Source organism: Sphingomonas hominis (assembly GCF_013328205.1).
Taxonomy (GTDB): Bacteria; Pseudomonadota; Alphaproteobacteria; order Sphingomonadales; family Sphingomonadaceae; genus Sphingomonas; species Sphingomonas hominis.
This window is the reverse complement of record NZ_JABULH010000004.1, coordinates 57,672-113,419: the sequence shown is the minus strand read 5'-3', so window position 1 is coordinate 113,419 and position 55,748 is coordinate 57,672. Positions and strand designations below refer to the sequence as shown.

Sequence of the window (55,748 nt, the reverse complement as noted above, 5' to 3'; positions counted from 1 at the left end):
TGACCGCGATCAGTATGGCGGGCGTCACCGCCGAGGACCTGTTGTTCGTGGTCGCCGGCATGTGCCTGGTAAGCGCGTGGCTCGCGCTGAAGCTGCACCGCGCCTGCTTCGACGGCTGCCCGGCGGGCGATTGCGCGGGTTGAGCAGCGTTCAGAAGATCAGCGTGTAGAAGCAGATAAAGAAAGCGAAAAAGCTCAGCACGAACAGGCGCACGTCCTCGTCGTCGCGGCGCGCTTTCGCCGGGGCCACGGGCGGTGGCAGCGTGCGGCGGAATGGGTGGCCGGCGGCTTCGTTGGTAAGAACAAGTCTGCGTTTCATGGCGCTGGTAAACGCGACGTTTACGTTTCGGTCGATCGAGGCCATTGGTTAACGTGCGTGCCGAAACGGGATGTGCCCGAACGGGACAGGAGAGGAGTTCACCGATGCCGCTCTATGCCTTCAAGGGCCAGCGCCCGACACGCCACCCAAGCGCCTGGGTTGCGCCGAGTGCCGACGTGATCGGCGACGTGCAATTGGGCGAGGACGTGAGCGTGTGGTTCCGTGCGGTGATCCGCGCCGATAATACGCCGATCCCGATCGGCGCGCGCAGCAACGTGCAGGAAGGCGCGATGCTCCACTCCGATCCCGGATCGCCGCTGACGATCGGAGAGGACGTAACGATCGGGCACCACGCGATCCTGCACGGCTGCACGATCGGCAACCGCGTGCTGATCGGCATGGGGGCGACCGTGCTCAACAATGCGGTGATCGCGGATGATTGCCTGGTCGGTGCGGGCGCGCTGGTGACCGAGGGCAAGACGTTTCCGCCGGGCAGCCTGATCGTCGGCAGCCCGGCTAAGGCGGTTAGGCAGTTGGACGAGCGCGCGATCGCGATGCTGAAGGTGTCGGCGGCGCATTATGTCGCCAACGGGCGTGCCGCGGCGGCGGAGTTGCGCGAGGTAGAATAGGACGTTCGGCCGAATAGCATGCTGGACAGCCGCGAGCGCGTCTGCATAACCCGACTTATGTCGAAGCCTGCGATCCTGTCCCGCCTGCGCCTGCCGATCATCGGTTCGCCGCTGTTCATCATCTCCGGGCCGGAGTTGGTCATCGCGCAGTGCAAGGCGGGGATCGTCGGCTCGTTCCCGGCGCTGAACGCGCGGCCCGCGACGCTGCTCGACGAGTGGCTGCACCGGATCACCGAGGAACTGGCCGCGCACAACCGCGCCAATCCCGATCGACCCGCCGCCCCCTTCGCAGTCAACCAGATCGTGCACAAGTCGAACGATCGGCTGGAGCAGGATCTGGCGGTCTGTGCCAAGTGGCAAGTGCCGATCACGATCACCTCGCTCGGCGCGCGCGCGGAGGTGAACGACGCGGTGCATGGCTGGGGCGGGATCACGATGCACGACGTGATCGACGACCGTTTCGCGCGCAAGGCGATCGAGAAAGGCGCCGACGGGCTGATCGCGGTTGCGGCCGGCGCGGGCGGGCACGCCGGGCGCACCTCGCCCTTCGCGCTGGTGAGCGAGATCAGGCAGTGGTTCGATGGGCCGCTCGCGCTATCGGGATCGATCGGCACCGGCGATGCGGTGCTCGCCGCCGAGGCGATGGGGGCCGATTTCGCCTATGCCGGCTCGATCTTCATCGCGACCGAGGAGGCGAACGCCGACGACGCGTACAAGCAGGGCATCGTCGAGGGACGCGCGGCGGACATCGTGTATTCCGACCTGTTCACGGGCGTGCACGGCAATTACCTGCGCGGATCGATCCAGGCGGCGGGGCTCGACCCGGACAATCTGCCGGCGGGCGACTATAAGACGATGAACTTCGGTGGCGGCGACAATGCCGGCAAGGCGAAGGCGTGGCGCGACATCTGGGGGTCGGGCCAGGGAATTGGATCGATCGACAAGGTCGAGACGGTTGCGGCGCGGGTCGACAGGCTGGAGCGTGAGTACCGCGCGGCGCGCGAGAGGATCGGGGTCGCGGCGGCGGCCTGAGCGGGGCGGACGCTGGGTATCACGATGGTGCTCGCGCATCGTGGCGCTGAATTCTAGCCGATGTCATCCTGGACTTGATCCGGGATTCGCTTTCTCCCTTCGGTTCAGGAAAAGCGGGACCCCGGATCAAGTCCGGGGTGACGTGAAGGGTAAGCTAGACGCCCTGCCCGCTCAGAACGCCGTGGCGAGGCGGTCCAGCATCGCCCGCGCGGGGCTGGGATCGGGCAGGTCGCGCAGTTGCGCGGCGTCCAGTCGCGCGACGCGGCGGTGCAGGTCGATGCTGGCGTCGATCATGCGGCGCGCGTGCGACGGCAGGTCGGCGGCGACGAGCGGTTCGGTACCGGGTGCCTCGCCCAAGCGGCGCGACGGCTCGGTCGCTTGTGCCGCCGACAGTTCACCCGCGATCACCGCGCGCTGCGTCAGCAGCCAGGCGATGACGTGCATCAACCGCGTCGTGACCTTCAGCGACTCGCAGGAAAAGGCGACGCGCGCCATCGGCGACAGCGCCTCGCGCTCGGCGCGCCCGACCTCGTCGAAGTAGCTGCGTGCCTCGTCGGCGAGCAGCATCGCCTCGACGTACACCGAATCGATCAGCCGGCGGTGGATGCGGTGGTCGGGAAAGCGGTGCAGCATGGTTCAGCTTCGTTGCACAGCGATTGCGGCAGCGCCACGAGCGCGTGGTCGCATCGATGGCTGGCGCAGTTCCATTTCGGGATCAGGCGATACTGTCGGGGATCAAGTAGTCCTCGAGCTGGCTGATCTCGTCGCGCAGCTTGAGCTTGCGCTTCTTCAACCGCGCGAGCCGCATCTGATCGGGCACGCCGCCGTCGGACAATGCGGCGACCGCGCTGTCGAGGTCGCGGTGCTCGATGCGCAGCAGGTTCAGCCGCGCCAGGATATGTTGTTCGTCCACCCGCTCACGCCCCCAGCGCCCATCACGCACCCTCTATACGGCAGCCGGCGGTTGCGCGCGCCGCAAATCGCACGTCGTCGCGCGATGGATGCCGTCCATCCGATCGCCACCAATTGTCACGAGACTTTCACACGAATTGGTGGTTCAATCCTCGGTCTCGTTCAACCACGAAGGAGGAAAGTGCGATGCAGACTGCCCATGTCCAGGCGCTGGAGGCCAAGCACGCGACGCTCGATCAGCGGATCCACGCCGAATCGTCGCGTCCGATGCCCGACGCCGCGCTGCTGGCCGATCTAAAGAAGCAGAAATTGCGATTGAAGGAAGAAATCAGCGCCGCGCACTGACACGGACGTGGCCCGGCGGTGACCATCCGCCGGGCGCTTACCCCTAGCCTTCAATCGCCGGGCGCCCGCCTCACCCCTTCATTCGCTGCGCGATTCCGCGGCGCGTGGCAGCACCATAAGGCGGCTTGAGCCCGCCGAGTTTCGCGACATCGATCTTTGGTTGCTGGTACACCGCCTTGGCGTGGCTGAAGGTGCGGAATCCGTCCAGACCGTGATAGCTGCCCATGCCCGACGGTCCGACGCCGCCGAACGGCAGATCCTCCATCGAGACGTGGAAGATCACGTCATTGATCGTCGCCCCGCCCGAGATCGTGCGGTCGAGAACCTGGCGCTGCTCGCGCTCGTCCTCGCCGAAATAATAGACCGCGAGCGGGCGGTCGCGGCCGTTTACCAAATTGATCGCGCCACCCAGCGTATCGTAGCGGCGGATCGGCAGTACGGGGCCGAAGATTTCCTCCTGCATCAGCGTCATGTCGTCGGTCACGTCGCGCACGATCGTCAGCGGCATCTTGCGGCTGTTGGTGGCGGCGAAATCCTCGTTCGCCGGATTGACCACCTCGACCCGCGCACCCTTTGCCCGCGCGTCCTCGACCCAGTCGGTCAAGCGCTGGTGATGGCGATCATTGATGATCGCGGTGTAATCGGGATTGGCGAGCAGCGTTGGGTACATTGCCGACGCCGCGCTCTTGAGCCCGGCGACGACCGCCTCCTCCTGGTCTGGCCTGACGAGCATATAGTCGGGCGCGAGGCAGATCTGCCCGGCGTTGAGCATTTTGCCCAGCGCGACGCGTTGGGTGGTGCGCGCGATGTCGGCGTCCTGCCCGACGATCACCGGCGACTTGCCGCCGAGTTCGAGCGTGACGGGCACGAGATGGTCGGCAGCGGCGTGGAGGATGTGGCGCGCGATGCCGGTCGCGCCGGTGAAGATCAGGTGATCGAACGGCAGCTCGGCAAATGCCTTCCCGACCTCCGGCCCGCCCTCGACGAAGGCAAGTTCGGTGCTGTCGAAGTACTGGCGTGCGATCTCCGCCATCAACGCGCCAGTCACCGGCGTGAACTCGCTGGTCTTGACCATTGCACGATTGCCGGCGGCGAAGATGCCGGCGAGCGGCGACATGACGAGGTTGACGGGGAAATTCCACGGCGCGATCACGCCAACGACGCCCTTGGGCTGATACTCGACCCGCGCCTTCGCGCCGAGCAGACCGAGCGGAAATTGGACGCCGCGCTTCTCGGGCCGCGCCCAGCGATCGAGATGCTTGAGCGCGTGGCGGATCGGCGCGACCGAGCTGGCGATGTCGGTCATCATGGATTGTTCGCGGCTGCGGTGGCCGAAATCCTCCGACAACGCGTCGCACAGCCGATCGGCATGGTCGGCGATCATCGCGGCGGCGCGGGTCAGCCGGTCGCGGCGGACCGACAGCAATTCGGGCAGCGCCGCGGTGAACGCCGCGCGTTGCGCATCGAGTATCGTTCGCATTCCACTCTCCCGTTCGACGATCGCCCCGTTGCTTCGGGTCGTATCGGATCTATCAGTTCTGGCCGGCGCAGCCGATCATGCCGGCGAGCGGCATAATGACCCCGTCCTTGCCCGCGCGCTCGACCAGCAAGGTGGCATCGGACACGATCGCTCCCTGCGCCAGATCGGCGCGGCGCGTGATCGTCATGGTCAGCGTCGCGGCAGTGTCGCCGGCGGCGTAGCGCGTCTGGTTGGCGAAGCCGAGATCGGTCGCGTCGCCCTGCCCCGTGCGCGCATAGTCGCGCGCCTGACCGTCGAGCGCGATGCGCAGCGTGCCGCCTTCCGCCCCCGCCATCGCGACCAGCGCGCGCGTGGCGCCCGTGCTGAACAGATAGGCGGCGCATCCCTTCGCCGGCAGCGACTGCCGCCCTAACCCGCCGATCGGAAAACCATCGATCGACACCGGCGGCGGCGGATCGGCCGCGAGAACGGCGGGCGCGAGCAGCAGCGCGGACAGGAGCGCGTGGATCATGGCGGCAATCCTATCATGACCAGCCACGCCGGGTAAGCCGCGATGCTGAGGAAGGTGCCGAACGGCAGCGCGTCATCGGCGGCGATCGCCCGCCCGCGCAGATGCTGGAACAGGACCAACCCGATCCCGACCAGTCCGGCGAGCAGCAGCACCGGCGGCAGCATCCGCCAGCCGAGCCACAGGCCGATCGCGCCGAACAGCTTGGGATCGCCCCCTCCCAGCCCCTCCCGCGCACGCAACAATCGATAGCCGGTCGCGACCGCCCACAGGCTAGCGAAACCGGCCGCGCCACCGATCAGCCGGTCCGCGAGTGGCGGCGCGCTCCAGACTGCGCCGACCAGCCCGGTGAGCGCGAGCGCGGCGACGAGCGGGTCGGGCAGCCACAATTCGGCGGCGTCGAGCACGGCGAGCGTCAGCAGCAGCCAGCCGAACAGCGCTCCCGCCACGCCCGCGATCCCCGGCGCGACCAGCGCAGAGACGGTCCCGATCGCGGCGCATCCGAGCTCGAAGGCGAGGTGGCGCGGGTCGATCCGCGCGCCGCACGCACGGCAGCGCCCGCGGGCGGCGAGCGCGCTGACGATCGGCACCAGTTCCCACCATGCGAGCGTGCGCCCGCAGCCGTCGCACGCCGACCGGCCGCGCAATACCGAGCGATCCTCGGGCCAACGCACCACGATCGTCGACAGGAAACTACCCGCGATTGCGCCCGCTATGCTCAGCAACACGACCCACCAAGCGACCGTCACGCGAGCCTCCCACCTCTGGCAATCGGCGACCGCATATCTTAGGTGCAGTGCAGCAACCAGCGTCGGCACGACACAGGCCGACCGACCTACAGGAGCTTGTCATGGCCGCCGATCCCGTCGTTATCCTATCCTATGCTCGGACCCCGATGGGGTCGATGCAGGGGAGCCTTTCGGGCGCGACCGCGCCGCAATTGGGCGCGACCGCGGTCAAGGCGGCGGTGGAGCGCGCGGGCGTGAGCGCGGACGCCGTTGAGCGCATCTACATGGGCAACGTGCTGTCGGCCGGGCTCGGCCAGGCGCCGGCGCGGCAGGCGGCGATCTTCGCTGGGCTGGGCGAGCATGTCGAGGCGACGACGCTCAACAAGATGTGCGGATCGGGCTTGCAGGCCGCGATCATGGGGGCGGAAGCGCTCGGTGCGGGGTCGATCGACCTGCTGGTCGCGGGTGGCATGGAGAGCATGACCAACGCGCCGTATTTGTCGAAGGCGCACCGCGGCGGCGCGCGGATCGGGCACGACCGCCTGTTCGACCACATGTTCCTCGACGGGCTGGAAGACGCGTACGAGCCGGGCAAGGCGATGGGCGTGTTCGCCGAAGATACCGCGCAGGGATATCAGTTTACCCGCCAAGCGCAGGACGATTTCGCGATCAAGTCGTTGGAGCGCGCGCAGGCGGCGCAGAAGTCGGGCGCGTTCGACCGCGAGATCGTGTCGGTCGAGGTTCAGGGCCGCAAGGGCAGCACGACCGTCAGCCTGGACGAGCAGCCAGCGAAGGGTGATGTCGCCAAGATCCCGACGCTGAAGGCCGCGTTCGCCAAGGACGGCACGATCACCGCGGCCAATGCTTCATCGATTTCGGACGGCGCGGCCGCGCTGGTGATGACGCGGTTGTCGGTCGCGGAGCGGCTGGGGATCAAGCCGGTCGCGCGCGTGGTCAGCCACGCCGCGCACGCACACGCCCCGGCCCGCTTCACTACCGCGCCGGTCGCCGCGATGCGCAAGGCGCTAGAGCGCGCAGGGTGGAGCAAGGACGAGGTTGACCTGTTCGAGGTCAACGAGGCGTTCGCCTGCGTCGCGATGATCGCAATGCGCGACCTGGGGCTCGATCACGAGAAGCTGAACGTGAACGGCGGCGCGTGCGCGCTGGGTCACCCGATCGGCGCGTCGGGCGCGCGCGTGCTGGCGACGCTGCTCGGCGCGCTGGAAAACCGCGGCGAGAAGCGCGGGCTGGCCTCGCTGTGCATCGGCGGCGGCGAGGCGGTCGCGATGGCGGTCGAATTGATGAACTGAGTGTCGTCGGCCCCTTTCGATTGGAAAGGGGCCGGTGATCAACGCCGCTCGGGGCGGAAGGCGTAGCCCTGACCCGAGCGGACGACGTAGCCGATGCCGGGGTACGGGAAGTGTCCGGCGAAGATGCGCTGGTGCGTCGCCGCCAGTCGCGCGAATTCGCGCACGCGGGTCTGCTCGCCCTGCTGCTTGTCGCCGTCATATTGGATCGGCCACTCGGGCTGGGCGAGCGAGACGATCGCACTGTGTGCGAGGTCGCCGATCACGAGCAGGCTCTGCTTGCCCGAGGTGATGCGATAACCGCTGTGTCCCGGCGTGTGGCCGGGTAGCGCAACCGCGGTGATGCCGGGCAGCACCTGTTGCCCCGGCGCGAACGTCTTCACCTGCGCCTCGATCACCGGCACCACCGACGCGCCACGGCCCTGCTGCGTCGCCTGCCACTCGGGCGCGGACATGCGGATCGTCGCGCGTGGAAGGGCGGACCTGCCCTCAGCATCGACCAGGCCGCCGACGTGGTCGGGGTGGCCGTGGGTGATGAGTACGTCGGTGACCTGGTCCGGCTGAACGCCAGCGATGGCGAGGCTCTGGATTAGCGACCCGTTCGCCTTCGGACCCAAGCCGGTGTCGATCAGCACGAGGTGCCCGGGCAGGTGGACGAGCAACTGGTCGACGCCGAGCGTGATCGGATCGGCGGGCGCGCCGCGCGCGCGCAGCACGCCGGCGACGGCGGCGGGCGACTGGTCGATCCCGAAGGTCTTGCCGTCGTTCGGCACGACGTTGACCGCGTCGCGCAAAGCGGCGACCTCGACCTGGCCGACGCGGAACGGGGTCGCGGCCGGGGCGGCAGCGCGCGGCGCGGCGGACACCGCCACTGCGGCAAAGGCGGTGCCGAGGGCGAGCGAGGCGAGCGGGCGGATCATCGAACGGGTCCTCTGCAGGTCACAGAGGCGGAATGACCGGCGCGCGCGTGCGTTCCGCTCGCCCGCGTGCAGATCAGCCGAGCACGGGCTCGCGCCAGCTGTGCGGGTCGGGCGCGCGGCCGCGCTGGATCGCGTTCAGCGTGTCGAGGATGCGCTGCGTCGTCGCGCCCGTCGCACCGTCGCCGATGGTGAATTCATAGCCGGGTCCGGCGACGCGGCCGATCGGGGTAACGACGGCGGCGGTGCCGCAGGCGAAGCTCTCCACCAGCCGGCCGCTGGCGGCATCGGCGCGCCATTGGTCGAGCGAGTAGGCTTCCTCGCGCACCACCAGCCCGGAATCGCGCGCGAGCGTCAGGATCGAGTCGCGCGTGATTCCGGGCAGGATCGTGCCGGTCAGCGCCGGGGTCTGGACCGAGCCGTCGTCGAACACGAAGAAGATGTTCATACCGCCCAGCTCCTCGATCCAGCGGCGCTCGGCCGCATCAAGGAAGACGACCTGATCGTAGCCGCGGCGGATCGCCTCCTGCTGCGCGACCAGGCTGGTGGCGTAATTGCCGCCGCACTTGGCCGCGCCCGTGCCGCCGGGTGCCGCGCGGGTGTAGTCGTGGCTGACCCACAGCGACACAGCGCGCGCGCCGCCCTTCCAGTATGCGCCGACCGACGAGGCGAGCACCATGTAGATGTACTGGGCGGCGGGCTTCACGCCCAGGAACACTTCCGACGCGATCATGAAGGGGCGCAGGTAGAGCGAGCCTTCCGCACTGGTCGGGATCCAGTCGCGATCGGTGTTCACCAGCGCGTGGATCGATTGAAGGAACAGCTCGTCGGGCAGCTCGGGCATCGCCATGCGGCGTGCGGAGGAACGGAACCGCTCGGCATTGGCGCGAGGGCGGAACAGCGACACGCTGTTATCCTCCTGCCGGTACGCCTTCATGCCCTCGAAGATTTCCTGCGCGTAGTGGAGCACGGCCGATGCCGGGTCCATCGTCAACGGCGCACGTGCGGTGATCCTCCCGTCGTGCCAGCCCTGCTCCTCATTATAGTGCATCACCGCCATGTGATCGGTGAACACGCGCCCGAACACCGGGTCCACCAGTCGCGCGGTGCGATCCTCGATCGAGACGGGCGTGGGATGAGGGTCAAGCGCGAACACGGGGGTTCCTCCAGGTCTGATGCGCCGCAAAGCGGGTTGCGGTCGGTTATGGGCGATGGCAAAGCCGGTCAACATGACTGCCCCACCCCAGCCCGCCCCGTCCCAGATCGCGTCGCCGCAGTTTCTTCGGGAGCCCGAGCTGCGTCGGGGCATGGAGCTGCTCTACTTCGGAAACAGCCATATTACACGCGCGATCGATCGCGGGCTGGCGAAACAGGGGCTCGGCCGCGCGCACCACCGCGCGCTATATTTCATCGCGCGTCGCCCCGACATGCCGGTCAGCGAGCTGCTCGCGCTGCTCAACATCACCAAGCAATCGCTCGGCCGCGTGCTGAACGAGCTGATCGAGCGGCAGTTGGTCGATACGCGTCCGGGTGACCGCGATCGGCGCCAGCGGCTGTTGCGGTTGACCGAGGAAGGCACTGCGCTGGAGGCGCAATTGTTCGAGGCGCTGCGCGAGCGGCTGTCCGCGGCCTATTCGCGCGCAGGCATGAACGCGGTGACGGGCTTCTGGGCGGTGCTGGAAGGACTGATCCCGGCGGAAGAGATGCCGCGGATCGAGGCGCTGCGGCGGTAATAGAGGCGCGGCCGCGACGGGTTCAGGCTGTGGGTTCAGCCCGCCCGCCGCTCCGCCGCCATCGAGCGACCGCGCGCGATCGCCGCGTCGAGCGTGCGGGTCAGCAGGTCGTTCAATGCCGCATCGCGGTCGAGCACGTTCAGCCCCTCGCGCGTCATGCCGCCGGGACTCGCCACCGCGTCGGCGAGCGCGGCGGGCGTTCGGTCGCTCGCTGACGCCATTGCGGCCGCACCGGAAACGGTGACCATCGCAACCGCGGCGGCGTCGTCCGCGTCCATGCCGCCGGCACGTCCCGCGGCGGCGAGCGCGTCGATGAAGCGGAACAGGAAGGCGGGTCCGGTGCCCGACAGCGCGCCCGCGACCTCGAACGCCGCCGCATCGTCGAACCAGCGCACCAGCCCGAGCGGGTGCATCAATTTGTCGGCCGAGGCGCGGACGTCGGGCGACGCGGACGGCGCGTGGACCGCGACGACCCCCTGCCCGATCTCGACCGGAAGATTGGGCATGACCACGATCGGTTCGGGACCGGGAATGGCGGCGCGGAGCATCTCGCCGTCGACGCCCGCCAGCATCGAGACGAGCACGGGCGCACCCGCGACACCAGCGGCGTAGCGCGCGGCGACCTCGCGCAATTGCTGCGGCTTGACCCCCAGGACCACGATGTCGGGTGCGGGCGCGTCGGGCAGATCACGCGATTGCCGAACGCCCGTGGGCAGCGTGCGATCAGTACGGTTAACGACGTGGACGTCCGCGGGGGACACTACGCCGCTCGCGATCCAGCGGCGCAGCATCGCGCCGCCCATGTTGCCGCAGCCGATCATCCACAAACGCATGACCTGATCCTCAGGCTTCGCCGTGCGTCTCGACCATCGCGGCGGCGATCGCCTCCGCCGGCGTCTTCCCGCCCCACAGCACGAACTGGAAGACGGGATAGAAGCGCTCGCACTCGTCGATCGCGGTCTCGATCATCAGCTCGGCCGCGGTAAGCGACAGGCTGGGCTCGTCATCGACCGAGTCGACCATCGTCGCGTTGCGGTAGAGCAGGATGCCGCTCGACGACCAGAGTTCGAAATGGCCGAGCCAGAGCTGTTCGTTGACCAGCGCCAACGTTTCCCAGATCGCGGGGCGGCGATCCTCGGTCACCTTGACGTCGGGAAAGGCGAGAAATTGCAGCACGCCATCTTCCTCGCGGAACAGCGCGCGCAGCTCGTACTCGGTCCAGCTGCCCTTGATCGTCGCGGTGATCTCCTCGTCATGGCGATCACACGTCCAGCCGTGCGCGAGAAAGTACGACTCGAGCATCTCGAGCGGCGCCTCGCGTTCGGGTTCCATGTCGGCTTCGTCGAGCATGGCGATCGTCATCGCACATCGCCCGCGCTACGGGAAAGACCCTTGTGCAGCGTCAGAGGCCCTGCGGCTGGTGTGCCGCATCAGTGTCGGTGCTCGCCGTCGTTGCCGATGCCGATGCCGATGCCGGTGCCTTGCCCGCGGCCTCCAGTGCGTCGAGTCGGGCACGCAATGCGTCATTCTCGTCGCGTGCCGCCGCGGCCATCGCCTTCACCGCCTCGAACTCGTCGCGGCTGACGAAATCGAGCCCGCCGACCCACTCGCGCATCCGATCGCGCGCGCCGGCTTCCGCCTCGCGCCCGACGCCCGCGAGCGTACCGGCCGCGCCGTTGAGCAGCTTGGCGAAATCGCCGAAGATCTTGTTTTCCGTCTGCATCGCGTCCGCCTCAGTCCTACGTTCAACCAATCATTTGGGACGTCCCGCCCGCCGGTACAATGGTTTCTGCATTCGGGTTCAACTGCACGATCTGCCAGTTGAGCACGCCGGCAAAGGCGAGCCAGGCGAGATAAGGCACCATCATCGCCGCCGCCGACACGCGAATACGCGAGAAGACGTAGGTCGTGGCGACCGACAGCGCTAGGATGGCGACGATGACGACCAAGGCGGTTCCGACCTTATGTGCGCCGAAGAACAACGGCGTCCAAGCGAGATTGAGCGCGAACTGCCCGGCGAACAGCGCCGCCCCCAGCACGCGCAACCGCGCGCCGCGCGCGGCAAGGATCGAGGCGAGCGCGAAGCCGATCAGGATGTAGAGGACCGTCCAGGCGACCGGAAACACCCAGCCCGGCGGCGTGAACGCGGGCTTGGCGAGTGCGACGTACCAGGCGTTCTCGTTACCGGCGGGCACACTGCGCCCCGACAAGAAGCCGAGCAGCAGCACCAGCGGCACGACGAACGCCGCCCAGCGGACGAACGACATCCGCAACTGGCCCTTGGACGCGATCGAACCCAATTCTATCCCCCGTGAAGGTCGTGCCGCCGGTGCACGATCGTTGCGGTCGCGTAAACTGCATATTGCGGGGCGACGTTCCGCGATGGAGCAAATGACCGGATCGGATCAGTCGCGAGTGGCGGCGATCAGGAACTCGACGTTGCCGTTGGGGCCGGTGATCGGGCTCTCGACCACGCCGTGGACGTGCCAGCCTTTGCTGGTGAACCAGTCGGATACCGCCGCGCAGACGCGCGCGTGCACCGCAGGATCGCGCACGACGCCGCCCTTCCCCACTTCGTCGCGCCCGGCCTCGAACTGCGGCTTGATCAGCGCGAGCGCGCGTCCGCCCGCGCGCACGAAGCCGAGCGGCACGTCTAGCACCTTGGCGAGACCGATGAAGCTCGCGTCGCATACCAAAAGGTCGAGAGGTTCGGGGATGTGCGCCGCGATCAGGATGCGCGCGCTGGTCTGTTCATGAACGATCACGCGCGGGTCCTGCCTGAGCTTCCACGCGAGCTGGTTGCTGCCGCTGTCGACCGCGTAGACGCGGGTCGCGCCGCGGGTGAGCAGCACATCGGTGAAGCCCCCGGTCGAGGAGCCGACGTCGATCGCCACCGCGTCCTTCACGTCCCAGCCGAAATGGTCGAGCCCGTGCGCGAGCTTCACGCCGCCGCGCGACACCCAGGGGTGGTCGCGCCCGCGCACGTCGAGCAATGCGTCCTCGGCCAGTGCCTGTCCGGGCTTGTCGACCTTTCGATCGCCGACGAACACCAGCCCGGCCATGATGAGCGCCTGGGCGCGCGCGCGCGACTCGGCGAGGCCGCAGTCCACCAGCATCTGATCGGCACGTTGCTTTGGCATGGCGGCGCCTTAGCCCGGCCGACGCGATCTGACAGCGTTTTCATGCTGACAGCGAAAAACGGTCTGCCGCAATCGCGCCTCATTTCATACGAATTGCTGCGCTGCACGATTGTCGATCGGCTTAGTAGGTAATACCTTGCTTGACGAGGCCGCGGTGGTGCCGACCCCTAGACTGCGCCGCGGCCTCGCCAAGCCGGGCGCGCATCCCGTGCGACCGGTCAGAGAGGTGACGCATGGCACGCGCGATGTTCGACCTGTCGGTTTCGCCGACGATCCTCACCATACCGGGACTGGGCGGCTCGGGTCCGGCACATTGGCAGAGCTTGTGGGAGAAGAGCCGACCCGACACGTCGCGTGTCGAACTCGGCATGTGGGACCGCCCGCACCGTAATGCCTGGGTGACCAAGCTCGATCAGGCGATCTCATCGGCGCGCGCGCCGGTGATCCTGGTGGCGCACTCGCTCGGTTGCGTTGCGGTCGCGTGGTGGGCCGCGATGAGCCCGCAGCCTTATGGCTGGCCGGTCGCCGGCGCGCTGCTGGTCGCGCCGGCCGATGTCGACCGCGCGCATGTCGCGGACGAGCTGAGACCATTCGCGCCCGCGCCCAAGCAGCCGCTGCCCTTCCCCTCGATCGTGGTGTCGTCGAGCGACGATCCGTGGATCGACGCCGATCGCGCGCACAGCCTGGCGGTCGATTGGGGCAGTCACTTCGTCGACATCGGACCGCATGGGCACATCAATGCGGCGAGCGGACTGGGTCGTTGGCCTGAGGGACAGGAACTGCTCGATCGCGTGCTGGCGGCGACGGGCGGCCGTTACGGCGAGGTGCGCTCGCCGGGTGATGCACGCGCGATCCTTTCATCGCCAAGGAACTACGACCATCGGTCAGCGCTGCGGTGAGCCGAGCGGTCGTCAGCGAGCAACGTTACCGGACGCGACCTGCGCGTCGACGTAGCGGGTCAGCGCGGCGATATCAGGTAGTGCCGGGATGACGCGGGTGTCGGGTGCGATGCTAGGGTCGAGGCGGCGGACGATCGCTGCCGCCAAGTCCTCGATCTCGCCATTGTCGAGCTTGAGGAAACGTTTGAGCGTGTCCTCCGGCCTGGGCACCACCCCTCCGCCGTAGAGCGGCGCCACCGCCTCTCGCACCGCGGGTGCCACGGCCGGTGCGCAGTCGGCGAAGACCGCGTCGAACTCAGCTGCGGTCCAGGCAGCGCGCGCCGCCTGCGCGCCGCGGACCCGGCGCACCATGTTCCAGTTCACCCATAACAGCCCGACGACGTAGAGCGCGGTCAGCGCCGCGACCTTCTGCCAACCGGTCATGCGCGTAATGCCAGCGCGCTCAGGCGCTCGCCGCCTGCCCTGCCTCGTTATAGCGCAGCGCTTTCAGCACCGTGTCGACGATCGCATCGGCGTCGAGCCCGGCCTGCGCATATTGCACCTCGGGCTTGTCCTGATCCTGGAACAGATCGGGCAGACGCATAGTGCGGATCTTGAGCCCCGCGTCGGTCAGCCCCTCGTCTGAGGCCATCGTCAGCACGTGTGCGCCGAGGCCACCGACCGCATTCTCCTCGATCGTCACCGCGACCTCGTGGGTGGTCAGCAGGCGGCGGATCAGCGCTTCATCGAGCGGCTTGGCGAAACGCAGGTCGGCGACGGTGGTCGACAGCCCGCGCGCCTCCAGCGTGTCGGCGGCGCGCTGCGCCTCGGCCAGGCGGGTGCCGAGCGACAGGATCGCGACCTTCTTGCCCTCGCGCACGACGCGGCCCTTTCCGATTTCCAACAACTCGGGCGTCTCGGGCAATGCCACGCCGGTGCCGTTGCCGCGCGGGTAGCGCACCGCGATCGGGCCGGAATCATGCTCGACACAGGTGTGGACCATGTGAACCAGCTCGGCCTCGTCTGCCGCCGCCATGACGACGAAATTGGGCAGCGTGGCCAAGTAGGTCACGTCAAAGCTGCCGGCATGGGTCGCGCCGTCCGCGCCGACGAGGCCGGCGCGGTCGATCGCGAAGCGGACCGGCAGGTTCTGGATCGCGACGTCATGGACGACCTGATCATAGGCGCGCTGGAGGAAGGTCGAGTAGATCGCGGCGAACGGGCGCATCCCCTGCGCGGCGAGACCAGCGGCAAAGGTGACCGCGTGCTGCTCGGCGATGCCGACATCGAAGAAGCGGTCAGGATAGGCTTGCGCGAATTTGTCGAGCCCGGTGCCCGACGGCATCGCCGCAGTGATCGCGCAGATGCGCGGGTCGGCGGCGGCTTCCTTTGCCAGCGTTTCGCCGAACACGTTCTGGTATTGCGGCGGTCCGGGCGGTGCCTTGGCCTGGGTGCCGGTGATGACGTCGAACTTCTGCACGCCGTGATATTTGTCGGCCGCCGCTTCGGCGGGAGCGTAACCCTTCCCCTTCTTGGTCACGACGTGGACGAGGATCGGGCCTTCTTCCGCGTCGCGCACGTTCTCCAGCACCGGGATCAGATGCTCGAGATTGTGGCCGTCGATCGGACCGACGTAGTAGAAGCCGAGTTCCTCAAACAAGGTGCCGCCCATCGTCATCCCTCGGGCGAATTCATCGGTCTTGCGCGCGGCGGAGTGGAACGGACGCGGCAGCTTGCGCGCGACCTTCTTCATCAGGTCTCGAAGCGATAGGAACTCGCGGCTCGACACCATGCGCGACAGATAGGCCGAGAGGCCACCCACCGGCGGCGCGATCGACATGTCATTGTCGTTGAGGATGACGACCAGCCGGTTACCCGCGGCCTCGGCATTGTTCATCGCCTCATACGCCATGCCGGCTGACATCGCCCCGTCGCCGATCACCGCGATGCCCTTGCCCGGCGTGCCCGCGAGCTTGTTGGCGACTGCGAAGCCGAGCGCGGCCGAGATCGAGGTCGAGGAATGCGCGGCGCCGAACGGGTCGTACTCGCTCTCGCTACGCTTGGTGAAACCCGACAGCCCGCCGCCCTGACGCAGCGTGCGAATACGGTCGCGGCGGCCGGTCAGGATTTTGTGCGGGTAGCATTGGTGCCCGACGTCCCAGATCAGCCGGTCGCGGGGGGTGTCGAACACGTAGTGGATTGCGGTGGTCAGCTCGACCACGCCGAGGCCCGAACCCAGGTGGCCGCCAGTGGTGCCGACCGCCGAGATCGTCTCCTGCCGCAGTTCGTCCGCCAGTTGCGGCAATTGCTCGGGGCTGAGCTTGCGAAGGTCGGCGGGGGTGCGAACGGTGTCGAGCAGCGGCGTAGCGGGAACATTGGCCATCGCGGCCGAATATACCAGCCTAACCGTCGTGTCGATTGCAACGATCTACCATGCCGGTGGCCTACCCGATCGGAGCCGCATGTGGTGCTCGCGCGCTCGGTTGTGCGACGCGCGCGCACTCTCCCTATTGCCGCGCTCCTCGGTCAGCGGATTCGCTTACCGCGAGGCAGACCGCCCCGGTGTTTGAAGCGACATGGACTGCGCGAGGTCAGAAACTACCGCCGAGCGTTCGTATCCAACGAACACGCCCTCACGAATGCGGGTCCATGGCTCATCCGCTTGTTCGAGCTGCGGTGATTGCCACCTATCAAGGCGCGAGGCGCGCGCCTCGCACGATCAGGCGTGGCGGTGCCGATTGAGCGCGTGACCGGTCGCCAGCACCACCACGCCGAGGATCGTCAGCGCACTCTCGGTCAGGTGATGCGCGCCGTGCGGCACCATCACCGCCGCCGCCATCATCGCCAGCCCCGTTCCGCCCAGCAGCAGCGGCAGCGGGCGGCCGTGATCGACGATGCCCTTCCCGAACGCCAGCGCGCCGAGCAGGATCGCGAGCACCAGCCCGACTTCGTGGATCAACGGATTGCCCAGCAACCCGCCCGCAGTCGACAACAGCGCCACCATCACCGTCGTCGCCAGGCAATGCACGACGCACGCCGCCGACAGCCACATCGCCCAGCGATCGAGCCGCCGCGCGCCGTTTGTCGAGGTGGTCGGTTCAGCCATCACCCGCCATCTAGGCCGAACACGCGCTAGATACAATATCACATGAGACATTTTGCCCCAGGTCGCGCTTCGTCGCCGTGGGATGATCGACGCTCGGCGTGATTCGGCGTATGGCGTGTCATGCTTCAGGCAACTCCCGGTTACTCCACCACGGCGCGACCGCTGGCGATCGCGCGCTGGCTCTACGCGGTCGCCGCGCTGATCGTCGCGATGGTCATCGTCGGCGGCATCACGCGGCTGACCGAATCGGGGCTGTCGATCACCGAATGGAAGCCGATTAGCGGAATCATCCCGCCGCTGACTGATGCGCAATGGCAGGCCGAGTTCGCCAACTACCAGCGCATCCCGGAATACCAGCAGCTCAATCGCGGCATGACGCTCGACGGGTTCAAGGCGATCTTCTTCTGGGAGTATCTCCACCGCGTGCTCGGGCGCGTGATCGGCATGGCGTTCGCGCTGCCGTTGATCTGGTTCGCGCTGCGCCGGCGCATCCCAACGGGTTACGGCTGGCGGCTGGTCGCGCTACTCGCACTCGGCGGTTTGCAGGGGGCAATCGGCTGGTGGATGGTCGCATCGGGCCTGTCGGAGCGCACCGACGTCAGCCACGTGCGGCTGGCGGTGCATCTGGTGACCGCGCTGACCATCCTGGCGGGGATCGTGTGGACCGCGCGCGATCTCGGCGCCCTCGCCGCCTCCCCGCTCGCGCGTCCGGCGCGGATGACCCTCGGTGTCGCGGCCGCATTGCTGCTGTTGTTCGTGCAGATCACTTATGGCGCGTTCACCGCCGGGCTCGACGCGGGCTATGCCTTCGCGAGCTGGCCGCTGATGGGTGAAACCTTGTTCCCCTCGGGCGTGCCGATGCTGACGCCCGCCGCTGCCAACATCGTCGACAATGCCATCGTGGTTCAGTTCATCCATCGCTGGCTGGCGTTCGCTACGGCGGCGGGGCTGTTGTGGCTGGCGTGGCGGGCGCGCCTTGCCGGACATGAGCTCGTCGCAACAGCGGTGGTGGTGCTGGTGACGATCCAGATCGCGCTCGGCATCGCCACGCTGTTGAGCGGGGTGGAGATCCTGGTGGCGGTGTCGCATCAGGCGAACGCCGCGCTGCTGCTGATCGCCAGCGTGATCGCGGCGCACGGCGTGAGTGCCAGATCAACGCGCTAAGTCAGCAGGTATTCTGATACCCGTCAGTAAAGTGGCGAAAACCTTGACTTGCCGGGTCGGTAGCGGCAATTGAGCGCCAACGACGCGCGGGGCTTCCCGGCGCGTCGCTTTTCTTTCGTTCAAACAAGGTCACGAAGCCCATGAAGGCGCTGATGAAGACCACCAAGTCGGCCAAGCCGCACGAGGTGGAGAAGAAGTGGCACATCGTCGACGCGGAGGGCCTGGTGGTCGGTCGCGCGGCGGTGGTGATCGCCAACGTGCTGCGCGGTAAGCACAAGACCAGCTTCACCCCCCACGTCGATTGCGGTGACAATGTCATCGTCATCAACGCGGACAAGATCCGCTTCACGTCGAACAAGGCGGAGAAGAAGGTCTATTACAAGCACACCGGTTACGCCGGCGGCATCAAGGGCGTGACCGCGGCCAAGGTGCTGGAAGGTCGCTTCCCCGAGCGCGTGCTGGAAAAGGCCGTCGAGCGCATGATCCCGCGTGGGCCGCTGGGTCGCGAGCAGATGCGCCACCTGCGCATCTTCAAGGGCACCGAGCATCCGCACGAAGCCCAGAACCCCGAGACTCTCGATATCGCCGGCATGAGCCGCAAGAACAAGGTGGGCGCCTGATGTCCGACAACCGCCAGTCCCTTTCCGACCTCGGCGCCGCACTGCAGCAGCAGGCGTCGGTCGCGCAGGAAAACTCGGACGACAAGGCCGAGGCATATCTCGCCGGCCAGATCGATGAGCCGGTTCAGCGCGCTCCGCTGCGCGCGCAGGAACTCGACAAGTACGGCCGCGCCTATGCGACCGGTCGCCGCAAGGACGCGGTTGCACGCGTCTGGCTGAAGCCGGGTTCGGGCAAGATCACGATCAACGGTCGCGATCAGGAAGTCTATTTCGCGCGTCCGACGCTGCGCCTCGTCATCAACCAGGTGTTCGGCATCACCGAGCGCGAAGGTCAGTATGACGTGATCTGCACCGTCAAGGGCGGCGGCCTGTCGGGTCAAGCCGGCGCGGTCAAGCACGGCATCAGCCAGGCGCTGACCAAGTTCGAGCCGGTGCTGCGCGCCCCGGTCAAGTCGGCCGGCTTCCTGACGCGCGACCCGCGCGTCGTCGAGCGCAAGAAGTACGGCCGCGCCAAGGCACGCCGCAGCTTCCAGTTCTCGAAGCGTTAAGTTCAACCTTCCCGGTTGTACGAGGGGGCGGTCCGGCAACGGGCCGCCCTTTTTTGTTGCGCTGCTCGCTAACTAGGTAACTGCTGACGCTAAGCGAAATGTCGACCTCAATAGGTGAGGTCGCATCCTGTCGGCCTTTCCAAAGGCACCGCGTTTAGAAGCCCGCAGCTTTCCTCAAGCATATGTTGCAGCAAGGCCATGCTGAGACGGATAAGTGCTGGTGCAGTTCAGATCTTCAACCATCAAACAGGTTGCTGATCTCAGCATAATGCCCGCTCGATGGCGACGAACATCGACTCGTTGAAACGCCTTGTTGGCTCGGCATTCGGGCAGAGGACGTTGAACGCGTGATATGCCCCGCCGACTTCATACAGCTCGCAATCCACGCCAGCCTGTTTCAGGCGTCGCGCGTAAGCCACATCTTCTGCATGAAACAGGTCCAGGGTGCCTACCCCGAGCCACGTAGGTGGTAACCGGGAAAGGTCGGTGCGTGCTGCAGATACCGCGTAGGGCGGGTAATTTCCGCTGGTAGGATCGCGCCCCAGGTAGCTTTGCCAACCATATCGATTGCTGTCGCTTGTCCAGATGAAGTCACCAGTTCCGCTGTCATCCTTTCGCGCGACCGTCATCGCATCGAGCATTGGGTAGACCAGCACCTGGAAAATCGGTTTGATCGGACCCTGATCAACTGTTCGCTGCACAAGCGCGGCGGCGAGACCACCGCCGGCACTCTGCCCGCCTATGATGATGCGCGTGGTGTCGACGCCCAGATCTTCTGCGTGGTCAACCACCCATGAGAGCGCTGCGTGGCAATCATCGAGGGGAGCGGGATAAGGATGATCAGGCGCAAGGCGGTAGTCGACGGTTGCGACAACGATGTCGAAGCGCGCAAGCAGGCGCTCAATAAACGTCGTGTCCTGCTCGGGCGTGCCCAGGACGTATCCGCCCCCGTGCATCCAGAACAGCACCGGCCGTACGCCCGATGACCCGGCACGTTCGCACACCAGAAGCCGTGTAGCAGCCTCTACAGCACCGCGTGGCACATGATGAGTCGTTACCTTGACGCCGGCCGTGTCGTCGGTTCGCGCTGCCGATAGCTGCTTCAACAGTGGGCGGGTCAGCGCGTTGATGTTCAAGGGCACATAGAGAAGTGGCGAACGCAACTCCAGGGCCACGGGCGTCATCTTGCGCGCTCGTCTTGCCACTAGTGCAGTACCTATCACGCCTGCTCCAGCAGCAAGCAGCCAACCCATTGGCCTTTGGCGACCGTTGCCAGCCGACGAGTTCTTGGCGAGGTCTGGCACTAGGTCAATCTCCCGGGTAGCGTTAGGTGCGGAACGCCTGAGCAGGCAGTTTTTGCCATCACCATCGGCAACTCGAATCAGATTATGACACTTTTTGGTGCGTGCGACCGGACCGCTCGTTCTCCACTAAAGAGCTGCCTAGCCGTTAGCGCATAGGTGGGTACGTTCTATGTGCCTTGTGGCGGGCGTTCTGTAAAAGAACCCCGGAGCGGCAGCGTCGCTCAGGTGGTCATCGTGCCGATGAGCCGCTATTCGGAACCCGAGTTGCCAGCCTGAGTGTCTCACTTCGAGTGTAAGCAGTCGTTGCTTATCGCAAGCCTCTCCTACGCCAGCGTTCGCCGAAGCGCGTCGTGCCAGCCTTCGATCAGCGGCGCGCGCGCGTCCTGGGTCATCGTCGGCTCGAAACACTGTTCACGCGACCACAAGCGTTCGAGCTCGTCCAAGCCAGCCCACACGCCGGTTGCCAGCCCGGCGTGGAAGGCGGCACCCCGCGCGGTCGTCTCCAGGTCGTCGGGGCGCTCGACCGGCACCTCGAGCAGGTCAGCGAGGAAGCCGCACAGCCAGTCGTTCGCCGCCATGCCGCCGTCGACGCGCATCGTGGCGGGGCGCGCGCTGCCGTCGGCGACCATGGCCTCGACCAGGTCCATCGTCTGATACCCGACCGCCTCCAGCGCGGCGCGCGCGAGATGCGCCTGGGTGGCACCGAGCGTGAGACCGAAGATCGCCGCACGCGCGTCGGGATCCCAGTGCGGCGCGCCAAGCCCGACGAAGGCGGGGACCATGTAGACGCCGTGGCTGTCGGGCACCTGCGTCGCCATGTCGTTGGTCTCGCTCGCGTGAGTGATGACGCCGATGCCGTCGCGCAGCCACTTGATCGCGGCGCCGGCGACGAAGATCGAGCCTTCCAGCGCGTAGGTCGTGCGCCCATTCAGCCGGTACGCCGGCGTCGTCAGCAGCCGGTTCTCCGACGCGATCGCCTCCTCGCCGGTGTTGAGCAGCATGAAGCAGCCGGTGCCGTAGGTCGACTTGGCCATGCCCCTGGCGAAACACGCCTGTCCGAACAGCGCCGCCTGCTGATCGCCGGCGATGCCCGCGATCGGGATCGCGGCGTCGAACAGTCCGTCGGCGGTGTGGCCGTAGACGTGCGCATTGTCGTGCACGTCGGGCAGTATTGCCATCGGCACGTTCAGCAGCCGGCACATCGCCTCGTCCCATTGGCCCTCGCGGATGTTCCAGAGCAGCGTACGCGACGCGTTGGTGACGTCGGTCGCGTGCACCGCGCCGCCGGTCAGCCGCCAGAGCAGGAACGAGTCGATCGTCCCGAACGCGAGTTCGCCCGTCTCGGCGAGCGCGCGCGCGCCTTCGACATGATCGAGGATCCAGGCGAGCTTGGTGCCCGAAAAATAGGGATCAAGCAGCAGCCCGGTGCGCGCGCGCACCTCGTCTTCGGCGCCCTCCCCCTTCAATCGCGCGCAGGTCTCCGCAGTGCGGCGGTCCTGCCACACGATCGCATTGTGGATCGGTTCGCCGGTCGCGCGATCCCACACCAGCGTCGTCTCGCGCTGGTTGGTGATGCCGATGCCCGCGATGCCGTCCGCGCCGACGCCGCTCTCCGCGATCGCCGCGCGCGCGGTCGCCAGCACGTCGCGCCAGATATCTTCAGGATCGTGCTCGACCCAGCCGGGTGCGGGATAGTGTTGCGCGAACTCGGTCTGCGCACTCGACACGCGCTTGGCCCTCGCGTCGAACACGATGCTGCGGGTCGAGGTAGTGCCCTGGTCGATCGCCAAGATATGCGTCTTTGCCATGCTTGTCCTCTCCTGACCCGACCGGCGGCAGCAGTCGCGCGTTTCGCAGGGCTGCGTCAACACTTTCGTTTTCACGTCAAATGAACTATATACGAAAGAGCAAACGAAAGTGACCTGCCATGACCGAATCCTCTCACCTCTACGACCTGCTGATCGTCGGCGGTGGCATCAACGGTGCGGGGATCGCGCGTGACGCCGCTGGGCGCGGCCTGTCGGTGCTGCTGGTCGAACAGGACGATCTCGCCAGCCACACGTCTTCGGCCTCGACCAAGCTGATCCACGGCGGGTTGCGCTACCTGGAATATGGTGAGTTCCGCCTGGTGCGTGAGGCGTTGATCGAGCGTGAACGGCTGTGGCGAATGGCACCGCACATCATCTGGCCATTGCGCTTCGTGCTGCCGCAGACGCAATCGCCCAGGCCGGCGTGGATGGTGCGGCTGGGGCTGTTCCTCTACGATCACCTCGGCGGGCGCGAGGAACTGCCCGGTACCGACACGATCGCGCTGGATGAGACGGTGTACGGCAACGGCTTAAAGGACGGCGCGGGTAAGGCGTTCGTTTATTCCGACTGCTGGGTCGAGGACAGCCGCATGGTGGTGCTGAACGCGCGCGACGCGGCCGAGCACGGTGCCGACATCCGCACGCGCACCCGGCTGATCGACGCGCGCCGCGACGGCGCCGAGTGGATCGCGACGATCGAGGGTGACGCCGGGCGAGCAACGGTGCGCGGGCGCGCGCTGGTCAATGCCGCGGGGCCGTGGGTCGCCGACGTGATCGGGCGGACGGGCGCGAACCGCAGCGAACGCGGCGTGCGGCTGGTCAAGGGCAGCCACCTCGTCGTGCCGAAACTGTACGAGGGCGATCACGCCTTCATGTTGCAGAACCCCGATCGGCGTATCGTGTTCGCGATCCCCTATGAGGGCAAGTACACGCTGGTCGGCACCACCGACGAGCCGTGGGAGGGCGCGCCCGCCAAGGCGCAGATCAGCGAGAGCGAAACCGACTATCTGCTGGAAACCGCCAATCGTTATTTCACGCGCACGCTGACCCGCGCCGACGTGGCATGGAGCTACGCTGGCATCCGGCCGCTGTACGACGACCAGGCGGGCAGCGCCTCGGCGGTGACGCGCGACTATGTGCTCGACCTCGATGGCAGCGAAGATCGTGCGCCGATGCTGAGCATCTTCGGTGGCAAGATCACCACCTATCGCAAGCTGGCCGAGCACGCGATGGCCGAACTGGCACCGTTCTTCCCGCAGGCGGGCACGGCGTGGACCGCGGGCGCCGAACTGCCCGGCGGCGACATGGACGATTTCGAGCGCTTCCTCGCTCATTTGGCACTGGATCATCCCGAGGTCGCCCCGGCGCTGCTGCGGCGGCTGGCGCGCGCTTATGGCACGCGCGTGTCGCGCATCCTCGACGGCGGGCTGGGCGAGGACCTCGGCGGCGGGCTGACGCGCGGCGAGGTCGATTACCTGGTGAGTGACGAATGGGCGTCGACCGCGGAGGACATCCTATATCGCCGCAGCAAGCTCGGGCTCCACGTGCCGGAGGGAACCGAGGCGCGATTGACCGACTATCTCGCGCAGGCGGTGCGCGCGGCGGCGTGAACCAGCCCGCGCTCGATCTCGTCGCCGATCGGCACCGCCGCATCCTCGAACGCGCACGACAAACGGGCAGCGTCGCGGTTGAGGCATTGGCGAGCGAGTTCGGCGTTACGCCGCAGACGATCCGCAAGGATCTGAACGACTTGGCCGCGCGCGCGATGCTGGCGCGCGTTCACGGTGGCGCGGTGGTCACGTCGGGCGTCGACAACCTCGACCATGCGACGCGCGCCGCGGTTGCCTCCGATGCCAAGGCCGCGATTGGCGCGGCGGCGGCGCGGCTGGTACCCGAGGGTGCCAGCCTGTTCGTCAACATCGGCACCACCACCGAAGCGGTCGCGCGCGCGTTGACCAACCACCGCGAGTTGCTGGCGATCACAAACAATCTGAATGTCGTCGACATTTTCGCCGGACGCGCGGGTATTGAGGTGATCGCGGCGGGCGGACGCGTGCGCGCGAGCGACCGCGCGGTGGTGGGGGCGCTGGCGATGGACTTCATTCGCGGTTTTCGCGTCGACTATGCGGTGATCGGTGCCTCGGCGATCGACACGGACGGGACCCTGCTCGACTTCGACGTGGAGGAGGTGCGCGTGTCGCAAACGATCATTGCGCACGCACGCAAGGTGATTCTGGTCGCCGACCGCAGCAAGGTGGGCCGCCCTGCGCCGGTGCGGATCGCCGGCGTCGACGCGATCGACTATCTAGTCACCGACCGGATCGAGCCGCACCTCGCCGACGCGTGCCGCGAGGCGGGCGTCGCCGTGATCGAGACAGAGGCGGAGGCCGGGTAGCAGCGCAGGGAGAGATCCGATGGGCTCAAGTTGAACGTCGACCGAAGATGCGCGACCCGACACGCTGGGCGCGGCTTCGCTCGAGCGGCTGGCTGGGCAGCTTATCCATGACGGCACTCGCTGAACCAAGGCTCGCTGCTGCCCCAGTGTACGTTGGCTCTTTTTCATGCCGACTAAGCTCTAGCGCGATGTTCTAACCTAACGGCTACTGACGACGCCGCGCGTATCTGCCTTCGCTTAGGCGCGTTGCCCCCTGCGCGCATCGCACTTACTACGTCAGCAGCCAGGCGCGCGGTGACAGCCTGCTCTGGCGCAATCCCGCCGGCGACGCACCCGTTGCGTAAGCGAGCAGCAAGGCCGATGGCCGCACCGACACCGGAGCCCAGGGAGCGCTCGCCTGAGCATCACGGCGCGGTGGCGAACCAGATCGTGTGATTGGCGCCCTTGCCGTTGCTGCGCGCGCGTACGGTGCGCTCTTCGACCGCGAAGCCCGCGACCGACAGACGCCGCGCGAATGCCGCGTCTGGCGCGGCCGACCACACCGCCAGCACTCCGCCCGACCGCAACGCCTCGCGCGCGGTGTGCAGCCCACGCATGCCGTAGAGCCGGTTGTTGGCGGCGCGCACCAGTCCGTCCGGGCCATTGTCGACGTCGAGCAGGATCGCGTCATACTCGCCCGGCCCTTCGGCGATCATGTCGGCCACGTCGATCTGCATCACGGCGACGCGCGGGTCGTCGAGGCATCCGGCGGTCAGCGCGGCCATCGGTCCTTGCGCCCAGGCGATGATTTCCGGAACCAGTTCAGCCACCGTCACCCTCGCATCGTCGGACAGAACGGCGAGGGCCGCGCGCAGCGTAAACCCCATGCCGTAGCCGCCGATCAGCAGTCGGGGTGCCGCCCGCCCCTGCAACCGCTCGATCGTCATGGTGGCGAGCGCTTCCTCCGATCCGCTCATCCGGCTGTTCATCAACTCGTTGCGATCAAGCACGATCATGAAATCGGCGCCGCGGCGGAACAGCCGCAAATCCTCGCCGCCGGGCACGCGCGCGGTGCCGATCAACTCCCTGGGAACCATGATGCCTGCCCGAACCGTCAGTGGAAAGGTCGCGCGTTACGCCTGCCCGCGCGGCTTGGCGACCACCAGGCCCGCAATCTTTTGGCAAAATGACGCGGGCGCGCTATATGGACCGTGTCTGAGCGCGGTTCGCGCGCCGGCACGTTCACCAACAATCGGGAAATTATCGAGCTACATGGCTGCGTTCAAGGAACAGGGTTTTCAGGAGCGCGCCGCGCTCGCCGCCAAGGCCAAGGAGGCCGCGATCGCGAAGCTGCGCGCCAAGCCGCCGGTCGACGAGGCGGTGCTGGCCGAACAGCGCAAGATCGCCGAGGAGCGCGCGGCCGAGCAGGCACGCGTCAGCGCCGAGAAGAAGGCGGCGCGCGAGCAGGCGATTGCCGAGAAGAAGGCGGCGCGAGAGGCAGCCGCCGAGGAAGCGCGTTTGGCCGAGGAAGCCAAGCAGAAGATGCGCAAGGTGCCAACCGAGGCCGAGATGAAGGCCGCGCGCGACGCTCGCTACGCCGCACGCAAGGCACGGCTCAAGCGCTGACGATCGGTGGCCGTGCCCGCGCGCACGGCCATCCGCGCCGACGCTGGTGGTCGCGACCGATTGCTCGTGCGACTTCCAAACCGCAGACGCTTACGCCTGCTGGTTACCCCGTCACTACACGTTTGCGTAAACCCACCCGGACCGCACCAATGGCGGCGATGGTGACCCCTACGGGAATCGAACCCGTGCTTCAGCCGTGAAAGGGCCGCGTCCTAACCGCTAGACGAAGGGGCCGTCAGGCGAGGCGGCGCATTGCGACAAAAGCGTCGGCCGGTCAAGCCCCGCGTGCGGCGATCGAGTATTTCATCGGCTCAGTTCGCCCAGGCGGCATCGTCGAGGTGTAATTCCGCGGCGGGACGACTGCCCCAGTCGTCGAGCTTGGCACGCCCCGCCAGCCACAGTCGCCGCGTCGGTCCAGCGGCGAGCAGCGCTTGGCCAAGCGGCGTGTCGGCGGCGCGGAACGCCATCGCCTTGATGCTGCGCCCGTCGTCGCCCGCGACGATCGCACGGACGTGGCCGTTGCCGACGACGTCGACCTTGATCGTGCGCACCGGCCCGACCGCCACGCGTGGGCTCGGCCAACCGGTGCCGTACGGCCCCCCTGCCTCCAGCGCCTGGACCAGGTCGGGCGTGACGCCGCCAGGCGCCAGCACCGTGTCGACCAGCAGCGCGCGGTTCGCGGTCGCCTGCGCCACCGCCTCGGCGAGCCGCTCGTCGAGAAAGGCGGCGAGCGCGTCGATTTGGTCACCTGCGACCGTCAGCCCCGCCGCCATCGCGTGGCCGCCACCGGCAACGAGCAGCCCATGCTCCTTCGCCGACAGGATCGCGGCGCCGAGATCGACGCCGGTGATCGAGCGGCCCGAGCCTTTGCCGACGCCGTGCTCGTCGAGCGCGATGACGATCGCGGGCCGCCCGAGCTTCTCCTTCAACCGCCCGGCGACGATGCCGATCACGCCGGGGTGCCACCCCTGCCCCGCGACCAGCACGATCGAACGATCGGCGACGATGCTGGCTTCCGCGCCCTCCTGCACGATCGCCTCGATCGCGCGGCGTTCCCCGTTCAGGCGGTCGAGCTCGGCGGCGATCGCGCGCGCCTCGCCGGCGTCCTGCGTGGTGAGCAACCGCACGCCCAAGTCGGCGAGCCCGACGCGCCCGCCCGCGTTGATCCGCGGGCCCAGCGCGAAGCCTAAATCGGTCGCGGTCGGCGCGCGCGTCAGCCGCGATGCCTCGATCAGCGCGGCGATACCGGGGTTGCGCCGCGCGGCCATCACCTTCAGTCCCTGCGCCACGAAGGCGCGATTGAGCCCACGCAGTTGCGCAACATCGGCGACGGTGCCGAGCGCCACGAGGTCGAGCAGCTCAAGCAGCTTCGGCTCGGTGCGGGCCGCGAAATAGCCGCGGGTCCGAAGCACGCGCACCGTCGCGGCGGCGAGCAGGAAACAAACGCCGACCGCCGCCAGATGCCCGTGTGCCGCGCCATCGGTCTCGTCGAGCCGGTTGGGGTTCACCACCGCGTGCGCACGCGGCAGTTCGGTGGCGCATTTGTGGTGGTCGACCACCAGCACGTCGACGGGCACATCGGCCAGCGCCTCGAACGCCTGCGCGCCGCAGTCGACCGTGAGGATCAGCGTCGCGCCTTCGTCCGCCAGCAGCCGCATCGCCGCGGCGTTGGGGCCATAGCCCTCGCTCAAACGATCGGGAATATAGACGCGCGCCTCGCGCCCCAGCGCGCGCAGCAGCAGCGTGAGCAGCGCCGAGGAGGTCGCCCCGTCGACGTCGTAATCGCCGAAGATCGCGATCTTCTCACCGCGCTCGACCGCGTCGGCGAGCCGTGCGGCACCCTTGTCCATGTCGAGAAAGATCGAGGGATCGGGCATGAAGCTGCGGATCGACGGCGCTCGATGATCATCGAGCGCCTCGCGCGGGCAGCCGCGCGACAAGAGGATCTGCGTGATGAGATCGTCGGGCACCATGCCGGATCGCTGATCGTCGGCGAGCGCGCGCCAGCGCCATGCTTGCCCGAGGATCGAGCGATCGATGTCCAAAACATTCCGCATTAACGATACTTAGCCGAAACTGGCGCGGGGGTCACGCGCCCGCACGCGCTCCCCTCAAGCCTGTCGCATCACCCAAGGATGCTCGCGGAACCACTTGGTGACGATGTACTTGACACCCTCCACCACCGGCATCCCCTCGTGCAGCGTGCGCGTGTTGGGGCGACCGTCTGCTTCCATGTTGTTCCACGTCAGCAGCATGCCGCGCCGCGGCGACGCGCGCACCCCGCCCTGCGGGAACCAGGTCGCACCGCCCTCCTCCACGTCGTTCAGGTAGATCATCGCGGTCCAGGTGCGCTGCCCGCCGCTCGCTCGCATCTGCGGCCAGTAGCTCTCGCCTTCGTGGAAATAATCATGGTGCGTGCGGAAATGCTGGCCGGGTGCGTAACGCTGCCCCTGCATCGTCTCGCCGTGCGCGGGGTCGAGCCCGAGCGCGCTCGCGATCCGCTCGTCGATCGCGCGGATGTCGGAGGCGTTGCGGTCCATGTCGCAGCTCTCGCTGGTGCGATTGGCGCCCTGCCCGTTGTCCGACAGCAACGTCGAGGGCCGACGGCGACGCTCGATCAGCGCGATCAGGTGATCGCACGTCGCGCCGTCGAGGAAGTCGAACGATCGATACGCCTGGATCGTCTCGCTCGGCAGCCGCGTCATGCGCGGGTCGGCGTCGAGCCGCGCGGCGACCGACTGGCCGATCGCGGCGCGCGCTGCGGAGGGTTGACCGGGAGGAACGCTGGTGATCGCCATGTCCTCACCCTTGCAAGGTGTAGCGGATGAGGCAAGCTCGTCCGCCGCCGGCCGGGCCGCTCACCAGAACAGGTCGTGCACCACGTCGACGATCTCGCCGCTATCGACGTCGACCAGAACCGCGTCATTGTAGTAGCGCACCCAGCGATACGGGCCGTAGGGTTCAGGCAGGCGATAGGCGAATGGATCGTCGATCCAGTAGCTTTGCGCGAACAGCACGCTCGACAGCCGCGCGCCGACGCCGAAGCGGCGATAACCGCCGTTCCAGCCGTAAGGCGCATAATAGCGCGGCAGTCGGAACGCGCCGCGGTGGCCGGTGCGATAGCTCGCCCAGTCGTAGCGGCGATCCTGCCGCCAATCGCGGTCCCATCCGCCACGACCGCGCGCCCATTGCCGCGCGTCGTCGGAGCGCCAGTTCCAGTCGCGCCGCTCGTCGAAGTCGGAGCGATCGTACCACGCACGCTCGTCGCGCCCCTGCTGGTAGCGCCACGATGCCCCGTCGCGCCCGCGCCAGTCACGTCCGGCCCGGTCGCGCCCAGATCGATCACGCCCTTGCCATTCACGCCCGCGGCGGTCTCCGGCTCGGGCATTCTCGGATCCGCGGTCATCCCGCCCCGCGCGCGGACGCCCGTCTCGGTCGGCGCGCGGCTGATCGGTGTTCGTGGGTCGATCCGGCCTCACTTGGCGATCGTCACCGCGCCAGTCGGGACGCTGGCCGCGCGCGCCTTCGCGGCGGTCGGAACTCCGTTCGCTTGGATCGGGTCGCGAGTCGCCGCCGTGGGTCGGGCGATCGGCACGGTGCCACTCGCCGCGCTGCTGCGGCTCGGCTCGTTCGCGTCGCTGCCACGCGCCATTATCGGCTGCGCGATCGACGCGAGCGCGATCCGGGCGCGGCTCGCCGCGCTGCTCCGCCTCGATCCGCGCCTGCATGCGGGCGCGCATCGCGTCGCGCAGCCCGACTTCCTGCGCCAGCGCCATGCCTGGCAGAACACTCGCGGCGGCGGCGAGCAGCCCGGCCACGAACGACTTGGTCTTCTGCACCGCTGGTACCTCACCCTGTCGGCACGCCGATCGCACCGTTGACGAGTATCGGCGTAGAAGGTCCGCAGCGAACCTTTGCTGAACTGCGCAGTCAGCAACGTGAAAGCTTGGACGCGCGGCGCACCGGTTTAGCCGGCGACGCGCTCCACGATGACCGCGGGTGCCATGCCGCCCGCCGCGCACATCGTGACGAGGCCGTAGCGCTTCTCCTGCCGCTCGAGCTCGTCGACGATCGTCCCGATCAGGATCGCACCGGTCGCGCCGATCGGATGGCCGAGCGCGATCGAGCCGCCGTTGACGTTGACCTTCTCACGGTCGAGTTCGAGGTCGCGGATGAACTTCTCCGCTACTACTGCGAACGCCTCGTTGATCTCCCACAGGTCGATGTCGTCCTTGGTGAGCCCCGCCTTCGCCAGTACCTTCTTGGCGGCCGGCACCGGCGCGTTGAGCATCAGCGTGGGATCGTCGCCGACGTTCGCCATCGCCACGATCTTCGCACGCGGCTTCAGCCCATGCTTCTCGGCGTAATCCTTCGACGCTAACAGCACCGCCGCCGCGCCGTCGACCACACCCGAGGAGTTCCCGGCATGGTGGAAATGCTGGATGTCGAGATCGGGATAGCGCCGGTTGATCTGCTTGCGAAACGTGTCGCCATCCTTGTTGTACGGCATGTCCGCCATCGCCGCGAACGAGGGTTTGAGCGCTGCAAGCCCTTCCGCGGTCGTCTGCGGACGCGGGAACTCGTCGCGGTCGAGGACGACATTGCCATCGTCGTCGGTCACCGGCACGACCGAGCGATCGAACCGCCCCTCGTCCATCGCGACCTTCGCGCGGCGCTGCGACTCGAGCCCCAGCGCGTCGAGCGCCTCGCGGTCGATCCCTTCCATGCTCGCAATGGCGTCGCCGCACACGCCCTGGTGCGATTGCGGATGGCTGAGGTTGAGCCGCTGATTGCCCGATCCCATGCCGAGCATCGGCTTGCCCGCTGCCATGTCCTCCTGCCCCATTGCCGCGGTCAGGCTCATCATCTCGGTGCCGCCCGCGATCACCAGGTCTTCCATGCCAGACATGATCTGCGCCGCGGCGAAGTTCACTGCGGTGATGCCGCCGCCGCAGAAACGGTCGAGCGTCGTCCCCGACGCCTTCACGTCATATCCCGCGTCAAGCGCGGCCATCCGGCCCAAGTCACCGCCCTGCGCCCCGCGCTGCGTCGAGGTCGACCAGATGATGTCGTCGACCTCCGCCGTGTCGATGCCGTTGCGCTCCTTGATCGCTTTCAGCACCGTGGCGGCGAGATGCTGCGGGTGCATGTGCGCGAGCGCGCCTTTACCCTGCTTGCCAATCCCGCGCGGCGTCCGGACGGCATCGATGATATAAGCCTCGGCCATGCGATCCACTCTCCTGATTGTCGGCACGCGGCCCTTTACCGCCGCGCTTTTCCGGCATAACCTTCGTTATGGTAGCTGACATGTCAAGCGTCGTGGATCGCCCCGCCCGCAAGCCCGCGAGTGCGCGCACGCCCGACCTGACGCCCGCGGCATGGCTGGAAGCGGGGCAGTCGTTGCTGCGCCGCGGCGGTCTTCGCGCGCTGAAACTGCGGCCGCTCGCCGAGGAGCTGCGCGTCTCGACCGGCAGCTTCTACCATCACTTCCGCGACTTCGACGATTATCAGGGACAACTCGCGCGCTATTTCGCCGAGGATCAGGTGAGCGACCTGATCGACGCACTCGAACGCGCGACGCCCGATCCGATCGAGCGTATTCGCCTGCTCGGCCAGACGGTGCGTCGCCGCGGCTCGTCGCGCCTGGCGATCGCGATGCGCGCCTGGGCGGAGAGCGACCCGCGCGCGCGCACCGCGGTCGAGCGGCACGACATGCTGATGCTCGACTTTCTGGCGCGCTGCCTGATCGCGGTTGGCTTCACGCGCGAGGAAGCGGAGATCCGCGCCTACGGCCTGATCACGCTCGGGCTGAGCAAGGTGCACGCCCCACATCTTAACATGGCGTCGCTGTTCGACTCGCTGCTCGACATCATGGTCGCGCGGCCGGCCTGACCGTGAAGGCGCTGGTCGTCTCTGCGCTCTCGCCCGATCTGTCGGGTACCGCGCTCGCCGAGGTGCCCGTCCCTGCGCCGCGTGCCGGTCAGGTGCTGATCCGCGTCCGCGCCGCTGCGCTCAACTATCCCGACCTGCTGATGACGCGTGGCGACTATCAGCTAAAACCGCCGCTGCCGTTCATGCCAGGGATGGAGGTTGCCGGCGAGGTCGTGTCGGGTGACGGCTTTGCGCCCGGTGAGGCAGTGGTCGCAGGCACGCGGCTGGGCGGCTTCGCCGAACTTGTCGCGGTCGACGCGGGCGCGGTCAGGCGCAAGCCCGACTGTCTCTCCTTTGCCCAGGCAGCCTGCGTCGGCGCGGTGTACCTCACGGCCTATGTCGCGCTGGTGCGGCTCGCGCGCGTCGAGGCGGGCGAGTGGGTGCTTGTTCACGGCGCGACCGGCGGGGTGGGCTGGGCGACGGTCGACCTCGCCCGCGCGCTCGGCGCACGCGTGATCGCAACGGGGCGCGACCGGGCCAAGCTCGACCTGCTCGCGCGCGATCTGCCGACCGAGGCGACGCTGACCGTACCGGGCTTCCGCGAGCGGGTGAAGGAGATCACCGGCGGCGGCGCGGATGTGATCGTCGATCCTGTCGGCGGCGACGTGTTCGACGAGTCGGTCCGCTGCGTCGCGTTCGGCGGACGGTTGCTCGTCGTCGGCTTCACCTCGGGCCGGATCGCGGACGTCTCTACCAACATGCCGCTTATCAAGGGCTTTTCGGTGATCGGCGTACGCGCGGGCGAATACGGCCGGCGCTTTCCCCACAAGGGTCGCGAGAATGTCGACGCGATCTGGCGGCTGGCGGAGCAAGGTCACCTGACCCCGCGCGTCGACCAAGAGATCCCGCTCGGCCGCTGGCGCGACGCCTTCGAGGCGATGCGCGATAGCCGGCTGGTCGGCAAGCTGGTGCTGGTGCCATGAACTAAACGAACGAGGCGCGACTCCGCCGCATGAGCGGGGCACGCCAACCAAGGAGAGGAAGCAGATGCCCGGATACGATTACGTCATCATCGGCGGCGGCTCGGCCGGCTGCACGCTCGCCGCGCGGTTGAGCGAGGACCCGGCGGCGAGCGTCTGCCTGTTGGAGGCGGGCGGCGCGAACAAGGAACTGCTCGTTAGGATGCCCGCAGGCGTCGGCAATCTGATCAAGGACAAGGGCAAGCACAATTGGGGCTTCTGGACCGAGCCGGAGCCCCAACTGAACAATCGCCGCCTGTGGTGGCCGCGTGGGCGCGGGCTCGGCGGATCGTCGGCGATCAACGGCATGATCTACATGCGCGGGCACCAGCGCGATTACGACGACTGGCGGCAGATGGGACTGACCGGCTGGGGCTGGGACGATGTGCTACCCTATTTTCGCCGGCTCGAAGGGCATCACCGTGGGCCGAGCGACGGGCTTCACGGTCATGACGGTCCACTGCATGTCTCGGCGGGCGAGAGCGACAGCCCGTTCCACGACGCACTGATCGAGGCGGGGCGACAGGCCGGCTATCCCGTCACCGACGATTTCAACGGCGCCGAACAGGAAGGCTTCGGTCGCTACGACCTGACGATCAGCAACGGGCAGCGCTGGTCCGCCGCCGCCGCTTATCTGCGCCCGGCGATGTCGCGCCCGAACCTGACCGTCATCACCGGCGCACGCACCACGCGCATCGTCGTCGAGCGCGGACGCGCGGTGGCGGTCGAATATCTCCGCGGCACCGAGCGCGCGCGCGTCGAGGTTTTAGGCGAGGCATTGCTCGCGGCGGGCGCGGTGCAGTCGCCACATATCCTCCAGCTGTCGGGCATCGGCGACGCCGCTGCGTTGCGCGAGGTTGGCGTCACGCCGGTCCACGACCTGCCCGGCGTCGGCGCCAACATGCAGGACCATCTCGACGTCATCATGAACTGGACGACCAAGGGACTGGTCACCGGCTATTCGGCGACGCGTGGGCTCGCGATGCTCAAGACCGGCGTCAATTACATGCTGCGCGGGCAAGGCCTGGGGCGGCAGCAATTCCTCGAATCGGGTGCGTTCCTACGCTCGCGCGAGGGGCTGGAGCGTCCCGACGTGCAGATCCACGGCGTGCTCGCGATCATGCGCGACCACGGCCGCACGCAGGTGAAGCAGGACGGCTTCTCGCTCCACCTGTGTCAACTCCGCCCCGAAAGCCGCGGCCGCATCACGCTCGCCTCGCCCGATCCGACCGCCGATCCCATCATCTTCGCCAACTACCTCGCCGCGCCGGAGGACCGCCGCGTCATGCGGGAATGCGTGCACATCGGTCGCGACGTGGCGAGCCAGCACGCGCTCGACCCCTACCGCGCCGACGAGATCTATCCCGGCGCGTCTGTGCGCAGCGACGAAGAGATCGACGCCTGGGTCCGCGCCACCGCCGAGACGATCTACCACCCGGTTGGCACATGCAAGATGGGCGCGGATGGTGACGCGATGGCGGTGGTCGGCGGCGACCTTCGCGTGCGCGGGATCGATCGGCTGCGCGTGATCGACGCCTCGGTGATGCCGACCTTGGTGGGGTCGAACACCAACGCGCCGACGATCATGATCGCGGAAAAGGCGGTCGACCTGATCCGCCGGCGCGAGACTGCCCTGGCGGCCTGAAGGGGGCGGGGTGCAGGGGCCGCCGGCCGGGTGAGACCGGCCCCCTTCTCATCGCGGCGGTCGGGATTGCTCGCAAATAGCGTGCAGCCGTGACACCAATTCCTCGCGCGTGAACGGTTTGCGGATCACGCGCTCGTCCGGCACGTCACGAATGGCGTTCAGGTCGGCGTAACCGGTTACGAACAGGATCGGTAGTCCGGGCCGTTGACGCTGCGCGAGGACGCGGAATTGTGCGCCGTTCATCCTGGGCATGGCGAAGTCGGCGACTACCGCATCGACCGCGTCTAATTGCGCCAGTGCCTGGAGCGCGCCCTGCCCGTCCGCCGCCTCAATCACGCGGCAGCCGGCCTCGCGCAGCGTGTCGGCGGTGACGCTGCGCACCGCATCCTCGTCGTCAAGCACCAGGATCGTCCGCCCGGTGACGTCGGGGGGCACGACCGCGGCCTGCTCCGCCACTGGGGCCTCGACCGGCGCACCGCGCGGCAGGAACACGCTGACCGTCGTGCCGCGGCCCGGCGCGGTGTCGATCCGGACGCCGCCGCCCGATTGCTTGGCGAAACCGAACACTTGCGCCAGTCCGAGGCCAGACCCCTTGCCGACCTCCTTGGTGGTGAAGAACGGCTCGAAGGCGCGCGCCAGCACCTCGTCGCTCATGCCGGTGCCGGTGTCCGACACCGACACCGCGACGTAATCGCCGGCGGGCGGCTCCTCCGCGCGTTCCGGCGCCCGGCGCGACACGTTGGCGGTCGCGACCGTCAGCGTGCCGCCGTCCGGCATCGCGTCGCGCGCGTTGATCGCGAGGTTGAGGATGATCAGCTCGATCTGAGTCGGGTCGACCAGCGCGGGCCACAGCTCGTCCGCCAGCGTCGTCTCCACCGCGATCGCGCGCCCGAGCGTGCTCTGCATCAGTGCGCCCATGCCCGACACCAGGCCGTTCAGGTCCACCGTACGGGTTTCCAGATGCTGCCGTCGCGAGAAGGCGAGCAATTGCGCGGTCAACGTCGCACCACGCTGCGCCGCGGTGCGGACGTGGTCGAGCCGGGTGAGCGTGCGATCGTCGAGCCCGGCGCGCTGCGCGGTGCGCGCGATCACGTCGACGTTGCCGAGCACGACAGTCAGCAGATTGTTGAAATCATGCGCTACGCCCGAGGTCAATTGCCCGATCGCCTCCAGCCGCTGCATCTGGTGCAGCGTTTCCTCCACGCGCTCGCGCTCACCGATCTGCTCGCGCAATTCGACCGAACGCTCCGCGACCCGCGCCTCCAGTGCCTCGCCCGCGAGATGCGCATCGGTCACGTCGATCGCGCAGCCGACGTGACCCAGGAACGTGTCGCCGACCAGATGCGGACGCACCTCAGCGTGGATCCAGCGCGAGTCGCCCGCAGCAGTGCGGACCAGGAAATCCCGCCCAAGCGATCGGCGATGCTCGAGGAACGCCGGGCGCGCGGCGTTGAACGCGTTCGCGTCCGCGTCGCATAGGATGGCGGGCCAGCCATCGCGCAGCATCTGCTCGGGCGCGATCCCCAGCATGGTCTCGAACCCGCGGTTGGCGAATACCATCTCGCCCTGCTCGTCCGACATCCACACCAGCGCGGGCAAACTGTCCGACAGCGCGCGGAAACGCCGCTCGCTTTCCTGCAGCTTCTCGCCCGCTGCCTTGCGCCGGGTCACGTCGATCAAGCTGCCGAGCGCGCGGGTGCATGCGCCCGCGCCGTTGAAGAACGCCCGCCCCTTTGAGGTCAGCCATCGTATCTCGCCGGTGCCCGGGCGAATGATGCGATATTCGACGTCGTAGCTGGCGCGGCGGTCCGGATCGGTCGCCGCCTCCAGTGCGGCGCGCACCATGTCCAGGTCGTCCGGGTGAACGCTGGCGAAGAAATCCTCGATCGTCACCGGTTGCTCGAGCGGCAGGCCGAAAATCGTCTTGGCGCGCGTCGAGCAACTGAGCAGCCGCGCCGGTATGTCGACGTCCCAGGTACCGATCTCCGCCGCTTCGGTCGCCAGTTCGAGCGATTCGCGGCTCGCCAGCAACGCTTCCTCGGCGCGGTGGCGCTCGGTAACGTCGATCCCCTCGACGAAGACGCCGGTGACCGCGCCCTGGGCATCCTTGATCGGTTGGTAGACGAAATCGAGTAGTCGCTCGTGCGTCCCCTGCCCCTTGTCGCCCGTCAGCCGCAACGTCCGGTTCTGCCCGAAGAACGGCGTGCCTGTCGTCACCACGGTGTCGAGCAGATCGAGGAAGCCTTGCTCGACCGCCTCAGGCATCGCCTCCGCCAGCGTCCGCCCGACGACCTCGCGCCCGCCGAGCATTCGGCGGTATGAGGCGTTGGCGAGCTCGAACCGGTGACCCGGCTCGCGCAGCACCGCCATGAAACTGGGCGCGGCATCGAACATTTCGGCCAGCCGCGCGCGGTCCTCCGCCACGGCACGCGCCGCGCGCACCCGCTCGGTCGTCTCCGACACGATGCACAGCACGCCGCCGACGCCGCCGTCGCTCAAGGGAATAGCCGAATAGGAAATGTCGAAGAACACCTCTTCGCCGTAACCGTGGCGTTCGATGTAGAAGGGCCGGTCCTTCGCCGCGTACGTCTCACCGGTCGTGCGCACGTGATCGAGCAGCGGTTTCAGATCGCCCCACAACTCGCTCCATGCCTCGCGTGCGGGACGCCCCAGTGCGGCGGGATGCTTGTTGCCGATCGTGGGGGCATAAGCGTCGTTGTAGAATGCGACGTAATCCTCGCCCCAGAACAGCACGATCTCCGCCGCGGCGGGCAGCAGCAGCCCGACCGCGTTGACCAGCTCGGCCGGCCAACCGTCGATCGGTCCAACCGGCGACCCGCGCCAATCGTGCGTGCGGATGCGTTCGCCCATCGCAGTGCCGGCGAACAGGGAGATCGGGGGGCGAACCTCGTTCATCGTAACGACAGGATTTAACTTGGCGCACGACGCGCGCAAGTTGCCATTTGCGGGGACGAACGCCTAACACCCAAGGTCATGAGCGAACGTTTCCGGTCGATCCACCATCACCGCATGCTGCGCGTCGCGGCCGCGACCCCGCCCGCCACGGTCGGCGACGCCGCCGCCAATGCCGACGCGACAATCGCGCTCGCGCGCGAGGCGGATGCAGGCGCGGCCGATCTGGTGGTCTTTCCCGAGCTCAACATCACGTCCTACGCGATCGACGACTTGCACCTGCAATCGGCCATGCAGGCAGCGACGCTGGCCGCGATCGAGGCGGTACGCGCCGCCAGTGCCGACCTGCGCCCCGTCCTGCTGGTCGGTGCCGCGATCGAGCGGAACGGACGCCTCTACAATTGCGCGGTCGCGATCGCGCGCGGGCGGGTGCTGGGCGTGGTGCCCAAGATCTTCCTGCCCAATTATCGCGAATATTACGAGAAGCGCTGGTTCGCCAGCGGCATGGGGCTGACCGGGCTCGATATCCAGATCGGCGGCGAGCGCGTGCCGTTCGGCACCGACCTGATCTTCGCTGCCGACGACCTGCCGCATTTCGTTTTCCACGCCGAGATCTGCGAGGATTACTGGGCTCCTACCCCGCCGTCGACTGGCGGTGCGCTCGCAGGGGCGCTGGTGTGCTGCAACCTGTCGGCATCAAATGTCGTGATCGGCAAGTCACGCGAGCGGATGATGCTGTCGGCATCGCAATCAGCGCGTGCGATCTGCGCCTACGTCTATTCCGCCGCGGGGCCGGGTGAGAGTACCACCGACCTCGCCTGGGACGGACAGGGCAGCGTGCACGAGTTGGGAGAGCTGCTCGCCTCGTCCAGCCGCTTCGCCCACGCACCCGAACTGCTCGTCGCCGACGTGGATTGCGAACGGCTGATTCAGGAGCGGCTGCGCAACGGCACCTTCAACGACGCCGCGCGCGCACTAGACCATCCCGAGTTCGGCGTGCGCCGCATCGGCTTCGCGCATCAGCCCGACTATGGCGACGTCGGCCTGCGCCGCGAGATCAGGCGCTTCCCATTCGTCCCAAACACGCCCGACAAGCTCGACGAAGATTGTTTCGAGGCGTTCAACATCCAGGTCGAGGGGATCGCCAAGCGGCTACAGGCGGTCGGCGCCGAGCGGCTGGTGATCGGCGTGTCGGGCGGGCTCGACTCGACGCACGCGCTGATCGTCGCGGCTAAGGCGCTTGACCGGCTTGGGCGCCCGCGCTCCGATATTCTCGGGATTACCATGCCCGGCTTCGCAACCAGCGAGGGGACGAAGGGCAATGCCTGGGCGCTGATGCGCGCGCTTGGGTGCACCGCGGAGGAGATCGACATCCGCCCCGCCGCCACGCGGATGCTCGCCGACATGGGGCATCCCTTCGGCCGCGGCGAGCCGGTGTACGACGTGCCGTTCGAGAACGTGCAGGCCGGTCTGCGCACCGACTATCTGTTCCGCATCGCCAACCAGCGCGGCGGGCTGGTGGTCGGCACCGGCGACTTGTCTGAATTAGCGCTCGGCTGGTGCACCTACGGCGTGGGCGACCAGATGAGCCATTATGCTGTCAACGCCGGTGTGCCCAAGACGCTGATCCAGTTCCTGATCCGCTGGGCGATCGATACCGACCAATATGACGCCGAGACCGACCGCGTGCTCGCCGCGATCCTGGGTACCGAGATTTCACCCGAGCTGGTGCCGGGCGAGCAATTGCAGAGCACTGAATCGAAGATTGGGCCATACGCGCTCAACGACTTCTTTGCGCATTACGTGATCCGCCACGGCCTCGCGCCGTCGAAGATCGCGTTCCTCGCCTGGCACGCGTGGCGTGATGCCGACGCGGGTCACTGGCCGGTCGGCTATCCCGATGAAGCAAAGGCCGCCTACGATCTCGACACGGTCAAGCTGTGGCTCGAACGCTTCCTGTTCCGGTTCTTTCAGATCAGCCAGTTCAAACGCTCCGCGATCCCGAACGGCCCCAAGGTGTCGTCCGGCGGTGCCCTGTCGCCGCGCGGCGACTGGCGCGCACCGTCGGACGGCACCGCCAAGGTCTGGCTCGACGAGCTGGCGGCGAACGGCCCGCAAGCTTTTCGCGCGACCTAAGTCGTTCCGGCAAAGTCACTTTTCCAGTGAACCTCCACCTCCCCCGCCCGTTGCGGCAAGAACAGGTGGAGAATGGCAATGGACGATAACGGAACGACACGGCGCACGGTGCTGGGCGGCGCGGCCGCGGCGGCGGGCATGGTGCTGGGCAGCGGCGCGGCTGACGCGCAGGGCGGCACCGGCAGCGCGCCGGCGCAGGGAACTCCGCCCGCCGGATTGCAGGACCCGCGCACCAAATATACCAACAAGCCGTTCGCCGAGCAGCGCCAGCCTTGGCCGGCGCTGCAGAGCAAGATGACCCCCCGTCCCGATTGCGGGGAAACCTCGTATCGCGGCTCGGGCAAGCTCACCGGGCGCAAGGCGCTGGTGACCGGCGGCGATAGCGGGATTGGCCGCGCCGCCGCGATCGCCTTCGCGCGCGAAGGCGCCGATGTCGCGATCAACTATTATCCCACCGAGGAGCCCGACGCGCAGGAGGTCGCGCAGTTGATCCGCGCCGCCGGACGCAAGGCAGTGCTGCTCCCCGCCGACATCCGCAACCGCGACAATTGCGAGAAGATCGTGAGCGGCGCGATCAAGCAATTGGGCGGGCTGGACATATTGGTGAACAATGCGGCGTACCAGCAGAGCAAGGAGAGCATCTTCGACATCAGCGACGAGCAGATGGTGCGTACGTTTGAGACCAATTATTTCGCGATGTTCCGCATCAGCAAGGCGGCGATCCCGTCGATGCCGCCGGGGTCGGTCATCATCAATACCGGCTCGGTTAACAGCTACGATCCCGAGCCCGAGCTGCTCGACTATGCGTCGACCAAAGGCGCGATCCTGATCTTCACCAAGGGGCTGGCGAAGCAGCTCGCCAAGCGCGGCATCCGCGTCAACATGGTCGCGCCGGGGCCGTTCTGGACGCCGTTGCAGGTCGCGGGCGGGCAGTTGCCGGGCAAGATGGGCGAGTTCGGGCAGACGCAGCCGCTCGGCCGCGCGGGGCAGCCCGCCGAGCTCGCCGCGCACTACGTCCTGCTCGCGTCGGGCGAGTCGAGCTACACCACTGGCGGCGCGGTCGGCGCCAATGGCGGCAAGGGCAACCCGTAAGCCAGCGGACGGTTAGCTGAGGATGCGGCGGTAAAGCGCCAGATATTCCTCGGCCATCCGGCGCACGCTGAACCGTTCCACGACGGTTCGGCGACAGGCGGCGCGATCGATCTCGTCCACCCGGTCGATCGCCGCCACCGCCTCGTCGAGGCTGTCGACCAGGAAACCGTTGACGCCGTGCTCGATCAGCTCGGGCATCGACCCGCGCCGCATCGCGATCACCGGCGTGCCGCATGCCATCGCCTCGATCACCGAGAGCCCGAATGGTTCGTCGAAGTTGATGAGGTGCAGTAGCGCGCGCGCCTGCCCCAACGCGCGCACCCGCGCCTCGCCGCCGACCGCGCCATGGTAGCGGATGCTGGTGCCATTGAGGTGCGGCGAAACATCGCGGTCGAAGTAACCCTGATCCTGCACGATGCCGTAGAGGTCGAGCGCGCGCCCGCTCGCGCGCGCTGCCGCGATTGCTTCCGCCGCGCCCTTGTCGGGGTGCATGCGACCGAAGAACAGCAGGTCATCGCTTCCGGTCGCGTCGAAGGCGAAGTCAGCGATCGGGATGCCATGGTGGATCGTCGCGGCGTAGCGCAATCGCGCGTGCCGGTCGGCATCGCTGATCGCGACGTAGTGCACGCGGTCCTGATACGGCTCATACATCGGCAGGATGCGATCGCTGCCAAAGCCGTGGATCGTCGTGACGACCGGCGTCGCAACCAGCGGCGCGAAGGCGTGCGCGGGGAAATCGGCCTGGTTGTGGATGATGTCGAACTCAGCCGCGCGCGCGAACACGTGCGAGAGGTGACAATATTCCCACACCTTCGCGTCGACGCTCGGGTCCTCGTTGTAGGACGCGGGCACCACCCCGTCGAGCTTCGCGGCCGTCACGCTGTCGAGCGTCGCGAACAGCGTCACGTCGACGCCGAGCTCCACCAGCGCCTCGGTCAGCAGCGAGGTGACGAGCTCCCATGGCCCGTAGTGGCGCGGCGGGGTGCGCCACGCGATCGGCGCGAGCATCGCGACGCGGATGGTCATGCCGGCATCAGCCGCAGGATCATTCCCTCGTCGGGCGCGAGCGTGCCGTCGGGCGTGCGTGGCGGAAGCGTCGAATGCATAACCGCGGCGATGGTCGTTCCCGCGGGCAGGATCAAGCGGCGCGGCGAGGTCGACAGGTTGAGCGCGACGAGCAGCCGATCGTTGCCGTAGGTTCGCTCGAACGCGAGCACGTCCGTGTCCGCCACGGCGGGCGCATAGTCCCCCAGCGACAGTGCCGGCGTCGCGCGCCTGAGCGCCACCAAGTCGCGGTAGAGCGACAGCATCGACCCCGCGTCGCGCGCCTGCGCGGCGACGTTGCGCGTCCGCCAATCGTCGTGGAGCGGCAGCCACGGCTCGCCGCTGCTGAAGCCGGCGTACGCGCTATCGTCCCACGCCATCGGGGTGCGCGACTGATCGCGTCCGATGTTGAGCGTCGGCTGGCGGAAATGCTGCGGGTCGCGGATGCGATCGGGCGGGATCGTCACCGGGCCGATACCGATCTCGTCACCTTGGTAGAGCGTCGGTGTGCCGCGCACGGTGAGCAGCAGCATCGCGGCGACGCGGGCCTGCGCCTCGCCGACGCGCGCGGCAATGCGGGGAGCGTCGTGGCTGCCGATCACCCAATTGGGCCAGCCGTGCGGCGGGATCGAACGCTCGTAATCGTCGATCGAGCGCGCGAGCGTGTCGGCTTGCCACGGCGTCTCGATCAACGCGAAGTTGAACGGCAGGTGCACCTCGGGCCGCTCGGGCGTGCCGTGCCAGCGCGCGAGGCGATCGTTGGGCAGGAATATCTCGCCCACCAGCACGCGCGCGCCGTAATCGTCGGCCAGCGCGCGGAACTCGGCGGCGATGTCGTGCGCCTCGGGCTGGTCGGTCGAGTGAAGCTGGATCAGTCTGTCGCGCTCGGTGATGCCGGCGTGCCATACAGGGTTGGGCGGATTGTCGGGTAGCCCGTCCGCCTTCACGATGTGCCACAGCACGTCGATGCGGAACCCGTCGACGCCGCGGTCGAACCAGAAGCGCAGCACGTCTGTCATCGCGGCGCGCAGGTCGGGGTTGCGCCAATTGAGGTCGGGCTGCTCTTTCAGGAAGGCGTGGAGGTAGTATTGGCCGGTGTGGTCGTCATATTCCCATGACGATCCGCCAAAATCGCTGATCCAGTTGTTGGGTGGCCCGCCGTCCGGTGCAGGGTCACGCCAGATGTACCAGTCGCGCTTCGGGTCGTCGCGCGACGAGCGGCTCGCCTGAAACCACGGATGCTGGTCGGACGAGTGATTGGGCACGAAGTCGAGCAGCAGCTTGAGCCCGCGCGCGTGGACCGCAGCGATCAACCGGTCGAACGCGGCCAGATCACCGAACAAGGGCGACACGTCGCAGTAATCGGCGACGTCGTAGCCGAAGTCGGCCATCGGTGAGGGGAAGATCGGCGACAGCCAGATCGCGTCGACGCCGAGCGACGTGACGTGGTCGAGATGCGCCTCGATCCCTGCGAGATCGCCGACACCGTCGCCGTTCGCGTCGGCGAAGGAGCGCGGGTAGATCTGGTAGATCGTACCGCGCTGCCACCATGGAGCGTCTTCGTGAGCGAGCGTCATGTCGCCGCGATTAACATGCAGAGCTTTCGCGCTCACGTGAGAAAGGCCGCCCTGCGGCCGTGACCTTGTCGACGCGGCAACGGCCACGGCACACTCCGGTGCCGCGACCGTTGCCAGTCGACTGGACGCGTCAGCGGCGCACCACCGGCAGGTCGATGTAGGATGCCGCGTCGCCGGCGTGATGAACCTGGTTGTGCGCCACCACCATGCGCGTCTCGCGCTCGTTGTCGCCGCCGGTATTCAGGTTTCGGACGAACTTGGGGAAGTTGGACGAGGTCACCTCGACGCGGATACGGTGCCCAGGCAGGAAAGTGTTGCTGGTGGTGATCGGCGTCGGCTTGAGCGTGTACACCTGGCCCTTGGCCATCATCGTCGGCCGCGCGAAGCCGTCGCGGTAGCGCGCGCGCAGGATCGTGTCGCCGAGGATATAGGCGGTCCCATCGGGCGCGACGTCGACCAACTTGACCGCGAAGTCGGTGTCGAGCGCGTCCGACGACACGTTCAGCACCGCTTGCACGAAACCCGTCACGTCGGTCGGCTGCGTCAGCGCGTCGCTGGTATAGACCAGCACGTCGTCGCGCGCCTCGATCACGCGCTGGTCGAAGGCCCCCGCCGTCACCAGCCCGCCGTTGCAGCAATCACCGCCGCCGATCGTCTGCACCGGGTTCGCGGGATCGTAGGTGAAGCGATCCGCCGCCTCGCCCGCCGGTGGCGCGACCGCGTCGAGGCGACCATCGCCTGACAGCCCGTTGGCGCGCCCGCCCGAGCGCAGGTAGAGCCGCATGGTGGTCACACCCGCCGGCGGCCACTGCGTCGCCTTGTCCCAACGGTTCGCGCCCATGTTGTAGTAACGCACCGCCGGCGTGGTCGCGAGGAAGGCCTGGCGCTCGCCCTTCAACCAGCGATCGAAGAAGGCGTAGACCTGCCCGTCGACGTCGAAGCTCGCGTCACCCAGGTCGCGGTCGCCGGAGGTGAAGTTCGGCCCCAGCCTGGCGAAGGCGCAATGCGTGTTGGGTGCGACGACGACGTATTGGTTCGCGCTCGCTTCCGCGTCGGACTTCACCGCACGCGCGTGATTGAACAGCGCCATGTTCGGCCCGATCGACACGTCGTACCAGCTGTTGAACCACAAGGCCGGTACGCCCCACCCCTTGTCGTCGTGATAGAGCCCGCCCGTGCGCCACGCCGGATCGGCAGGCCCCTTGCGCGCGGTCAACTGCTCAAAGGTGGCGGGCGGCTCGCCCAGGTCCTTGAGCAGGTCGGCGTAGGGCAGATGCTTGATCTGCGTCGGCCAGCTCACCTCCGGCTTCTTGGCATCTAGATCGTTGTAGCGCGCGATCCGCGCGCGCGTCGGCTGGTCGAGCCCGCGCGGCAATTCGGCGCGCAAGGGGTTATCGACGCCGTAGAGCCAGACGTGGAACAGCGTGCGCGGCACGCCGCCGGTGTACCAGTTTCCCTGTTCCTCGAACGGGCCGACCTTGCCGATGCCGGCGCCCGACGCCATCGGCACCATCGCGGCGTGCGCCGGGTGGTTCATGCCGGCCAGGGCAAGCTGCCATTCCGCCGATGACGAGCAGCCGAGCGTGCCGACCTTGCCGTTCGACCAGGGTTGCTTGGCGATCCAGGTCAGCGTGTCATAGCCGTCGGTCTGCGGCAGGCCGAGGATCTCGTATTTCCCTTCCGAGAAATAGCGCCCGCGCTCGCTCTGCACCACGAACGCGTAGCCGCGCTTTACCGCCTCCAGCGCGCGGCGGCTGGTCGCGGTCTTGTAGGCGAGCTCGTTGTACGGCGTCTTCCACAGGATCGTCGGCAACGGACCGCGCGCGTTTGCCGGGCGATAGATGTTGGTGGCGAGCCCGACACCGTCGCGCATCGGCACCATCGCGATCATCTCCACGCTCGCTTTCTGCGCCAGCTCACGCTCGATCGCCGCGTCGGAGTATTTGGCGTAATCCTGCGCCGGGGCGGCGCTGGCTAGCGAGACGGCGGCCGCCGCACCGAGCAGCTTGGTGATCGCATTCATCGGCGCGGTATCTCCTGTGTTATGGGCCTTATGCCCCCGACTAAGCCGCGTGGTGGACCTCGCGTCAACGCCCGTCCGCGCGGACCGAAGTCGATCGCTGCTCGTTCAGCGGCGATGCACGCGATCGAGGTGGAGGGTTTGACCAAGACGGTCGGCGACGACCGGCAGTTGTTCGCGCAACTCGCAATGACGATCGAGGCGGGCGAGCTGGTCGCGATCACCGGCGAGTCGGGCATCGGCAAGTCGACATTGCTCAACATCCTTGCCGGGTTGGACGATGCCGATAGCGGCGACGTGCGGATCGAGGGCACGGCGCTGGCGCCGCTCGACGAGGCCGCGCGTACACGGCTGCGGCGCGAACGCATCGGCTTCGTCTTCCAGGCCTTTCACATCCTGCCCTATCTGACGCTCGAACAAAATGTCGCCTTGCCGCTCGCGTTGATCGCACCCGACGCGGCGGCGGCAAAGGTGCGCGCGGGCGAGATGCTGGCCGAGGTCGGGCTGGCGACACGCGGACGCGATTACGCGCGCGACCTGTCCGGCGGCGAGTTGCAGCGCGTGGCGATCGCGCGCGCGCTGGTCCACCGGCCCGCTGTGATTCTGGCCGACGAGCCGACCGGCAACCTCGACCCCGACACCGCAGCGCGCATCCTCGACCTGTTCGCCCGTGCCGTTCGATCACGCGGCGCGGCGGCGGTGATCGTCACCCACTCGGCCGCAACCGCCGCGGTCGCGGATCGCGTGCTGACGCTGACCAGTTCAGGGTTGGTGGCCGCGTCGCGCGCGGCGACGGTCGCCGGTGGCTGAGGTCGGGCTGCTCCGGTCACGGCTCGCGCTCGCCTGGCTGGTGGCGGGTGAGTGGCGCTGGCATCCAGGGCGCTTCGCCGCGACTGCAATCGCGATCGCGGTCGGCGTGGCGCTCGGCTTCGCGGTGCATCTGGTCAACGGATCGGCGCTCGCTTCGTTCGAGCAGGCGGTCAGCGGGGTCAACGGTGCCGCCGACATCAGGGTGCGCGCGCGCACGCCACTCGGGTTCGACGAGCGGCTCTACCCGCGCGTCGCCATCGCCAACGGTGTCGCTGACGCGAGCCCCGTCGTCAGCCTGTCTGCGCGAGGCGCTTCAGGCAGGTTCACCTTGCTCGGGCTCGACGTTATCCGCGCCGCCGCGGTCACGCCGAGCCTGATCGGCACGCGCCCGACCGGCCCCGATGACGGCGGCAACGACGTATTTGCCGAGGAGGCCTTGTCCCTGTCGCGCGCCGCCATGACGGCGACCGGCGCGCGTGTCGGTCAGCGGATCGCGGTCACCGCGAACCGTCGCACCGCGTCGTTCGTGGTCGCGGGCGTCCTGCCCGGCGTCGCGGACGGGCAGGCAATCGGTACGATCGACATCGCAGCGGCGCAGTGGCGGTTTGATCGGCTGGGCCGGCTCGATCGGCTCGACGTCAAGGTCGACGATCGCGCCGCTGCCGAGGCGGTGCTCCCCCACCTACTCGGCGCCGACGCGGTGATCGCCACCGGCGAGAGCGAGGCGCGGCAGGGCGATGCGCTCAGCCGCGCCTACCGTGTCAACCTCGACATGCTCGCGCTGGTCGCGCTACTGACCGGCGGGTTCCTCGTCTTCTCCGCGCAGTCGCTGTCAGTGGCGCGGCGGCTGCGCGCCTTTGCGCTGGTGCGCACGCTGGGCCTGCCGCAGGGCGGGATTGTTGCCGCGGTCGCACTCGAAGGCGCGATCATCGGCGTGGTGGGCGCGGCAGTCGGGCTGGCGCTCGGCTACGCACTGGCGGTCGCCGCGCTGCGGCTGTTCGGCGGCGACCTGGGCGGCGGCTATTTCGCGGGCGGCACGACGCGGGTCGTGTTCCAGCCGCTCGCGGCGGTGAGCTTCTTCGCGCTCGGACTGGCGGCGGCGATGCTGGGCAGCGTCCTGCCGGCACGTGCCGCCGCGCGCGCAGCCCCTGCCGCGGCATTGAAGAACGCGGGCGACCTGCTCGACCCGCGTGCGCCGGTGCCGTGGCGGCCCGCGCTGCTGCTGCTGGTAACGGGCGGGGCCATCGCGCTGCTGCCGGCGGTCGCGGGCTTGCCGGTATTCGGGTTCGTTGCGATGGCGCTGCTGTTGGCGGGTGGCGTCGCGGGCGTGCCGTGGCTGGTGCGCTGGCTGTTGTCGCCGTGGCGGACGCGTGACCTCGCCTCGGTGCCGCGCATGCTTGCGCTGCGCCACGTCCGGGGCGCGCCAGGTCAGGCGGCCATAGCCTTGTGCGGCATCGTCGCCTCCACCGCGCTGATGATTGCGATGGCGACGATGGTGACCAGCTTCCGCGGTGCCGTGGACAGCTGGCTCGCGCAGGTCTTGTCTGCCGACCTATACCTGCGGGCCGAAGGCGGCGATCTCGACCCTGCGACGCAGCGGCGGATCGCGGCGGTGCCCGGCACCGGCGACATCGCGTTCAGCCGCCAATTGCCGCTGGCGATCGCGGCCGACCGCCCCGCGGTGACGCTGATCGCGCGACCGGTCGGCGATGTTGCGCGTGATCCGCTGCTGGTGCTGATCGATCGCGCACCCGTCCCGCCCGGCGCGACACCGATCTGGGTGTCGGAGCCTGCCGCCCGGCTCTACGATTGGACGCCCGGCCGTGACGTGACTCTCCCGCTCGGCGGTCGGGCGACGACCTTCCGGGTCGCGGGCGTGTGGCGCGACTATGCGCGCCAACAAGGCGCGGTGGTGATCCGCGACAGCGACTACGTCCGCCTGACCGGCGATCGGGCGCGCGACGAGGCGGCGATCACGCTCGCACCCGGCATCGACGCGACGACCTTGCGCGGACGGTTGAGCGCGGTGCTGCCCGCCGGCGTGTCGGTGGCCGAGCCCGCAACGCTGCGACGGTTCGCGCTGCAATTGTTCGATCGTAGCTTCGCCATCACCTACGTGCTGGAAGCGGTCGCGATCCTCGTCGGGCTGGCCGGGGTCGCTGCCACCATGTCGGCACAGACGATCGCGCGCGCGAAGGAGTTCGGCATGTTGCGGCACCTCGGGCTGACGCGGCGGCAGGTGACGGAGATGCTGGCGGCGGAGGGTGCACTGCTGGGGTTGATCGGGGCGGTAGCCGGCGTGGCGCTCGGCGCATTGCTGGGTCAAGTTCTCATCCACGTCATCAACCCGCAGTCGTTCAACTGGACCATGACGACACGCTGGCCGCTCGGCACGATCATCGGCGTGACCGCGGCCCTGACCGGCGCCGCGACGCTAACCGCGATGATCGCCGGACGGCGCGCCACCGCGACCGAGGCGGTCAGCGCGGTCAGGGAGGATTGGTGATGCGTGTCCTGCTCGCCGCCGCCGCGCTCGCGGGGCTCGCCGCCGCACCGCCCTACCCGGTCGTTCGCCCCGGCATCCGCCTCGCCTTCCCCGCCGATCACGGCGCACACCCGGCGTTCCGCACCGAATGGTGGTACGTCACCGGCTGGGTCAAGGGCGAGGACGGGCGGCAGCGCGGTTTTCAGGTGACCTTCTTCCACGTCAACCCGCATGCCGGCATGAACAACCCGAGCCGCTTCGCACCGCGACAGGTGATCTTCGCGCATGCCGCCTTGTCCGATCCCGCGGTCGGCCGCATCCTCCACGCCGAGCGGGCGGCGCGTGCAGGGTTCGGGTTGGCGGGTGCGGCGACCGGCGACGCCGATGTGCGATTGAACGGCTGGACCTTGCGTCGCGCGAGCGATGGCCGCTTCACGACCCACGTCGGCGGACGCGACTTCGCGCTCAACCTCGCATTCCGTCCGACGCAGCCGCCGCTGTTGCAAGGCGAGAACGGCTACAGCCGCAAAGGACCGAAGCCGGAACAGGCGAGCTATTATTACTCGCTGCCGCACCTTGCGGTCTCGGGACAGATCGTGCGCGCGGGTCGGTCAGAGCGCGTGACCGGCGAGGCGTGGCTCGATCGCGAATGGTCGTCCGACTATCTCGCACCCACCGCCGCTGGCTGGGACTGGACCGGGCTAAACCTCGACGATGGTGCTGCGCTGATGGCGTTCCGCATCCGCCGCAAAGGCGGCGGCGTGCTGTGGGCCGGTGGCTCCTATCGCCGCGCTGACGGGCGAGTGACGCGGCTCAACCCCGGCGACGTTGCTTTCACGCCCACCGCGACGTGGCGCTCGCGACGAACCGGCGCGCGCTACCCGGTGGCACAGGTCGTCAGCATTCGCTTGCCCGAGGGTGTGAAGCGCTTTCGGCTGCAACCGGTCTTCGCCGATCAGGAGGTCGACGCGCGCGCCGCCGGGCAGCCGGTCTATTGGGAAGGTGCGGTCAGCACCGCGGGCGGCCGAGGATATCTCGAACTAACCGGATACGCCGCCGACCTTCGCATGTAAAAGAGAGAGCTATCAGGGAGCGATACCCAACCCCGTCGCGGTCCAGTACAAGCCCCCCATCAGGTGCGTCAGATAGCGCTCGTCGCGGTACATCGCACCATTGTGACCGAGCGTGGTCACGAACACCCGCCCGCGGCCGTAGCGCTGATACCAGGCGATCGGATGATCCCGGCCCATCGGCTTCGCCACCTGCCCCGGCCAGATCTTGGTGGGGTCATAGCTCTGCTCGTCGACGCTCAGCACGGTGTTGATGCGCACTTGGTACGGGTTGGTGGTGGTGTAGAATTCGTCGCTCCACACCCATCGATCAGGTAGCGCGAAGGTAGCGGGAAAGCGCTTGTCGACCACCGTCACCACGCCGGTCTGCAACATCGGATGGTTTCCCACGGTGCGCCCGACCAGTTTCTCGTACCAAGGCCAATTGCCGGGCGCGGAGATGGCGGCGCGGTGCACCACCATCGCATTTCCGCCCGCATTCATATATCGCTCGAACCCGCTCCGCGCCGTTGTGTCCAGCTCCTCGACGGGCGTGTTGAGCAGCATTACCGCGGCGTAACCGCTCAGGTCACGCTCCAGCATCTTCGGATCGCGGGTCCACTCAAGATCGAATGCGTGCAACTCCGCCAATCGGGTCATCTCGTCGCGCGCGACCGGGATGTACTCGTAATGGTATTTGCTCGGCATCGCCAGGATAAGCAGCTTGTATTGCGGGTCGGCGCCTGCCGTCGTCGACGCGACGGTCGCCACTGCCGCCAGCAACAATCGTCGCATTTCCGTTCCTTCGTATGTTTGGACGATCACGGAAGTAGCAGGGGCAACCGCGCGGCAACATAAGACCTTGGTCGCCCGTACCCTGCCATCTTCACACCCGCTCGCACGCGGGCACGCTTCACTTGCGCGCGATCGTCACCGCCTTCCCGCTATACGTTGCCTGCGCGTCGAAGACGTTTGCGTCGCCGACCGGCTTGCCCTCGCTGATCCAGCGAACGCGGATCTGGCGGCTGGCGGGCATGCCGGCCCAGGCCTTGCCCTCGCGCGCGCCGAGCGTGACCGTGCCGGTGCGGTCGTCGTAGCGGATCGGGATGCGGGTAAACGCACCCTTCTTATACTGCTCGCTGGTGCCGTCGTCCTCGTAGAGCGAGAATTGACCGTCGGCGCCGGTGTAGACGGTGATCGTCAGCGGCGCTGCACGATCCTGATCGACGAACTGCGTCACCGGGCCCATCGGCACGATCGCGCCCGCGCGGACGAACAGCGGCATCCGCTCGAACGGCGCGGCGATCGTTGCACTACGACCGCCCTGATACACCTGCCCGGTCGAGAAGTCGTACCAGCGCCCGGTACCGGGGAAATACACCCGCCGCTGGCGTGCCTGATACTCGGTCACCGGTGCCACCAGGAACGCGTCGCCGAACATGTACTCGTCGTTCAGCTTACGCGCGCCCGTGTCCTGCGGGAAGTCGGCGGCGAGCGCGCGCATGATGCTACCATCCTTGTTATAGGTGTCGGCACCCACCGTGTAGATGTACGGCATCAACCGGTAACGCAGCTCGTTGTACCACACCATCGACGCGCGCATCGGCGAGCCTTCGGGGCTGATCTCGTAGATCTCGCGATACGGGAACTCGCCGTGGCTGCGGAACAGCGGGCTGAACGCGCCGAACTGGAACCAGCGCAGGTTGAGCTCGCGCCACTCGGCGAGGTCCGCGGCGCTCGGCGTCTTGCTGGCGAAACGATCCTCCAGCGCGAAGCCGCCGATGTCGTGCGTCCAATTGGGGATGCCCGACATCGACGCGTTCACCCCGCCCGAGATCTGCGCTTTCAAGTCGAACCAGCGGCTCGCCACGTCGCCGGACCAGATCGCCGCGCCGTAGCGCTGCAACCCGCCGAAGCCCGAGCGCGTCAGCAGGAACGGGCGTACGTCGGGTTTGAACGCGGTCCAGCCGTCGTAGAACGAGCGCGCGTTCATCAGCGGGTAGCTGTTGAAATATTGAGTCGCCGGCCCGATCGCGGTCGGCCCCATCGTGATGACGCGCTCGGCGATCGATTGGTTGGAATGCATGTCGGGCTCGCTCGCGTCGGCCCACCACGCGTCGGTGCCGAGCTTGGCGATCCGATCCTCGACCTGTTTCCAGAAAATGCGGCGACCCTCGGGCGAGTAGGGATCGTAGAAGGTGTTGGCGTAACCCGGTCCGACCCAGTCCTTGTTCCCGAGCTTCAGGTTACCCTGGTACACCGCGCTGGCAGCGTTCAGCTCCTTGTAGGTATCGGTCGTGGGGTAGAATTTCGGCCACACCGAGATCATGAAGTGCGCGTCGTCGGCGTGCACCTTGTCCACCATCGCCTTGGGGTCGGCGAACCGCGTCGGATCGAAGCGGTGGCTGCCCCAATCGTCGTCGCGCCAGTAGCGCCAGTCGAGCACGATGTTGTCGAGCGGGATCTTCAGCTCACGGTATTTGGCGACGACGCCGGTCAGCTCGTCGGCGTTTTCGTAACGCTGTCGCGATTGCCAGAAGCCATAGGCCCATTTGGGCATCATCTCCGCCTTGCCGGTGAGCTGGCGATAACCCGCGATCGCGGCGTCGATGCTGCCACCAGGCACAAACCAATAATTCTTCGCCTGCCCCACCTCGCTGGTGAACCAGATCGACTTGCGGTCCGGCGCCGGCAGCGGATCGCTGTGCAGCAGCGCGATGTAACCCGCATTGGGTTCCCATTCGATCCGCACGCTGGCGGCCTTGCCGGCGGTCATCGGCAGGTCGAAGTTCGCGTACCAGGGGTTCCAGTTCTGCCGCCAGCGGTTGAGCACTTCCTTGCCGTCGACAAACACCTTGAAGTAGCTCGACCCGTAGAGTTGGAAGCGATGCGCGCCCGTGCTGGTCGGCATGACGTCGCCGGTCCAGATCACCGTCTGCTTCTGCACCGCATTGCCTGCGGTATTCTGACCGCCGGTCGCCGCTTCGGTCTTCGCCTTTGCCGCCTCCGGCCAGTTCGCCTGATCCTTGATGTACTGATAATTGATCGTGGCTTCCTGGCGCGTCACGGCGGGTTTGCCGTCGAGGAAATATTGCGCGCGCCAGCCCGGCTTGCCCCCTGACGTAACCTTCATCCCCTCGCCCACCAACTGGTACGGTTTGGGATTGCCGAAGCGGGTGATCGAATTGTTGTCCCACAACAAGCCGTAGCCTTTGGTCGAGACCAGGAAGGGCACGCCGATGTCCATGTTGTGCTGCGCGAGTTCCACGTCCTCGCCCAGATTGTCCATGTACGCATTCTGGTGCTGGCCCAGACCGTAGATGCCTTCGTCGGTGCCGCGGTTGAACTGCTGCGACACGGTGACGAACGGCTTGCCGTCGGCGGTGGTGCGGCCGAACGTCGTGGCACCGGCCTCGTTCAGCAGCACGTTGCCGGCCGCGTCGAGGAAGCGCACCTCGCCGGTCGCGAGCGCGACCTGGGCCGTCGACTTGGCCGCGGACACGGTGACGTAGCCGTTCTGCTCGCGCACCGTGAACCTGCCGGTGGCGGGCGGATTGGGCGCCATCAGGCTGGGCGCGAGCGGCCCGGTCGGCATGTCGCGCGGCGTCGCGACGACGTGGATGATGCCGTCGCCGTGCACCGTCACCTCGACCCGCGAGGACGGACCCGACGCGGGCGTCACCGCCACGCCGCCGGCGATCTTCTGAAATCCGCCGGTCTGCGCCGCGGCAGGCGCAGCGATCGCGCTTCCGGTCAGCAGCGCCGCGATGAAAACCCTGTTCATGACTGTTCCTCTCTGTATTTCTTCGAACCCGCGCTTCAGCGCGCGCGGCCCGTCGTGATCTTCAAGACCTGAGGGCGATCGATCAGGTTGATGCCGTAGTCGGTCTGGTCGCCGTTCCACACGCGCGTCGTCACCCATTTTCCATCGGTGAAGCCGCCTTCCTCGATGCGCAGCACGGTGGCACCGGGCGTCGCGGACTCGAAACGGACGCGAACGTGATCGCCGACGAGCAGGAACTCGTTGCTCGACATCTGCGCGACCGCCAGGCCGCCGATCGGCTGCGCGGCCCAGGGTGCCGGCTCGGACTTGAGCCAGGTCCATTCCTTGTTGCCGAACTGCCACTCGCCCCAGCTACCGGTAATCTTCCAGCCGCCCATGTCGGTCGACACGCTGCTGCCGTCGTCGGGCTTCGCCGCGCCCCAGGTCGGGCGCGTGGCGGCGATCCGGGCCCAGTCGCGCATGATCGACCCCACCGCCTTGTACGGCAGCGCGAAGGCGTCGAGCGTGTCCTTGTCCAACCGGTCGGAGCCGAGCGGATAATTGTAATAGCCGGTGTCATCCATGCCGAACGGCGCGAAACCGATGCCACCGCGACCGATGGTGGAGTAGAAGAAGCGCGCGAACTCGCGCCCGTTGCCGATTTCGGGCACCATCAGCGGATTGTCGGGCCGCGCGTATTTGTTGAGATATTGGACGATGTTCTCGCTTTTGCGATCGTAGATGTCGGGCGCCTGGAAATCGATCGCGGGCGCTGCCGCCTTCCAGATGTCGAGCACGTCCTGCTGCGGTCCGCCGCTCGCCACGCCGTCGGGATCGGGTACGTTCGACGGACCGGCGAGCGCGGCGTTGACGTACATCGGCAACGCCTTCACCTTCTTGCCCGCGGCGGCGATCGCGTTGACGTAGGACGCGACGTACCAAGTGTTGAACGCGCGATCGGCCTGCGCGCCGAACGCCTGACTCCACGTGCCCGCTTTACCGGTCGCGCGCGCGAGCGCCGGCGGGATCGTCTGCGCGAACAAGCGATTGCCGGTTGCGCCGTAATCGCGCGGGTTGCGGTAGCTGCCGGTCTCATTCTCCGGCTGCACCATGATCACGGTGTTCTGCGGATCGTGATCGCGCACATATTCCATCACCTTGACGAAGGCGCGCGTATCGGCCGCCAGCGTCTGTTCGCCGTGCGCGCTCAGCACGCCGTGATCCTTGCCGTCGCGCGTCCTCATGCGCGGAAAGCGCCCTGGGTTCAGCTTCACCCAATCGGGCGTGTAGGCGTAGCTGGTGTTCTTCCACGTGCCGAACCACAACAGCACCACGCGCTTGTCGTGCGTGCGCGCCTGATCGAGCAGCACCTGCAGGAACGAGAAGTCGAAGCGGCCCTCAACCGGCTCGACCTGCTGCCACGCGATCGGCATCTCCAGCGTGTTGGCGTTGATCCGGTCGAGGGTCGGCCAGACCTGATCGAGCATCGCGGGATAATTGCTGGAATTGTTCGCCTGCGCCGCGAGCATCAGGAACGGTGCGCCGTCGACAATGAAGGCATGGCGCCCGCCTCGGCTCTCTATTCGGGGCACTTCGGTCCGGGCGGTGTTTTGCGCGTGAAGCGCGGTCGTGGCAGCGAGCGCCAGCAGCGCCGCGGTTGTCCTCAGAACCTTCATCCGACCCTTCCGCTCAGGAAAACCGTGCCGCTCGCTGCTAGCGCGAGGTCGGAAGCTTCATCCCCAACAGCACCAATTTGCCGTCGATCCCGAACCAGTGCGGAACGCCTGCGGGAACCAGGAACACGTCGCCGGGCGCGAGGCGCCGGGTTACGCCGCCGTCGATGCGGC

52 protein-coding genes and 1 tRNA gene (2 of these 53 cut by a window edge) are annotated in these 55,748 nt (G+C 67.7%); 21 read left to right on the top strand and 32 right to left on the bottom strand.

Going from position 1 to position 55,748, the window contains the following annotated elements; all coding sequences use genetic code 11:
• On the top strand, positions 1-143 hold the end of the coding sequence (locus HRV97_RS10615; protein ID WP_174194247.1) for an MFS transporter. Its footprint begins 1,177 nt before the window's first position; 143 of the gene's 1,320 nt are visible here — the last part of the coding sequence; its start codon lies off the left edge, out of view; it ends in the stop codon at positions 141-143.
• A gap of 7 nt (positions 144-150) precedes the next feature.
• On the opposite strand, the gene HRV97_RS10610 is transcribed toward HRV97_RS10615, so the two are convergent.
• On the bottom strand, positions 151-363 hold the full coding sequence (locus HRV97_RS10610) for a hypothetical protein (protein WP_174194175.1): 213 nt from the start codon (positions 361-363) through the stop codon (positions 151-153).
• A 59-nt stretch (positions 364-422) separates the two neighbouring features.
• On the opposite strand from HRV97_RS10610, the gene HRV97_RS10605 reads away from it, so the two are divergent.
• Positions 423-947 carry a gamma carbonic anhydrase family protein gene (locus HRV97_RS10605; RefSeq protein WP_174194246.1) on the top strand — a complete coding sequence of 175 codons (525 nt, stop codon included), beginning with the start codon at positions 423-425 and terminating at the stop codon, positions 945-947.
• Positions 948-1,004: 57 nt separating this feature from the next.
• Positions 1,005-1,979 (top strand): NAD(P)H-dependent flavin oxidoreductase, encoded by a 975-nt coding sequence (locus HRV97_RS10600; protein WP_174194245.1) that lies wholly within the window; start codon positions 1,005-1,007, stop codon positions 1,977-1,979.
• Between the two features lie 171 nt (positions 1,980-2,150).
• Here the strand turns inward: HRV97_RS10600 and HRV97_RS10595 are convergent, their stop codons facing one another.
• Positions 2,151-2,612 carry a DUF1465 family protein gene (locus tag HRV97_RS10595; RefSeq protein WP_174194244.1) on the bottom strand — a complete coding sequence of 154 codons (462 nt, stop codon included), beginning with the start codon at positions 2,610-2,612 and terminating at the stop codon, positions 2,151-2,153.
• A gap of 82 nt (positions 2,613-2,694) precedes the next feature.
• A complete protein-coding gene (locus tag HRV97_RS10590; RefSeq protein WP_174194243.1) occupies positions 2,695-2,892 on the bottom strand; it encodes a DUF465 domain-containing protein in 198 nt (65 codons plus the stop codon).
• A gap of 185 nt (positions 2,893-3,077) precedes the next feature.
• On the opposite strand from HRV97_RS10590, the gene HRV97_RS10585 reads away from it, so the two are divergent.
• A complete protein-coding gene (locus HRV97_RS10585; protein ID WP_174194242.1) occupies positions 3,078-3,236 on the top strand; it encodes a YdcH family protein in 159 nt (52 codons plus the stop codon).
• A 70-nt stretch (positions 3,237-3,306) separates the two neighbouring features.
• On the opposite strand, the gene HRV97_RS10580 is transcribed toward HRV97_RS10585, so the two are convergent.
• The 3 genes from HRV97_RS10580 to HRV97_RS10570 are packed head-to-tail and all read right to left on the bottom strand — an operon-like array spanning position 3,307 to position 5,973.
• Entirely contained in the window at positions 3,307-4,716 is a 1,410-nt protein-coding gene (locus tag HRV97_RS10580; RefSeq protein ID WP_174194241.1) for a coniferyl aldehyde dehydrogenase, read from the bottom strand.
• 52 nt (positions 4,717-4,768) lie between these two features.
• Positions 4,769-5,227, bottom strand: coding sequence for a hypothetical protein (locus tag HRV97_RS10575; RefSeq protein WP_246248680.1), 459 nt, complete (start codon positions 5,225-5,227; stop codon positions 4,769-4,771).
• Entirely contained in the window at positions 5,224-5,973 is a 750-nt protein-coding gene (locus HRV97_RS10570; RefSeq protein WP_174194240.1) for a prepilin peptidase, read from the bottom strand. Before HRV97_RS10570 ends, HRV97_RS10575 begins: the two co-directional genes overlap by 4 nt.
• 101 nt (positions 5,974-6,074) lie before the next feature.
• Between HRV97_RS10570 and HRV97_RS10565 the strand changes: the two genes are divergently transcribed.
• Complete coding sequence (locus tag HRV97_RS10565; RefSeq protein WP_174194239.1) at positions 6,075-7,262, top strand: acetyl-CoA C-acyltransferase; 1,188 nt, start codon at positions 6,075-6,077, stop codon at positions 7,260-7,262.
• Between the two features lie 38 nt (positions 7,263-7,300).
• Here HRV97_RS10565 and HRV97_RS10560 read toward each other — a convergent pair whose 3' ends face one another.
• Positions 7,301-8,179, bottom strand: coding sequence for an MBL fold metallo-hydrolase (locus tag HRV97_RS10560; RefSeq protein ID WP_174194238.1), 879 nt, complete (start codon positions 8,177-8,179; stop codon positions 7,301-7,303).
• 73 nt (positions 8,180-8,252) lie between these two features.
• A complete protein-coding gene (locus HRV97_RS10555; RefSeq protein ID WP_343044489.1) occupies positions 8,253-9,332 on the bottom strand; it encodes a branched-chain amino acid aminotransferase in 1,080 nt (359 codons plus the stop codon).
• A 73-nt stretch (positions 9,333-9,405) separates the two neighbouring features.
• On the opposite strand from HRV97_RS10555, the gene HRV97_RS10550 reads away from it, so the two are divergent.
• A complete protein-coding gene (locus HRV97_RS10550; RefSeq protein WP_174194237.1) occupies positions 9,406-9,909 on the top strand; it encodes a MarR family winged helix-turn-helix transcriptional regulator in 504 nt (167 codons plus the stop codon).
• A 35-nt stretch (positions 9,910-9,944) separates the two neighbouring features.
• Here the strand turns inward: HRV97_RS10550 and HRV97_RS10545 are convergent, their stop codons facing one another.
• From HRV97_RS10545 to HRV97_RS10525, 5 genes are all read right to left on the bottom strand, one after another.
• Positions 9,945-10,742 (bottom strand): pyrroline-5-carboxylate reductase family protein, encoded by a 798-nt coding sequence (locus tag HRV97_RS10545; protein WP_174194236.1) that lies wholly within the window; start codon positions 10,740-10,742, stop codon positions 9,945-9,947.
• A 10-nt stretch (positions 10,743-10,752) separates the two neighbouring features.
• The gene (locus HRV97_RS10540; RefSeq protein WP_246248679.1) at positions 10,753-11,271 is read right to left on the bottom strand and encodes a type III secretion system chaperone family protein; all 519 of its coding nucleotides are present in this window, start codon (positions 11,269-11,271) and stop codon (positions 10,753-10,755) included.
• 40 nt (positions 11,272-11,311) lie between these two features.
• Positions 11,312-11,632: an accessory factor UbiK family protein gene (locus HRV97_RS10535; RefSeq protein WP_174194235.1), complete on the bottom strand. Its 321-nt coding sequence runs from the start codon at positions 11,630-11,632 to the stop codon at positions 11,312-11,314.
• 22 nt (positions 11,633-11,654) lie between these two features.
• Complete coding sequence (locus HRV97_RS10530; RefSeq protein ID WP_246248678.1) at positions 11,655-12,209, bottom strand: TspO/MBR family protein; 555 nt, start codon at positions 12,207-12,209, stop codon at positions 11,655-11,657.
• Positions 12,210-12,314: 105 nt separating this feature from the next.
• Entirely contained in the window at positions 12,315-13,049 is a 735-nt protein-coding gene (locus HRV97_RS10525; RefSeq protein WP_174194234.1) for a TlyA family RNA methyltransferase, read from the bottom strand.
• A 233-nt stretch (positions 13,050-13,282) separates the two neighbouring features.
• Here HRV97_RS10525 and HRV97_RS10520 point away from each other — a divergent pair, with 233 nt between their 5' ends.
• The gene (locus tag HRV97_RS10520) at positions 13,283-13,948 is read left to right on the top strand and encodes an RBBP9/YdeN family alpha/beta hydrolase (protein WP_174194233.1); all 666 of its coding nucleotides are present in this window, start codon (positions 13,283-13,285) and stop codon (positions 13,946-13,948) included.
• A gap of 12 nt (positions 13,949-13,960) precedes the next feature.
• Here the strand turns inward: HRV97_RS10520 and HRV97_RS10515 are convergent, their stop codons facing one another.
• The 3 genes from HRV97_RS10515 to HRV97_RS10505 form a co-directional block, all read right to left on the bottom strand.
• Positions 13,961-14,371, bottom strand: a complete 411-nt coding sequence (locus HRV97_RS10515; RefSeq protein WP_174194232.1) for a hypothetical protein — start codon at positions 14,369-14,371, stop codon at positions 13,961-13,963.
• Between the two features lie 19 nt (positions 14,372-14,390).
• On the bottom strand, positions 14,391-16,310 hold the full coding sequence (gene dxs, locus HRV97_RS10510) for a 1-deoxy-D-xylulose-5-phosphate synthase (protein WP_174194231.1): 1,920 nt from the start codon (positions 16,308-16,310) through the stop codon (positions 14,391-14,393).
• A 336-nt stretch (positions 16,311-16,646) separates the two neighbouring features.
• Positions 16,647-17,033, bottom strand: coding sequence for a MerC domain-containing protein (locus HRV97_RS10505; RefSeq protein WP_174194230.1), 387 nt, complete (start codon positions 17,031-17,033; stop codon positions 16,647-16,649).
• Between the two features lie 120 nt (positions 17,034-17,153).
• Between HRV97_RS10505 and HRV97_RS10500 the strand changes: the two genes are divergently transcribed.
• The 3 genes from HRV97_RS10500 (at position 17,154) to rpsI (ending at position 19,365) form a co-directional block, all read left to right on the top strand.
• Positions 17,154-18,197 (top strand): COX15/CtaA family protein, encoded by a 1,044-nt coding sequence (locus HRV97_RS10500; protein ID WP_174194229.1) that lies wholly within the window; start codon positions 17,154-17,156, stop codon positions 18,195-18,197.
• Positions 18,198-18,337: 140 nt separating this feature from the next.
• Positions 18,338-18,817: a 50S ribosomal protein L13 gene (gene rplM, locus HRV97_RS10495; RefSeq protein WP_174194228.1), complete on the top strand. Its 480-nt coding sequence runs from the start codon at positions 18,338-18,340 to the stop codon at positions 18,815-18,817.
• Complete coding sequence (rpsI, locus tag HRV97_RS10490) at positions 18,817-19,365, top strand: 30S ribosomal protein S9 (RefSeq protein ID WP_174194227.1); 549 nt, start codon at positions 18,817-18,819, stop codon at positions 19,363-19,365. Before rplM ends, rpsI begins: the two co-directional genes overlap by 1 nt.
• Positions 19,366-19,625: 260 nt before the next feature.
• On the opposite strand, the gene HRV97_RS10485 is transcribed toward rpsI, so the two are convergent.
• Both HRV97_RS10485 and glpK read right to left on the bottom strand, forming a co-directional pair.
• On the bottom strand, positions 19,626-20,549 hold the full coding sequence (locus tag HRV97_RS10485) for an alpha/beta hydrolase (protein WP_174194226.1): 924 nt from the start codon (positions 20,547-20,549) through the stop codon (positions 19,626-19,628).
• A 443-nt stretch (positions 20,550-20,992) separates the two neighbouring features.
• Complete coding sequence (gene glpK / locus HRV97_RS10480) at positions 20,993-22,477, bottom strand: glycerol kinase GlpK (RefSeq protein WP_174194225.1); 1,485 nt, start codon at positions 22,475-22,477, stop codon at positions 20,993-20,995.
• 119 nt (positions 22,478-22,596) lie between these two features.
• Here glpK and HRV97_RS10475 point away from each other — a divergent pair, with 119 nt between their 5' ends.
• Complete coding sequence (locus HRV97_RS10475; RefSeq protein WP_174194224.1) at positions 22,597-24,087, top strand: glycerol-3-phosphate dehydrogenase; 1,491 nt, start codon at positions 22,597-22,599, stop codon at positions 24,085-24,087.
• The gene (locus HRV97_RS10470) at positions 24,084-24,872 is read left to right on the top strand and encodes a DeoR family transcriptional regulator (RefSeq protein WP_174194174.1); all 789 of its coding nucleotides are present in this window, start codon (positions 24,084-24,086) and stop codon (positions 24,870-24,872) included. Before HRV97_RS10475 ends, HRV97_RS10470 begins: the two co-directional genes overlap by 4 nt.
• Before the next feature lie 404 nt (positions 24,873-25,276).
• On the opposite strand, the gene HRV97_RS10465 is transcribed toward HRV97_RS10470, so the two are convergent.
• Positions 25,277-25,948, bottom strand: a complete 672-nt coding sequence (locus HRV97_RS10465) for a polyamine aminopropyltransferase (protein ID WP_174194223.1) — start codon at positions 25,946-25,948, stop codon at positions 25,277-25,279.
• A 175-nt stretch (positions 25,949-26,123) separates the two neighbouring features.
• On the opposite strand from HRV97_RS10465, the gene HRV97_RS10460 reads away from it, so the two are divergent.
• The gene (locus HRV97_RS10460) at positions 26,124-26,477 is read left to right on the top strand and encodes a DUF6481 family protein (protein ID WP_174194222.1); all 354 of its coding nucleotides are present in this window, start codon (positions 26,124-26,126) and stop codon (positions 26,475-26,477) included.
• Positions 26,478-26,636: 159 nt separating this feature from the next.
• Here the strand turns inward: HRV97_RS10460 and HRV97_RS10455 are convergent.
• From HRV97_RS10455 to HRV97_RS10435, 5 genes are all read right to left on the bottom strand, one after another.
• Positions 26,637-26,711 (bottom strand) — tRNA-Glu (locus HRV97_RS10455).
• Between the two features lie 77 nt (positions 26,712-26,788).
• Positions 26,789-28,534: a single-stranded-DNA-specific exonuclease RecJ gene (recJ, locus tag HRV97_RS10450; RefSeq protein WP_174194221.1), complete on the bottom strand. Its 1,746-nt coding sequence runs from the start codon at positions 28,532-28,534 to the stop codon at positions 26,789-26,791.
• Positions 28,535-28,588: 54 nt separating this feature from the next.
• Positions 28,589-29,275 carry a prolyl hydroxylase family protein gene (locus HRV97_RS10445; protein WP_174194220.1) on the bottom strand — a complete coding sequence of 229 codons (687 nt, stop codon included), beginning with the start codon at positions 29,273-29,275 and terminating at the stop codon, positions 28,589-28,591.
• A gap of 60 nt (positions 29,276-29,335) precedes the next feature.
• Positions 29,336-30,316 (bottom strand): RcnB family protein, encoded by a 981-nt coding sequence (locus HRV97_RS10440; RefSeq protein ID WP_343044488.1) that lies wholly within the window; start codon positions 30,314-30,316, stop codon positions 29,336-29,338.
• Positions 30,317-30,444: 128 nt separating this feature from the next.
• Positions 30,445-31,704: an acetyl-CoA C-acetyltransferase gene (locus HRV97_RS10435; RefSeq protein ID WP_174194219.1), complete on the bottom strand. Its 1,260-nt coding sequence runs from the start codon at positions 31,702-31,704 to the stop codon at positions 30,445-30,447.
• Between the two features lie 80 nt (positions 31,705-31,784).
• On the opposite strand from HRV97_RS10435, the gene HRV97_RS10430 reads away from it, so the two are divergent.
• The 3 genes from HRV97_RS10430 to HRV97_RS10420 all read left to right on the top strand — a co-directional run bounded on the left by HRV97_RS10430 (position 31,785) and on the right by HRV97_RS10420 (position 35,012).
• Positions 31,785-32,369, top strand: coding sequence for a TetR/AcrR family transcriptional regulator (locus HRV97_RS10430; RefSeq protein WP_246248677.1), 585 nt, complete (start codon positions 31,785-31,787; stop codon positions 32,367-32,369).
• A 2-nt stretch (positions 32,370-32,371) separates the two neighbouring features.
• Positions 32,372-33,331 (top strand): zinc-binding dehydrogenase, encoded by a 960-nt coding sequence (locus HRV97_RS10425; RefSeq protein ID WP_174194218.1) that lies wholly within the window; start codon positions 32,372-32,374, stop codon positions 33,329-33,331.
• A 64-nt stretch (positions 33,332-33,395) separates the two neighbouring features.
• The gene (locus HRV97_RS10420; protein WP_174194217.1) at positions 33,396-35,012 is read left to right on the top strand and encodes a choline dehydrogenase; all 1,617 of its coding nucleotides are present in this window, start codon (positions 33,396-33,398) and stop codon (positions 35,010-35,012) included.
• 48 nt (positions 35,013-35,060) lie between these two features.
• Here the strand turns inward: HRV97_RS10420 and HRV97_RS10415 are convergent, their stop codons facing one another.
• The gene (locus tag HRV97_RS10415; protein ID WP_174194216.1) at positions 35,061-37,928 is read right to left on the bottom strand and encodes a PAS domain-containing hybrid sensor histidine kinase/response regulator; all 2,868 of its coding nucleotides are present in this window, start codon (positions 37,926-37,928) and stop codon (positions 35,061-35,063) included.
• 78 nt (positions 37,929-38,006) lie between these two features.
• On the opposite strand from HRV97_RS10415, the gene HRV97_RS10410 reads away from it, so the two are divergent.
• Positions 38,007-40,061, top strand: a complete 2,055-nt coding sequence (locus HRV97_RS10410; RefSeq protein ID WP_174194215.1) for an NAD(+) synthase — start codon at positions 38,007-38,009, stop codon at positions 40,059-40,061.
• A 78-nt stretch (positions 40,062-40,139) separates the two neighbouring features.
• Complete coding sequence (locus HRV97_RS10405; RefSeq protein ID WP_246248676.1) at positions 40,140-41,153, top strand: SDR family oxidoreductase; 1,014 nt, start codon at positions 40,140-40,142, stop codon at positions 41,151-41,153.
• Between the two features lie 12 nt (positions 41,154-41,165).
• On the opposite strand, the gene HRV97_RS10400 is transcribed toward HRV97_RS10405, so the two are convergent.
• The 3 genes from HRV97_RS10400 to HRV97_RS10390 all read right to left on the bottom strand — a co-directional run bounded on the left by HRV97_RS10400 (position 41,166) and on the right by HRV97_RS10390 (position 45,797).
• Positions 41,166-42,173, bottom strand: a complete 1,008-nt coding sequence (locus HRV97_RS10400) for a glycosyltransferase (protein ID WP_174194449.1) — start codon at positions 42,171-42,173, stop codon at positions 41,166-41,168.
• 2 nt (positions 42,174-42,175) lie between these two features.
• Positions 42,176-43,774, bottom strand: a complete 1,599-nt coding sequence (locus HRV97_RS10395) for an alpha-amylase family glycosyl hydrolase (protein WP_174194214.1) — start codon at positions 43,772-43,774, stop codon at positions 42,176-42,178.
• 130 nt (positions 43,775-43,904) lie between these two features.
• Positions 43,905-45,797: a CocE/NonD family hydrolase gene (locus tag HRV97_RS10390; protein WP_174194213.1), complete on the bottom strand. Its 1,893-nt coding sequence runs from the start codon at positions 45,795-45,797 to the stop codon at positions 43,905-43,907.
• A 114-nt stretch (positions 45,798-45,911) separates the two neighbouring features.
• On the opposite strand from HRV97_RS10390, the gene HRV97_RS10385 reads away from it, so the two are divergent.
• The 3 genes from HRV97_RS10385 to HRV97_RS10375 are packed head-to-tail and all read left to right on the top strand — an operon-like array spanning position 45,912 to position 50,162.
• Positions 45,912-46,604, top strand: a complete 693-nt coding sequence (locus tag HRV97_RS10385) for an ABC transporter ATP-binding protein (protein ID WP_174194212.1) — start codon at positions 45,912-45,914, stop codon at positions 46,602-46,604.
• Entirely contained in the window at positions 46,597-49,110 is a 2,514-nt protein-coding gene (locus HRV97_RS10380) for an FtsX-like permease family protein (protein ID WP_174194211.1), read from the top strand. Before HRV97_RS10385 ends, HRV97_RS10380 begins: the two co-directional genes overlap by 8 nt.
• Positions 49,110-50,162, top strand: a complete 1,053-nt coding sequence (locus tag HRV97_RS10375) for a lipocalin-like domain-containing protein (protein ID WP_174194210.1) — start codon at positions 49,110-49,112, stop codon at positions 50,160-50,162. Before HRV97_RS10380 ends, HRV97_RS10375 begins: the two co-directional genes overlap by 1 nt.
• A 12-nt stretch (positions 50,163-50,174) precedes the next feature.
• Here the strand turns inward: HRV97_RS10375 and HRV97_RS10370 are convergent, their stop codons facing one another.
• The 4 genes from HRV97_RS10370 to HRV97_RS10355 all read right to left on the bottom strand — a co-directional run.
• Complete coding sequence (locus HRV97_RS10370; protein WP_174194209.1) at positions 50,175-50,933, bottom strand: ThuA domain-containing protein; 759 nt, start codon at positions 50,931-50,933, stop codon at positions 50,175-50,177.
• Between the two features lie 118 nt (positions 50,934-51,051).
• Complete coding sequence (locus tag HRV97_RS10365; protein ID WP_174194208.1) at positions 51,052-53,922, bottom strand: glycoside hydrolase family 31 protein; 2,871 nt, start codon at positions 53,920-53,922, stop codon at positions 51,052-51,054.
• A 35-nt stretch (positions 53,923-53,957) separates the two neighbouring features.
• Entirely contained in the window at positions 53,958-55,577 is a 1,620-nt protein-coding gene (locus HRV97_RS10360) for a DUF5597 domain-containing protein (RefSeq protein WP_174194207.1), read from the bottom strand.
• Positions 55,578-55,614: 37 nt separating this feature from the next.
• Positions 55,615-55,748, bottom strand: partial view of a cupin domain-containing protein gene (locus HRV97_RS10355; RefSeq protein WP_174194448.1) — the end only. It continues 337 nt past the right edge of the window; the window shows 134 of its 471 coding nt (coding positions 338-471); its start codon lies off the right edge, out of view; the stop codon is at positions 55,615-55,617.

Bases quoted from the DNA above. Each gene is read 5' to 3' on its own strand.
- HRV97_RS10610 (WP_174194175.1), bottom strand. From the start codon at position 363: ATGGCCTCGATCGACCGAAACGTAAACGTCGCGTTTACCAGCGCCATG.
- HRV97_RS10605 (WP_174194246.1), top strand. From the start codon at position 423: ATGCCGCTCTATGCCTTCAAGGGCCAGCGCCCGACACGCCACCCAAGC.
- HRV97_RS10600 (WP_174194245.1), top strand. From the start codon at position 1,005: ATGTCGAAGCCTGCGATCCTGTCCCGCCTGCGCCTGCCGATCATCGGT.
- HRV97_RS10595 (WP_174194244.1), bottom strand. From the start codon at position 2,612: ATGCTGCACCGCTTTCCCGACCACCGCATCCACCGCCGGCTGATCGAT.
- HRV97_RS10585 (WP_174194242.1), top strand. From the start codon at position 3,078: ATGCAGACTGCCCATGTCCAGGCGCTGGAGGCCAAGCACGCGACGCTC.
- HRV97_RS10580 (WP_174194241.1), bottom strand. From the start codon at position 4,716: ATGCGAACGATACTCGATGCGCAACGCGCGGCGTTCACCGCGGCGCTG.
- HRV97_RS10575 (WP_246248680.1), bottom strand. From the start codon at position 5,227: ATGATCCACGCGCTCCTGTCCGCGCTGCTGCTCGCGCCCGCCGTTCTC.
- HRV97_RS10565 (WP_174194239.1), top strand. From the start codon at position 6,075: ATGGCCGCCGATCCCGTCGTTATCCTATCCTATGCTCGGACCCCGATG.
- HRV97_RS10560 (WP_174194238.1), bottom strand. From the start codon at position 8,179: ATGATCCGCCCGCTCGCCTCGCTCGCCCTCGGCACCGCCTTTGCCGCA.
- HRV97_RS10550 (WP_174194237.1), top strand. From the start codon at position 9,406: ATGACTGCCCCACCCCAGCCCGCCCCGTCCCAGATCGCGTCGCCGCAG.
- HRV97_RS10545 (WP_174194236.1), bottom strand. From the start codon at position 10,742: ATGCGTTTGTGGATGATCGGCTGCGGCAACATGGGCGGCGCGATGCTG.
- HRV97_RS10540 (WP_246248679.1), bottom strand. From the start codon at position 11,271: ATGACGATCGCCATGCTCGACGAAGCCGACATGGAACCCGAACGCGAG.
- HRV97_RS10535 (WP_174194235.1), bottom strand. From the start codon at position 11,632: ATGCAGACGGAAAACAAGATCTTCGGCGATTTCGCCAAGCTGCTCAAC.
- HRV97_RS10525 (WP_174194234.1), bottom strand. From the start codon at position 13,049: ATGCCAAAGCAACGTGCCGATCAGATGCTGGTGGACTGCGGCCTCGCC.
- HRV97_RS10520 (WP_174194233.1), top strand. From the start codon at position 13,283: ATGGCACGCGCGATGTTCGACCTGTCGGTTTCGCCGACGATCCTCACC.
- HRV97_RS10515 (WP_174194232.1), bottom strand. From the start codon at position 14,371: ATGACCGGTTGGCAGAAGGTCGCGGCGCTGACCGCGCTCTACGTCGTC.
- dxs (WP_174194231.1), bottom strand. From the start codon at position 16,310: ATGGCCAATGTTCCCGCTACGCCGCTGCTCGACACCGTTCGCACCCCC.
- HRV97_RS10505 (WP_174194230.1), bottom strand. From the start codon at position 17,033: ATGGCTGAACCGACCACCTCGACAAACGGCGCGCGGCGGCTCGATCGC.
- HRV97_RS10500 (WP_174194229.1), top strand. From the start codon at position 17,154: ATGCTTCAGGCAACTCCCGGTTACTCCACCACGGCGCGACCGCTGGCG.
- rplM (WP_174194228.1), top strand. From the start codon at position 18,338: ATGAAGGCGCTGATGAAGACCACCAAGTCGGCCAAGCCGCACGAGGTG.
- rpsI (WP_174194227.1), top strand. From the start codon at position 18,817: ATGTCCGACAACCGCCAGTCCCTTTCCGACCTCGGCGCCGCACTGCAG.
- HRV97_RS10485 (WP_174194226.1), bottom strand. From the start codon at position 20,549: ATGACGCCCGTGGCCCTGGAGTTGCGTTCGCCACTTCTCTATGTGCCC.
- glpK (WP_174194225.1), bottom strand. From the start codon at position 22,477: ATGGCAAAGACGCATATCTTGGCGATCGACCAGGGCACTACCTCGACC.
- HRV97_RS10475 (WP_174194224.1), top strand. From the start codon at position 22,597: ATGACCGAATCCTCTCACCTCTACGACCTGCTGATCGTCGGCGGTGGC.
- HRV97_RS10465 (WP_174194223.1), bottom strand. From the start codon at position 25,948: ATGGTTCCCAGGGAGTTGATCGGCACCGCGCGCGTGCCCGGCGGCGAG.
- HRV97_RS10460 (WP_174194222.1), top strand. From the start codon at position 26,124: ATGGCTGCGTTCAAGGAACAGGGTTTTCAGGAGCGCGCCGCGCTCGCC.
- recJ (WP_174194221.1), bottom strand. From the start codon at position 28,534: ATGCGGAATGTTTTGGACATCGATCGCTCGATCCTCGGGCAAGCATGG.
- HRV97_RS10445 (WP_174194220.1), bottom strand. From the start codon at position 29,275: ATGGCGATCACCAGCGTTCCTCCCGGTCAACCCTCCGCAGCGCGCGCC.
- HRV97_RS10435 (WP_174194219.1), bottom strand. From the start codon at position 31,704: ATGGCCGAGGCTTATATCATCGATGCCGTCCGGACGCCGCGCGGGATT.
- HRV97_RS10430 (WP_246248677.1), top strand. From the start codon at position 31,785: ATGTCAAGCGTCGTGGATCGCCCCGCCCGCAAGCCCGCGAGTGCGCGC.
- HRV97_RS10420 (WP_174194217.1), top strand. From the start codon at position 33,396: ATGCCCGGATACGATTACGTCATCATCGGCGGCGGCTCGGCCGGCTGC.
- HRV97_RS10415 (WP_174194216.1), bottom strand. From the start codon at position 37,928: ATGAACGAGGTTCGCCCCCCGATCTCCCTGTTCGCCGGCACTGCGATG.
- HRV97_RS10410 (WP_174194215.1), top strand. From the start codon at position 38,007: ATGAGCGAACGTTTCCGGTCGATCCACCATCACCGCATGCTGCGCGTC.
- HRV97_RS10405 (WP_246248676.1), top strand. From the start codon at position 40,140: ATGGACGATAACGGAACGACACGGCGCACGGTGCTGGGCGGCGCGGCC.
- HRV97_RS10395 (WP_174194214.1), bottom strand. From the start codon at position 43,774: ATGACGCTCGCTCACGAAGACGCTCCATGGTGGCAGCGCGGTACGATC.
- HRV97_RS10390 (WP_174194213.1), bottom strand. From the start codon at position 45,797: ATGAATGCGATCACCAAGCTGCTCGGTGCGGCGGCCGCCGTCTCGCTA.
- HRV97_RS10385 (WP_174194212.1), top strand. From the start codon at position 45,912: ATGCACGCGATCGAGGTGGAGGGTTTGACCAAGACGGTCGGCGACGAC.
- HRV97_RS10375 (WP_174194210.1), top strand. From the start codon at position 49,110: ATGCGTGTCCTGCTCGCCGCCGCCGCGCTCGCGGGGCTCGCCGCCGCA.
- HRV97_RS10370 (WP_174194209.1), bottom strand. From the start codon at position 50,933: ATGCGACGATTGTTGCTGGCGGCAGTGGCGACCGTCGCGTCGACGACG.
- HRV97_RS10365 (WP_174194208.1), bottom strand. From the start codon at position 53,922: ATGAACAGGGTTTTCATCGCGGCGCTGCTGACCGGAAGCGCGATCGCT.
- HRV97_RS10360 (WP_174194207.1), bottom strand. From the start codon at position 55,577: ATGAAGGTTCTGAGGACAACCGCGGCGCTGCTGGCGCTCGCTGCCACG.